Genomic DNA, 42,545 nt, shown 5'->3' with positions numbered 1-42,545 from the left:
GCCGACAGCACTGCAGGAAGAGCCGCTAACCTGCTTCGTCGCCGCCCTCACCCCCGGCAGCCTGCCACCCGGCCGGGGCCCATGAGCGGGGTACCTGCTGGTCCCGTCGTCGCCGCCCCCGCCCCGTCGGTTGGGGTGGGGCCGTCTGACCTCGATGACCCATGCGGCAGGCGGCAGGCGGCAGGCGGTGAAGATTCCTGCGGAACCACATCACCGACGGCTCCGCCGGTCTTTCGCCGATCTGCCCGGCCACGGCGGCGGCCGGGGACCTCTGTCCCCGGCCGCCGCCGTTCGCTCACCTGGGTCTGCCATCCGGTTCCGCTACCCGGTCCTGCGCCGTCAGCCGTCCTCGTCGTCTCCGTCGTCGTCCGTGCGGACCTCGATGCCGCCGCTCGTGGTGGACGCCCGGATGCTGCTGTCGGCCCCGCTGTCCTCGCGGACCTCCACGTCGGTGTCGCCGCTCGCCGTGTCGGTCCGCACGTCGTAGGCGCCGCCGGGCACCCGCAGCTCGACCGAGCCGGAGGTGCTGTCGGCGCGCAGCGACGTGAACCGCTCCCGCGCGCGGACCTCGATCCCGCCGGACGTGGACTCCAGGTCCGCCGTGTCGAACGCGCCCTCGGCCTCGATCGTGCCGGAGGTGGTCTCGGCGACCAGACCGCCGATGTCCAGCCCTTCCATCTCGATCGGCCCGGAGACGGTGTGGGCCTCCAGCGACCCGGTCGCCCCCTTGACCTCGACCGGCCCCGAGGTGGTCTCCAGGCGCGCGTCGCCGCCCAGGTCCTCGGCCTCCACCGGCCCCGACACCGAATCGACCCGCACCGTGCCGCCGAGGCCGACCAGCTCGACCTCGCCGCCGACGGTGCTCACCTCGACCTCGGCGTCCCGGGGCACCGTCACGTCGTAGTCGACCGAGCAGGCCGACATCAGCGCCGCCTGGCAGGACGCGTCGGCGCGCACCTCGCCGCCGCGCTCGTCCAGGGTCGCGGCCGGCTCGAACAGCAGGGACCGCTCCAGCTCCGTGCGCACCTCGACGGCGTCGGTGTCGGCGGCGGTCACCGTCACCTCCCCCGGCGTCCGGTTGTCGATGACGACGCGCTCGGCGCCGTCGAACCGCTGGGGGGCGCGCTCCTCCCCGCCGACGGGCACCGCCCCCAGCGCCGCCGCCGCGCCGAAGAGCAGGGCCGCGAGCGCGACCACGACCCCCAGCCACATCCACCGGAACCGCCGCTGGCGCGGCACCTTGCTCGATGAGGCGTAAAGCCCCCGGGCGTTGAACGTCATGGATTCCTCCCTTCAGGGGCCGCGGTCTCCACGCCGCGGAGGTACTCCAGTACGGCGCGGACGCGCCGGTGGTCGTGGTCGTCCTGGCCCAGGTCGAGTTTGGTGAAGATGGACCGGATGTGCTTCTCCACCGCGCGCTCGGTGATCACCAGGCGCGCGGCGATGCCGGCGTTGTTCAGGCCTTCGGCCATCGCCGCCAGCACGTCGTTCTCGCGCGGGCTGAGCCGGTCCAGGGCGCTGTCGCCGCGCCTGCTGAGGAGCTGGGAGACCACCTCGGGGTCGATGGCGGCGCCGCCGTCGGCGACCCGGCGCAGCGCCTCCATGAACTCCTCGATGTCGGCGACGCGGTCCTTGAGCAGGTAGCCGACCTTGGAGGCGCCGCCGCCGAGCAGCTCCCCGGCGTACCGGCTCACCACGTGCTGGGACAGCAGCAGCACCGCCACCCCGGGGTGGGTGCGGCGGATGCGGATGGCCGCGTCCATGCCCTCCTCCGAGTAGCCGGGCGGCATGCGGATGTCGACCAGGCACAGGTCGGCCTCCGGGTGCTCGGCGACGGCCGCCATCAGCGCCTCGGCGTCGCCCGCCTGCGCGAGGACCTCCACCCCCTCGTCCTCCAGCAGCCGGGCCATGCCGCTGCGCAGCAGCACCGAGTCCTCGGCGATGATCACCCGCATCGCTATGCCTCCCATGGGATCTCCGCGGTCAGGACCGTCCCGCCGCCTTCGGGGCTGCGGACCTCCAGGCGCCCGTCGACGGCGTCCAACCGGTCCCACAGCCCGTACAGCCCGGTTCCGCGCTCGGGGTCGGCGCCCCCGGCACCGTCGTCGCCCACGGTGACCCGCAGCAGGTCGCCGCGGCGCGCGGCCACGCGGTGCACCGCGACCCGCGCCGAGGAGGCGTGCGCGTGCTTGGCGATGTTGGTCAGGGCCTCGCTGGCCACGGAGTAGGCCACGCCCTCGGCGCGCGGCGAGGGGCGCCCGTCCAGGTCGACCTCGACCTTGACCGGCACCGGCGCCCGTCCGGCGGCCACCGGCAGCGCCGCCTCCAGCCCGTGGTCGGTGAGCACCCGCGGGTGCAGGCCGCGGGCGACCTCGCGCAGCTCCTCCATCACCTCCTTGGCCTCGGCCTGGGCCTCGTCCAGCAGGTCGCGGGCGCCCCGGGGGTCGCGGTCGAAGCGGGAGCGGGCCCGGCTGAGGGTGAGGGTGACCGCGAGCAGCCGCTGCTGGGCGCCGTCGTGCAGGTCGCGCTCGATCCGGCGGCGCTCGGCCTCGGCGGCGTCCACCATGCGGGACCTGCTGTCCTGGACGTGCATGAGGCGGCGGCGCACCCGCACCTCGGGGGCGTCGAAGAGCATGGTGCGGGCGATCGCGTACTCCAGGCGCACCGCGAACGGCGCCAGCCACAGCGCCACCGGCACCCCGGCCGCGGCCAGCAGCAGGTTGCCCCCGAGCGCTCCGAGGGAGGCGTCGCCGCCGAGGGCGACGTAGCCGGCGGCGATGGCCGCGGCCGCCACCCCGCCGAGGCCGAAGACGACCAGGCCCAGCACCATGCCGCCGACGGTCAGCCCCAGCAGCCCGGCGACGGTGCAGTAGAGCAGGTTGCCCCACGCCTCGGCGCCGAACACGAAGTTCAGGGCGCGGCCGGGCGGGGAGGAGGGCGTGTCGGGTTCGGGCGGGCGGGTCTCGACGACCCCGAAGGCGTCCCCGAGCCACCGCCGTTGCAGGGCGCAGGACAGGCGGGCGCCGAGCATGCCGAGGACGGCGAAGGCCAGGGCCGCGCCGGCCTGGACGAGGACGGCGGTCCCCTGCGCCGCGAAGGCGGCGCCGATCAGGTTGTAGTAGATCTCGAAGCCGACGACGGCGGCCGCGAGCGTCACGAAGGTCGCGGGCACCAGGTACAGCGCGGACAGCACCAGGGAGGTGAGCAGGTGCAACAGGGCCAGGAGCCGCTCGCCCCACCCCTGCCGGGAGGAGGCGGCGGCCTCCGCCGCTCCCCCGCTCGCCATCGCGTCCGGCCTCCCGCCGTCGTCTCCACCGCTCACCATGCAACCTATGGTCGCGCGCCCGGACCGCGCGATGGCGCTGCCACGTGAAGGGGGGTAGTGCCAGCACACCCTCCCCTTCGGAGGTTCCTCCGAACCGGTCGGCACCCGGCCTCGCATATGCCGGTGAATCCGCTATTCCTCCTGGCATATGCAAGGAGTAGAGTGCCGGTCATGCCGACGTTCCGAATCAGCGAGGTCGCCGAGCTCGCCGGGGTCAGCCCCGACACCGCCCGCCGCTGGGTCGACGCGGGCCGCCTGCCCGCCGAGCGCGACGCGGCGGGCCGCCGCATCGTGGACGGCGCCGCCCTGGCCGCGTTCCTCCGCTCCCCCGACTCCGACCCCGACCTGGGCCGTTCATCGGCCCGCAACCGGCTGCGCGGCCTGGTGACCGGCGTGGTGCGCGGGGACGTGATGGCCCAGGTGGAGATCCAGGCGGGGCCGCACCGGCTGGTATCGCTGATGAGCCGGGAGGCCGCCGACGAGCTGGGGCTGGAGCCGGGTGCGGCGGCCACGGCGGTGGTGAAGTCGACCAACGTGATCGTGGAGAGCGGGACGGACTGGAGCGCACGCCATGACTGAGCCGGGCACCGCGGGCCTCCGGGCCGTATCGGCCGCCGTCGCCGCGCTGCTGCTGGGCGGGGCCGCCGCCGGGTGCGGCGCCGGAGGGGGCTCCGGCGGCGGCGCCCCCCTCACCGTGTTCGCGGCCGCCTCGCTCACCGAGGTCTTCACGGACCTGGGCGAACGGTTCGAGGAGGAAACGGGCACGCCGGTGGACTTCAACTTCGCGGGCAGCTCCGACCTGGCCCTGCAGATCGCCGACGGCGCGCCCGCGGACGTGTTCGCCTCCGCCGACACCCGCACCATGGACGACGTCGCCGGTGACGGGCTGGCCGAGGGCGACCCCCGGGTGTTCGCCCGCAACGAGCTGATGATCGCGGTTCCCCAGGGCAACCCGGCGGGCGTCGGAGGGCTGGAGGACCTGGCCGGCCCCGGCGCCCGGGTGGCGCTGTGCGCGGCGGAGGTCCCGTGCGGCGCGGCGGCCCGGGAGCTGCTGGACGCCCACGGGGTGGAGGTGTCGGGGGCTTCCGAGGAGGAGGACGTCAAGGCGGCGCTGACCAGGGCCCGCCTCGGGGAGGTGGACGCGGCGCTGGTGTACGCCACCGACGTCCGCTCGGCGGGGGACGACGTGGAGGGCGTCCCCGTCGACGGCGCGGAGGAGGCCGCCAACGACTACCCGATCGCGGTCGTGAAGGACGCGGCCGCCCCGGAGGCGGCGCGGGAGTGGGTCGACTTCGTCCTGTCCGACGAGGGCCAGGGGGCCTTGGCCGACGCGGGCTTCAGCCCTGGCGGGGACTCCTGATGCCCGAACCCCGCGTTGATCTCGGGAGAAGCGACGCTAAAACCGCACTCGTAGGGTCGTTTTCCCCGAGATCAACGCGACCTCCCCGGGGGCGGGTGCCCTGGCTGCTGGTCGTGCCCGCCCTCCTCGGGCTCGCGTTCCTCGTGCTGCCCTTCGCCGGGCTGCTCATCGGCGCCCCCTGGGGGGACATCGCCCCCCTCGCCGCCTCACCCGAGGTGCTCGGGGCCCTGTGGCTGTCCCTGTCCACCGCGACCGCCGCCACCGCCGTCGCCCTCCTGCTCGGGGTCCCGCTCGCCTGGCTGCTCGCCCGCACCGACTTCCCCGGGCGCCGGGCCGTGCGCGCCCTGGTCGCCGTCCCGCTGGTCATCCCCCCGGTGGTCGGCGGCGTCGCGCTGCTGCTCGTGCTGGGCCGCAACGGGCTGCTCGGCCGCCACCTGTACGAGTGGTTCGGCCTGTCCCTGCCCTTCACCCCGGCGGCGGTGGTCGTCGCCCAGGTCTTCGTCGCCATGCCGTTCCTGGTGATCAGCGTGGAGGGTGCGCTGCGCGGGGCGGACCGCCGCTATGAGGAGGCCGCCGCCACCCTCGGCGCCACCCGCTGGACCGCCTTCCGCAGGGTCACCCTGCCCATGGCCGCGCCCGGCGTGCTCGCCGGTGCGGTGCTGGCCTGGGCTCGGGCGCTGGGCGAGTTCGGCGCCACCATCACCTTCGCCGGGAACCTGCCCGGCCGCACGCAGACCATGCCCCTCGCCGTCTACCTGGCGATGCAGCAGAGCCCGGAGGCCGCCGTGGTGCTCAGCCTGATCCTGCTCCTGGTGTCGGTCGCCGTGCTGGCGGCCCTGCGCGACCGCTGGACGACGGCGTGAGCGCCCTGGAGGCCCGGCTGCGGGCCGAGCGCGGCACGTTCCGGCTCGACGCGGCGCTCACCGCCGACCGCGGCGAGGTGGTGGCGCTTCTGGGGCCCAACGGCGCGGGGAAGTCGACGGCGCTGCGGGCGCTGGCCGGGCTGCAACCGCTGACCGGCGGGTCGGTGGCCGTGGAGGGCCGCGACATCACCGCGCTGCCGCCCGAGCGGCGCCCCATCGGCGTGGTCTTCCAGGACTACCTGCTCTTCCGGCACATGTCCGCGCTGGACAACGTCGCGTTCGGGCCGCGCTGCCGGGGCGAGTCCAAGGCCGCCGCCCGTGCCCGCGCCGCCGAGCTGCTGGAGGAGATGGGACTGGCCGACCGGGCGCGCGCCCGCCCCGGGGCGCTGTCGGGGGGTCAGGCCCAACGGGTCGCGCTGGCCCGCGCGCTGGCGGCGCACCCGCGGCTGCTGCTGTTGGACGAGCCCTTGTCGGCGCTCGACGCCCACACCCGCGAGGAGGTCCGCGCGGGCCTGCGGGCCCGGCTGCACGCCTTCGACGGTGCCACCGTGCTGGTCACACACGACCCTCTGGAGGCGATGGTGCTCGCCGACCGGATCACCGTGCTGGAGGAGGGGGCGGTGGTGCAGGACGGCCCCCCGGCGGAGGTGGCACTGCGCCCGCGCACCGAGTACGTGGCGCGCCTGGTGGGGCTCAACCTGTACCGGGGCCGCCAGGAGGGCACGGCGGTCGAAGTGGACGGGGGCGCCCGCATCGAGGCCCCCTCGCCGGGGTGGGGGCCGGTGTTCGCCGCGTTCCCGCCACGCGCGGTGGCGCTCTTCCCCGACCCGCCCTCGGGCACGCCGCGCAACGTGTGGCCGCTGGTGGTGGAGGGGGTCGAGCGCTTCGGCGACCAGGTGCGGGTGCGGCTCGGCGGCCCCCTGTCCCTGGGGGCGGACGTGACCCCGGCGGCCCTCGCCGAGCTGGACCTGGCGCCGGGCGCCCGGGTGTGGGCCGCGGTCAAGGCCTCCGAAGTGCGGTGCTACCCGGCCTGACGTGCTGGTGATCGGCGGGCGCCTCCCCTACGCTCTTCACTGTCGGTAGTGCTATGACTACGCACAGGAAGGCATGTCCATGTCATTCACGCGCACGCTCGCCGCGGCCGCCGTCACCGCCGCCGCCGGGGCCGCCCTCGCGATGTCCGCCGGTGCGGCGGCCTCCGCCGACGGCTACTACGGCGACGGGAACGGGTACGACGGCTACTACGGCGACCGCGCCGGAGCCGCGGAGACGCTGCTGCTGGGGCACGGCGGCTACGACGGGTACTACGACGGCGACCGCCACATGGGCTACGACGGCTACTAGGCGGCTACGCAAGAGCCGCCCGCGCCACGCGGTACGGCCCCGGGCCCGCGGCCGCCACACCGGCCCCGGGCGCGGGGCCCCGGCGCCGGCGCCGGCGCCGGGCCGGGGGTCAGGCGCCGCCCTCCACCAGGTCCTTCAGCCGGACCAGGGTCTGCTCGATGGAGCGGCCGTTGCGCGCGGGCCACCCGGCCAGCATGTAGCCGAACCGCAGGGCGGGTCCCCCCGCCGAGTAGTCGAAGGTCTCGGTCACCCGACAGGTGCCGTCCGACAGCGGCTCGGTCTCGAACCGCCACCGGTGGACGCCGAAGTGCCGCCAGGCGATCAGCCGCCCCTCCTCGAACTCCACCACCCGGTTGGCCATCCGGTAGGGCACGCCCATCCGCATGTCCATGCCGAACTCGTCACCGGGGCCGAGGCGCTCCGGCCCCCGGACGGCGTCGCGCACCGTGCCCGAGCCGTCGAACTCGGCGTGCCGGCCGGGCGAGGCCAGGATGTCGAACACCTTCTCCGCGGGCGCGTCGACCACGACGCTCCGCGCCACCTTGTGCTGGGCCATGCCGGAATCATCTCAGTGCCCCCGCCCCGCACCGCCCCGGGGCCGTGTTCCGGAGCCGTGTTCCGGGGCACCGCTTGCGGGCCCGGCTCAGCGCATCACCTCGTGGCGCTCGACCGCCGCCAGGGAGCGCTTCTCGCCCTTGGTCACGTGCAGCACCCAGAACGTGCCCTTGCGCAGGGAGATCTGCTGCGTCACCGGCGCGCCGAGCCGCCCCAGCGCCTCCTTCATCAGGTCGCCCACAAGCTCCCCGTGCGTGCACACCAGCGTCGGGCGCCCCTCCTCCAGGAGTGTGCCGAACGCCGCACGCGCCGCCGCAGGGTCCACCCCGGAGCCGCCGTGCACGCCCGCGGTCAGCGCCGGGAGGGTGCGCACCTCCATCCCCGTGGCCACCGAGTACGGCAGCACGGTCTCGGTGCAGCGCGCCGCCGCCGAGGAGACCACCCGCATCGGCCCGTACGGCTCCAGCACCCGCACCAGCTCCTGCGCGCCCTCGCGCCCGGCGTCGTCCAGCGGGCGCAGCAGGTCCTCACCGTCCCAGGTGCGCTTCTCCCCCGCCGGGGCGTGCCGCAGCAGCACCAGCGGGAACGTCTCCAGCGGCCCCGACACGAAGTTGTCGAGCACCGAGACGTCGTGGTCGTAGGTGAGCCGGTCGCGCGCCTCGGCCAGCGGCACCCACTCCACCCGGTCGATCTCCTCGTTGGGGGTGAACACCGACGCCCCCGGGCCGGGCTCGGCCGCCCACCAGTCGACCAGTTTCGGCCAGCCCTCGCGCAGGTAGCGCTGCGGCGGAAGGCGGCGGCCGAACACCGGGCGCAGGCCCGTCTCCTCGACCACCTCCCGCGCGGCGGCGGTGAGCAGGTGCTCGCCGTTCTTCACCTTGCCCTTGGGCAGCGTCCAGTCGCCGCGGTCGGGGCGGTGCACCAGCACCGCCTCGTGCCCGGCCTCCCCGCGCCGCCACAGCACCGCGCCGGCCGCGCGGATGGGCTCCATGTAGCCGCCGGGAGCGGCCTCACGGGGCGGCCACGCGCTGGTGATCTCGGCCTCGTCGAAGGGGTAGTCGTCAACCATCCGTCGCTCTCACATGCCGGTCGCGGCGCAGGGAGGCCTGCAGGTCGCGCAGGGGCGCCCCCTCGGCGTCGCGGGTGTGCCGGGTCCACTCCCCGTCCGGCCCCAGGTGCCAGGAGGAGGTCCCCTCGTCCATCGCGGTGTCCATCAGCTCCACCAGCCGGGCCCGGTGCTCGGGGTCGGCCACCCGGATCAGCGCCTCCACGCGGCGGTCCAGGTTGCGGGGCATCAGGTCGGCGCTGCCCAGCCACACCTCGGGGTCGCCGCCGTTCTCGAAGGCGAACACCCGGGAGTGCTCCAGGAAGCGGCCCAGGATACTGCGGACCCGGACCGTCTCGGAGACCCCCGGCAGCCCCGGGCGCAGCACGCAGCTCCCGCGCACCCACAGGTCGACGGGGACCCCGGCCGCCGAGGCGCGGTACAGCGCGTCGATGATGTCCTCGTCCACCAGGGAGTTGACCTTGATGCGGATGTGCGCGGGGCGGCCCTCGGCGTGCGCGCGCACCTCGGCGGCGATCCGCTCGGTCAGCCCCGAGCGCAGCCCGTCGGGCGCGGCCATCAGCCGCCGGTAGCTGGTGGTGCGGGAGAACCCGGTGAGCCGGTTGAACAGGTCGCTGAGGTCCTCGCCGACCTCCGGCTCGGCGCTGAACAGCCCGAAGTCCTCGTAGACGCGGGCGGTGCGCGGGTTGTAGTTGCCGGTGCCCACGTGGCAGTAGCGCCGCAGCGACCCGTCGTCCTCCCTGCGCACCACCAGGGACAGCTTGCAGTGCGTCTTGAGGCCGACGACGCCGTAGACGACGTGGCAGCCGGCCTCCTCCAGCTTGCGCGCCCAGGCGATGTTGTTCTGCTCGTCGAACCGCGCCTTGATCTCGACGAGGACCACGACCTCCTTGCCCGAGCGGGCCGCCTCGATCAGCGACTCGACGATGGGCGAGTCGCCGCTGGTGCGGTACAGCGTCTGCTTGATCGCGACCACGCTGGGGTCGGTGGCGGCCAGGGCCACGAACCGCTCGGTGGTGGTCGTGAACGACTCGTAGGGGTGGTGCACCAGCAGCTCGCGGCGGCGGACCGCGGTGAACAGGTCCTCGGCCTCCAGGCCCGGCGGCTCGGCCGGGACCATCGGGGAGAAGCTCAGCTCGGGGCGGTCCAGGTCGGCGATCTGGTGCAGCCCGGCCAGGTTGAGCGGCCCGGGGACGGCGATGACCTCCTCGTCCTCGGCGCCCAGTTCGCGCTCGAGGATGCGCAGCACCTCCGGGGAGATGTCCTCCTCGACCTCCAGGCGGACCATGGGGCCGAACCGGCGCCGCAGCAGCTCCTTCTCCAGGGACTGCACCAGGTCGTCGGTCTCGTCCTCGTCGACCTCCAGGTCGGCGTTGCGGGTCACCCGGAAGGCGTGGTGCTCCAGCACCTCCATCCCGGCGAACAGCTGCGGCAGGTGCCCGGCGATGACGTCCTCGACCGGGACGAAGGCCTCGCCCTCCAGGCGGATGAACCGGGGCAGCGCCGAGGGCACCTTGATCCGGGCGAAGGCGGTGCGGCCGGTGCGCGGGTCGCGCACGGTCACCGCCAGGTTGAGCGAGCGCCCGGAGATGTAGGGGAAGGGGTGGGCCGGGTCCACCGCGAAGGGGGTGAGCACCGGGTAGACCGAGCCGCGGAAGAACCGGTGCATCCGGCGGCGGTCGTGCTCGTCCAGGTCGTCCCAGCGCAGGATGCGGATGCCCGCCTCGGCCAGGGCGGGGGCGACCGAGTCGTGGTAGCAGCGGGCGTGCCGCCGCATCAGGTCGTGGCTGACCTCGGCGACCCGGGTGAGCAGCTCGCGGGGGTGGTGCCCGCTGGGTCCGGCCACGGCGACGCCGGTGGCCAGGCGCCGCTTGAGCCCGGCCACCCGCACCATGAAGAACTCGTCCAGGTTGCCCGCGAAGATGGCCAGGAAGCGGACCCGCTCCAGCAGGGGCATGCCGGCGTCCTCGGCCAGCTCCAGGACCCGCTGGTTGAACCGGAGCCAGTCGACCTCCCGGTCCATGAACCGCCCCTCGGGAAGGTCCTCTGCCTCTTCTCCCATGAAAACCGCTTCCGTCGCCATGGTTCGCACGCTGTCGTATTCCGGTGAACGGACGGCGAACTGTACTACCTGCACCGATTGTGACGTATCACCCGGTGGCCCCGTGCGAGGCGGGGCCGTGAACGCCCGCGGCCGCCGGCCGTCCGGCACGGGCCCCGCTGATCTCGGGAAAAGCACCCCTGAAACCGCACCTCTAGGGTCGTTCCCTCCCCCGGGACCGACGACGCTAGAGGAACGCCGCGGTGGGCGGGACCATCGCCAGCGCGGTGACGCCCCCGGCCAGCAGCAGGTTCGCCCACAGGTTGCGGTAGCGGGCCCACAGGTACCCGGCGACCAGGCCCGAGGCGCCCTGGACGGCGACCGCCGAGGCCAGGTCGTGCGCGCCGCCGGTGAGCGGCTCGCCGACCAGCGAGGACAGACCGTACAGCACCGCCGTGGCCGCGATGCCCGGCCAGCGGCCGAACAGCAGCTCCAGGCGGGTCTGCAGGAGCACGGAGAAGAACAGCACGTCGGCGACGGCCACCCCGGCGAACGTCAGCGCGATCACCGCGCCCAGCGCGTAGTCGGCGGGCAGCGTCCCCGGGAGGTCGGGGCGGGCGATCCACGGCAGGGCGAGCAGGGCGGGGAACACCGCGGCGGGGACCAGGGCCGCCCAGCGCCACGGCTCGCGCACCCCGGCGGCCAGCGCGAGCAGGTCGGGCCCGGCGGAGCGGCGGGTGATCCCCCCGGCCCCGGCGAACAGGGGCGGGAGGAGCAGCAGGAAGATGGCCTTGGCCGCGTAGTAGGACAGCGGCGGCGCGCCGGGGCCGATCAGCGCGAAGACCGGCGCGAGCACGGCGTCGCCGACCGCGAAGGCCGCCAGGCAGCCGACCAGGAGCGCGGCCTCGGTCCCCGGCGAGCGGTCGGCCATCCGGGCGCGGATCCGCTCGGCCGTGCGGGCCTCGGGGGTGCGGGGCGGGAGGAGCCGGACCAGGGCCAGGGCGACGGCGATCGAGGGCCACAGCAGGGCCACACGCGGATCGAAGCCGCCGTGGGCGAGCGACCCGGCCGTGTAGGCGGCGGCGCAGGCGGTGAACACGAGGACGGCCGCCCGGCCCAGCGCGCGCCCCGCGCGGCCGGTGGACGGCGCGAGCGGCGCCGCAGGAGGCGCCGCCGTGCCGTGGACCGTGCCGTCGATGGGGATCGCCGCCTCCGCAGTGCCGTCCGGGGGGACCGTCCGCCCCGGGGCGCATGCACGCCGACGGACATTTTACCGGTTCGACACTGTTACGTGACTATTCGGGCGGGGCTCCACCGCAGGTCGTGGGCCCACCGGTCAGCCGGCCCCGCCCTGCCCGGCGACGGTCGGCAGGGTCGCCAGGACCAGCGGGACCCCGTGGACGAGTGTGTTGATCCACATGTTCCGGTAGCGGATCCAGATGTAGCCCAGAAGCAGCCCCTGCACGCCGTACGTGACCACCGCCACGGCGACCTGCTCCACCGGGTCGTGCGCGACCATGGTCGTGAAGGTGTTGTAGTGGCTGCTCACCGCCTGTGCCAGCGCGTAGAGCAGGGCGGTCACGACCACCGCCGCGGTGCGGCCCGCCAGCAGCTCCAGGCGGGTCTGCACCATGCCGCGGAAGAAGATCTCCTCGATCGCGCTGACCCCCGCCAGGATCGCCAGGACCACGAGGAGGGTCCCGGTGGGCGTCGGCGCGGCCGCCGACTCCAGGTCCAGCAGGATCGGGACGCCGACCGCGGCGACGGTGACCAGCCCGAGCCAGCGCCACGGCTCGCGCACCGCCAGGGACAGCGCGGGCATACGGGTGCCGTGGCCGCTGGTGCTGAAACCGCCCTGGTCGACGAAGAGCACCGGCAGCACGAAGAAGAACACCAGGCGCGTGACCGGCAGCGCGACCCCGGACGGCAGCTCCTCGCTCACCTGGCGGATGAGGGTGGAGAGCCCGGCGGTGCCCACGGCGTAGCCGAGCAGCATCGCCAGCAGCAGCCCCAGCTCCAGCCGGACCGGGTGGCCCTCCATCGCGTCCTGGACGCGCAGGTCGAGGTCGATCTGCCCGGTGCGGCTGCCCAGCACCCAGGTCAGCAGGAGGCCCGCCGCGACGGGGAGCCAGACCGCCCAGAGCGCGCCGACGCCGTACCAGCTCACGTCGGCCAGGGCCGCCGGGCTCCCGGCGAACCCCGCGGCGGCCAGCCCCACCCCGGCGGCCACCGCCACCGCGGTGGTGACCGCACGGGCGGCGCGCCCTCGACCTGCCTCCACGTGCCACTCCCCCATGTCGGAGACTTCAGTCTGACCGGAGAATGACGCAATGTGACGGATCGTGCGCGGTATGTCGCGGACTCGGGGAGTGCGGATGATCGCAGTAAATGGCCCTGCGCGTGCCCGTGTGCGGCTTTCGCGGCCGGAATCGCCGTGTTGCCGGGCGATGGCGGTCCGTTGACCCTCCATCGGCGATGGCGGCGCACCCGCAGGCCGTGGCGATCTCGGGGAAGTCGGGCTTGAGCGGGCCCTCTCAAGCCCGACCCGCCCGAGACCGACGAGGGTTCACGGGTCTTCTCGGGACACCTTGGGGAGGCGGCGGATCCCGCGTACCTGGTCGAGGATCGCCTCACCCTGGCGGGCGACGGCGGCCCACCAGGTCCGCGCGTCGTCGTCCACGGCGGTGCGGGCGCCCACGCAGGCGGCGGCGAGGACCGCAAGGAGCACGGCCTGGTGCTCGTCGTGGTCGGTGCGGAGGCGGAGGACGCCGCGCGCGTCGTCGGTCAGGGCGAGGACCGCCTCGCCGGTGTCGGTGTCGAAGTAGGCCCACACCACGTCCGCGTCGGGCCTGGGGTCGGCGTCCGTGGTGCCGGGCCGGGTGGCGGAGGACGCGGCGGTCGGGGGCGGTCCGGGTCGCGGGTAGAGCCGCCGGGATGCGGCGGTCGCGCCGTCGGGGGTCATCAGGCCACCTCCCGCCGAGGCGCGGACCACGCGCGGTGCTGCCAGAGGCCGCCCTGGGCCGGAAGGACACGGGGGCGGGCGATCGGGGCCAGGACGGCGAGGGCCTGATCGAGGACGTCGACGTCGCTGGCGGTGATCAGGGCGTCCTCGCGGTGGCGGGACTGCGCCCGGTAGGGGGTGGGCGAGGCGTAGTCGTAGGTGATCGACCAGTCGTCGCGGTGGCGCGAGGCGACCTCACAGAAGCGGCCGAAGCCGGGGATGCGGTCGCGGCTGTAGCTGCGGACGCGCGCGGCCCGCCGCCGCTCGGGGGGCTTCTTCACCGACAGGTCCATGGACGGCTCCTCGGGGAGTGCGGCTGGTCAGGCCGCGTGGTTCTGGTGTGGTCCATACTGACCCCGAGCTACAGAATTTTCAATACAAAGATTCTGACTGCTGGCATCCGCTACTCAAAAGCTTGGCTAGAGGGGTGATCTACCATCGCCGCAGGGAAGCACCAGCGCCTGAAACGAGGGGTACGCACTGTGAGCGACAGGCACAGCCCGACTGTCCGCAGGCGTCGGCTGTCTGCCGAATTGAAACGCTTGCGTGAAGAGTCAGGGATGACGGCGGAGCAGGTGGGGGACCAGCTCGGCTGGTCACGTGGGCGGCTCACCAACATGGAGCTCAACAAGTGGAAGAGGCCCGACCCCGTCATCATCCGAGCGCTCGCCGACCTGTACGGCGCGTCCGAAGAGGTGCGGGAAGGCCTGGTCACCCTGGCCCGACAGTCCCGGGAGAAGGGCTGGTGGGCCAAGTTCACCGACGTCTTCACGGACGGGTACGTCGGCTTCGAGGCCGAAGCGTCCGTGATCTCGACCTACCAGTCGATGGTGATCCCGGGCCTCCTCCAGACTCGGGAGTACGCCACCGCATCGGACCGATCGATGCACGCACGCGACCTGGAGGCGACGGAACGGGCGGTCGACGCCCGCATGGAACGCCAGGAGGTCCTCGATCGGGAGGACGCCCCGCGCCTCTGGGCGGTCATCGACGAGTCCGTCTTCCTTCGCCCCGCAGGCGGCCCTGAGGTGATGCTGGCTCAGATCGACAAGCTCATCGCCTTGTCCGAGGAAGCGAACTCGCTCAAGATCCAGGTCCTCCCCCTGGGCGTGGGCCTTCACCCCGGCACCGCGGGCGCATTCACCATCCTCGACTTCCCGAACCCGGTGGACCCGTCGATCGTCTATGTCGAGACCAGGACAGATGGCCTCTACCTTGAGCGGGAGGAGGAGATCGGCATCTACCGGGACGCATGGGATGACGTCCGAGTGATGGCCCTCCACCCGGAGGCGTCCGTCGCCCGGATGCTCGAACTTCGCAGCAACTACGAGTAGGAACCGTGTACCAGAACCAGAACCCTCAGTTCATCTTTCGTAAGAGCAGCTACAGTGCCACGCGAAACGAGTGTGTCGAGGTAGCGGACGCCACGGGCCTCTCTGCCGTGCGTGACTCCACGCGTCCGGGCGCGGGACACCTCACTGCACCTTCGTCGGAGTGGGCCGCGTTCATCAAGGCCGTGAAGACCGGCGACCTGTAGCACGACAAGACACGGGCTCCAGCGAGGCCTCGCTGGAGCCCGTGTGCACCAGAACCAGGCCAAGGGTATCCCGCCGGGCAATCTCCGCCCAGCCGCCGGATCCGGCCACGCCCCGTCCCTTCCCGTCAGACCTCCCCCAGCGCCGCCAACGCCGTCACCGCCGCCAGCTCCCACACCTCTTCGCGGGCCTCGCGGCCGACCTCGCCGATGATCTCGGCGGGCGGGCGCACGCGTTCCCAGCCCATTCCCTTGGTGATCTGCTCGACGGCCCTGACCGCCCCGGCCGTGTCGTTGTTGCCGTGGACGTACAGCCCGTACGGCAGCCCGCCGGTGTCGTTCAGGCACGGGTAGTACACGCTGTCGAAGAAGTGCTTGAGGGCGCCGCTCATGTAACCGATGTTCGCCGGGGTGCCCAGCAGCACCGCGTCGGCGGCGAGCACGTCCGGAGCGGTGGCCGCCAGCGCCGCGCGCGCGGTGACCTCCACCCCCTCGATCTCGTCGTTCTCGGCCCCCGCGCTCGCGGCCTCGAAGAGATCCTGCATCCCGGGCGACGGTGTGTGGTGGACGATCAACAGGCGTGCCATGCCCACAGCGTGGCACATGGCCGCCCAGGACCCCCCAGGACCGCTCGGCGCCGCCCAGGATCGCCGCTCCGGTTCTGAAACGCTCGTTCCCGAATGTGCTAGCGTGTCGGCCATGGCACGGAGCAAGGGGTTCGACCCGGACCGGGTCCTGGACTCGGCCATGCACACCTTCTGGAAACAGGGGTACGCGGCCACGTCGGCACAGGACCTGTGCGAGGCGACGGGCATCGGACGCAGCAGCCTCTACGGCACGTTCGAGAGCAAGCACGGCCTCTACATGCGCTCCCTGGAGCGCTACGCCGAGGCGGGCACGGCCGGGCTCCGCGGGCTGGTCGAGGCCGAGGGGCCGGTCCGCGAACGCGTCCGGCGGCTGCTCACCAGCGTCGTCGAGGAGGAGGCCTCCCAACCCGGACTGGGCTGCTTCGTGGTCAACGCGCAGATCGAACGGGCCCCGACGGACCCGGACGTGGCGTCCGTGGGGCGGCGCAGCCGACAGGAGGTCGTGGACGCCCTCGTGTGGGCCCTGCGCGCGGCGCGGGCCGACGGCGAGATCGCCGCCGACAAGGATCCGGAGGCGCTCGCCGACTTCGTGCACGCCCAGATCGGTGCGATCCGCCTGATGGGCCGCTCCCGGGCCGATCGCGCGACCATGGAGCACGTCGTCGACGTGGCGGTCGCCGCACTCTGAGGCAGTGGGCCCACAGCCCCCTTCACGGGGCGCCGCAGTGGACCAGTTCCGAAACGTACGTTCTTCAAAGAGGCGGACCCCACCCCTCCGCCCGCGCGCCCTGATTCTGAAACGACCATTCCAATCAAGGAGTACCGGACATGACCCCACCCCTCACCGACGCCGAGCTCGCCGCCTCCCTCGACGGCGGCTTCACCAGCGCCCACGCCGACGTGAACGGCGTCCGGCTGCACTACGTCGCCGGCGGCGGCCAGGGCACTCCCCTGATCCTCCTCGGCGGCTGGCCGCAGACCTGGTGGCAGTTCCACAAGATCATGCCCGCCCTGGCCGCCGAGCACCGCGTGGTCGCGGTGGACATCCGCGGCCAGGGCGGCTCCGCCAAGCCCGCGGACGGCTATGACAAGAGGACCATGGCCGCCGACGTGCACGCACTGATCCGGCACCTCGGGTACGAGCAGGCCGACGTCGCCGGGCACGACATCGGCGGGATGGTGGCCGAGGCCGTCGCCGCGCTCTACCCCGACACGGTGCGGCGGCTCGTCGTCCTGGACGTGCCGCACCCCGACGAGTCCGTGCTGTCCCTGCCGCTGCTCCCCCAGGGCGACCAGGACGCCGGCATCACCGGAGCCGAACAGGGGCCCGGGACCGCGTACCTGTGGTGGTTCGCCTTCAACCAGGTGCCGGGGCTCCCCGAGGCCCTGCTCGAAGGGCGCGAGCGGGTGCTCGTCGACTGGCTGTGCCGGTACATGCTGCGCGACCAGGCCTCGATCGACGACGACGCCCGCGAGGTCTACGCCCGCGCCCTCGCCGCTCCCGGCGCGGTCCGCGCCGGGAACGCCTGGTACCAGGCGTTCGTCCAGGACGTCGCCGACCTCGCGGAGTACCCGCCGCTCTCCGCGCCCGTGCTCGGCCTGGCCTGCCCGGGCAACATGCCGCTGATCCGCGGCGGCCTCGCCGAGCGGGCCGCCGACCTCACCGTGGCCGAGGTGCCGGACAGCGGGCACTACCTCCCCGAGGAACAGCCGGAGTTCGTCGCCGACAGCATGCTGCGCTTCCTGCGCTGAGACCGGCGTACCCGGGGCCGGGGTCCACCGCGCCGTCCTCACGGCAAGGCCCCGGCCCCGCCGGGCGGCCCATCGCGCCATGGCGCGGTTCCGGGCCGCCCTGCTCAGGTGCTCACCCCTTCTCGAGGAAGGGGGTCAGCAGCCCCGGCACGGCCTCGTCGGCGAAGGCCGTCCCCTCTCCGAGGTCCACGTCCGGGGCACGGTGGATTCCGCTTCCGGCCGCGACCGTCGCACCCAGGGTCGCCAGCCCCGACCACCGCTGGAACGGCGACCGCCTGACCGTCCACCCGATCACCGAGTCGCGCTTGAGGGCAACCGTTGAACGCGCCGCCATCCCCTTGCGCAGGAGCAGGAACCGGCCGTCGATCCCGTGGCCCAGCCCCCGGTAGCAGCCGACCGCATAGGGCACCCCGAAGACCAGCACCGCGCCCCCGATTGCGGCGGCCCCCAGGGCCGGAACCTCCGCGGACACCTCCAGCGGTGTGAACGCCCCGAGCGCCCGCGAGGCCACCCCCGCCACGGCGGCGAGCGCGACCGCCGCGGCCAGCGCGCGCACGGCCCGGCGCCTCAAGGCCGCCCTCGGGTGCCGCTTCAGCTCGTCGAAGGCGATCCCGTGTTCGGCCCTGACGGCCGACTCCGCGGCCCGCCGCGCCCGGGCGCGCGGCATCTCCGGGGTCAGCGCGCGCTTGGGCACCACGCCGCCCTTGTTGCCGCCCTGGCCATCCTGGGCCTGGTCGAGGCCGGAGGCCACGGCGGCGACCGACGCCACGCCGAGCCAGCGCAGCGGGAGCCGCTCCTCCAGCTCCACACCGCGCATGCGGCGCTCCTCAATGGAGACCGAGGTGCGGGTGAGCAGGCCGCGCTGCACCCGCAGGGTGCCGTCGGTCTCGCGGGTGAGCCGGAAGTCCCACCACGAGGAGATCTGCACGACCAGCGCCACGACCGTGGCCACCACCACCAGGGACAGAACCGCCCCGACCGCCCACAGCACGATCGTGGTGACCGGCGCCGACTCGGCGTATCCCAGGAACCACGGCAGCGCCACCCGCAGGAGCAGCTCGGTGAACGAGCCCAGCAGCGCCGCCAGCCCGCCGTAGCCGATGGCCGCAGGTGTCCAGGCGAGAGCCCCGTAGCCGAACCAGCGCGGCGCCATGGTGGCCAGCTCGGCCGTCCCGTCGGCGTCCGACTCGGCCGCCGCACCGCGCTCCAGGAGTACGCGGCGCAGCCGCTCCCCCTCGGCCGCCGGGATCAGCGACAGGGCGAGCGTCCCGCCCGCCCCGGTGCTCTCGCCCGTGCCGACCTCCACGCGGCACAGCCCGAAGGGCCGCGCCCAAAGCGGAACCGCCACGTCGACGCTGCGGATCCGCTCCCGCGGCAGGGACTTGTGGCTGCGGGCGATCACCCCGGACACGGCCTCGAACCGCGCGTCGGTCACGCGGTAGCGGGTGCGGCGGTAGCGCAGCACGTCCGCGCCCACGGCGGCGGCGATCACCACCGCCGCGCCGAGGAGGATGAGCAGCGGCCACACCGCCGGGACACCGGCCACCGCCAGGATCACGGCGGTGACGACGGCGGGCCCCGGGATCACCAGGCCGAGCACGACCGCGTCCGCCCACACCGTCAGCGGGCTCAGCAGGGTCCAGCCCTGCACCGGCGCTCCGGGGGCCGCGAGCCCCCGCAGCCCTTCCAGGCCGCCCGACCGGGGCCGGTTCCCCTGGGGCGCTCCGGTGTTCGCGTTCCCGTCCATCGCTTCCGCGTCCCTCCTCGCGCCGGTCGTTCCTTCGACGCCTCCGCGCTCTCCGCGCCCTGCGGCCGCCCCGCCGTTCACGTCCCGTCCCCGGGGATCGTCTGCGTCACCTCGGTGAGCTGCTGCGCCAGGTCGGCGGCCTGTTCAGCGTCCAACCCGTCGATGCGCAGTGGGCCCGCCGCCGAGGCCGTGGTCACGGTGAGCGTGGCCAGGCCCAGCGCGCGCTGCAGCGGCCCCCGCTCGGTGTCCACCGTCTGGATGCGCGCCATCGGCGCGACCCGCCACTCCTGCCAGAGCCACCCGAACGAGGTGTAGACGGCCTCCCCGGTGACCTCCCAGCGGTGCACGCGGTACCGCCACTGGGGCATGGCCAGCACCACCAGCAGCCCCAGGGCGCCGACGGCCGCGGTCAGCGCCCAGAGCGGGCCGGTCGCCCACGGGACGGGGCCGGTGATGTCGGACGCGACCGCCAGGGCGGCGGCCACGCCGGCCGCCGGACCCCAGAGGAGGAGGGCGCGCAGCGTCCACAGCGCGACGGCGCGCCCCGCGACCCGGTGCCGGGGCGGGCGCAGCCGCACGGCCGTGCGGGCGCCTCCGGTGTGCGTGATCCCCTGCGTACTCATGCCGACCTCCCAAGCCGGTGGCCTCGTTCCGCGGGGCGCCGGTGCGGCGGCCGCGTCCGACCCCCTCAATAAAGTGATATCACAATGCTAGTCTATGGCAATCACGTAATCTGGAGTCGGAAGGAGCGCCGATGACCGACACCGCCACCCCCGCGCCGGGGGTCGACCTGCCCGAGCCCGTCTTCCGCGAACGGGCCGCCTTCACCCTGCCCGGCATCCCCATCGCCCTGGCCGCGATCGCCGCCCTGGTCGGCGGCGTACTGCTGGCCCTGTCCGGGATCGGCGCGGACTCCGGGGGCACGGTCGCCGCCGGGGCGGTTGTGGCCGTGGCCGGGGTCGTGGCCGGAGTCGGCCTGACCGTCGTCGCCCCGAACGAGGCGCGGGTGCTGCTGTTCCTCGGCCGCTACACCGGCACCGTGCGCCGCGACGGCCTGCGCTGGGTGAACCCCCTGACCACCCGCCAAGCGGTGTCCACGCGCATCCGCAACCACGAGACCTCGGTGATGAAGGTGAACGACGCCGAGGGCAACCCGATCGACATCGCCGCGGTGGTGGTCTGGCAGGTGGAGGACACCGCGCGCGCCGTGTTCGAGGTGGACGACTTCACCGAGTTCGTCTCCACGCAGACCGAGGCGGGGGTGCGGCACATCGCCAACCGCTACCCCTACGACTCCCACCAGTCGGAGACGCTGTCGCTGCGGGACAACGCCGAGGTGATCACCGAGCAGCTCTCCAAGGAGCTGGCGGACCGGGTGAACGCCGCCGGGGTGCGCATCGTGGAGTCGCGCTTCACCCACCTGGCCTACGCCCAGGAGATCGCCCAGGCGATGCTGCAGCGCCAGCAGGCCGGGGCGATCGTGGCCGCGCGGCGGCTGATCGTCGACAACGCCGTGGGCATGGTGGACATGGCCCTGCAGCGCCTGGCCGATGAAGAGGTGGTCGAGCTGGACGAGGAGCGCAAGGCGGCCATGGTGAGCAACCTGCTCGTGGTGCTGTGCGCCGACCGTCCGACCAGTCCGGTGGTCAACACCGGTTCGCTCTACCAGTAGGGTTCTGGGCCCTGAGCGGCCCACGCCCCTCAGGGACGTTAGGGAACGGCACGATCACCTTGGCCGAGCGCAAGAAGATCCTCCTGCGCCTGGACCCCGCCGTGCACGACGCGCTGGCACGGTGGGCGGGCGACGAGCTCCGCAGCACCAACGCCCAGATCGAGTTCGTCCTCCGGAAGGCCCTGGCCGACAGCGGCCGCATGCCCAAGGGCGCGGGCTCCCTCCCCAGAAGGGGCCGCCCGCCGAAGGAGCGGCCCGCGTCCGCACCGCCGGACCGGCCCCCCGAGGACACACCGGAACCCCCTGGCGACGACGAGGACTGAGCCCCCGGGCAAGGCCCGGGGAACACGGAGAGCGGCGCGGCCCGTATGGACCGCGCCGCTTCCGGCAAGACATGAACTCCCCGTCAGTCGTGCTCCAGGACCGCCTTGAGGAAGCTCTTCGTGCGGTCCTCGTGCGGGTCGCCGAAGATCTGCTCCGGCGGGCCCGACTCGGCGATGCGGCCCGCGTCGAACATGAACACCCGGTCCGACACGTCGCGCGCGAAGGCCATCTCGTGGGTCACGCACAGCATCGTGATGTCCGTTTCCCGGGCGATCTCGCGCAGCACGTCCAGCACACCCGCCACCAGCTCGGGGTCCAGGGCCGAGGTGACCTCGTCAAGCAGCAGGATCTCCGGGCGCATGGCCAGCGCGCGGGCGATCGCCACGCGCTGCTGCTGACCACCGGAGAGCTGGGTGGGGTGCGCGTCGATCTTGTCGGCGAGCCCCACCATCTCCAGCAGCTCGACCGCCCGCTCCGAGGCCTCCTCCTTGGGAACGCCCAGGCTGTGCACCGGACCCTCGGTGACGTTCTTGCGGACGGTCATGTTCGGGAACAGGTTGAACTGCTGGAAGACCATCCCGATGGTCTTCCGGTGCTCCCGCAGGTACTTCTCGCTCGCCGGGACGAGCTTGTCGCCCCGGTACATGTGGCTGAACGGCCGGCCGCCCACCCAGATCGTGCCGCCGTTGACGTGTTCAAGCGTCATCAGCAGCCGCAGGATGGTCGTCTTGCCCGAACCGCTCGGCCCGATCAGCGTCACGCGCTCACCGGCGTTGACGTCCAGGTCCAGGCCGTCCAGCACGACGTTGTCGCCGAACCGCTTGACGACGCTGTCGAACTTGATCAGCGGCTCGTTCCCAGGCTCCATGGCAGGGGCCTCTCCCCTCTGGTCAGACTGCTGCATATCGGCGCTCCAAGCGGCGGATCACCACCGCGGACGGCACGGCCACCAACAGGAACGCGGCGCCGACCAGGGTGTAGGCCTCGAACGATCGGAAGTACTGACCGCCCAGGTCGTTCGCGACCGACAGCATCTCCGGCACGCTGATCGCGAACAACAAGGGGGTGTCCTTGAACATGGCGATCAGGTAGTTCCCCAGTGCGGGGATGACCTTGCGGATCGCCTGCGGCAGCACCACCGCGCCCCAGACCCGGTGCGAAGGCAGGCTCAGTGCACGGCAGGCCTCCCACTGCCCCTTGGCCACCCCCTCGATGCCGGACCGGTACACCTCGGCCGTGTAGGTCGAGTAGTGGACACCCAGCACGACGATGCCGATGGTCAGCGGCGACACGTCGGACAGCGCACTGAGCGAGAAGATGAACACGAGCTGCACCAGCACCGGCGTGGTGCGGATGAACTCGGTGACCACGAAGACGATCCCGCCGACCACCTTGACCCGGCGCACCATCGCGACGGCCAGGCCCAAGACCAGCGCCAGGGCGTAGCCCAGCACGGTGGCCTGCACGGTGACCCACAGCCCGGTCAGCAGGGCCGGGATGAGCAGCCGTGTGAACTCGACGTCCCACATCAGCGGGCACCCCCCGTCGTCGTTCCGATGGACGGCGGCCGCAGCAGGCCCAGCAGACTGTCGTCGGTGGGTCGGCCCAGCTTCCTGTTGGCGCGCCGCTCCAGCAGCCGCACGAGCACGATGAGCACCTGCGCGAAGAGGAAGTAGCCCACCAGGGCGACGGCGTAGACCGTGAAGGTGTCCGCGACGGCGGAGGCGCGGAAGTCGTTCGCCACCTTCGTCAGGTCGGTCAGACCCAGGATGGACACGATCGCGGTGGCCTTCATCAGCTCGATGACCAGGTTGCCGAAGGTCGGCAGCATCTGCGCCCAGGCCTGCGGGAACACGACCAGCCGTGTCCGCCGCCACCAGGTCATGTTGAGCGCGACGGCCGCCTCGGTCTGGGCCCGGGGCACCGCGTTGATCGACGACCGGACCACCTCGGCGCCGTAGGCGCCGATATTGAGCCCCAGGGCCAGGATCGCCGCGAACTCCGTGGTCAGCCGGAAGCCGGTGATCTCCACGAAGGAGTAGCCGAACCAGTACAGCAGCACCAGGGCGGCGACCCCGCGGAAGACCTCGGTGTAGACCATGGCCACGGCCCGTGCGGTCCTGTTCCGCACGGTGCCCAGTGTGCCGACGACGACCGCGAGGACGAACGCCAGCACCGCCCCGAAGAGGGTCAGGCGAATGGTGAGGAGTGCTCCCTCCCAATACAGGGGGAGCGCATTGATTACGAAATCCACTGTGGTGGTGTCACCCCGACGCTATTCGGCGCAGAGCTGCTCGGTGGTGAGGTCGCCCGGGTCCGAGGTCTCGTCGAAGCCGAACGGCTCGACGGTCTCCCGGAGCGTGCCGTCCTCCTTGAACTGGGAAAGGACCCCGTTGAACTCGTCGCGCACCTCGGTGTTGTCCTTGGCGAAGGCGAATCCGCCGGCCGGGCTGACCTCCTCGCCGTTCTCGTCGAGCGGGATGAAGCCCTCGGTGACCTCGAAGTCCTCGCCCAGACCGCGCTCTTCGAGCTGGTAGTTGAGCGAGAAGGTGCTCAGCGCGACGGCGTCCACGCGGTCGTTCTGCAGCAGCTCGATGGCGTCGGCGGCACCGCCGACCGTCTCCATCTGGCCCTCCGGGACCCCGGCCGTCTCGGCGTAGCCCTGCTCGACCGAGGCGTTGAGCACCGCGATGGTGGCGTCCTCGTTCTCGGCGACGCTCTCGTAGGACACCAGCTCCTCCGGGTTGCCCTTGGGCACCATGAAGGCCTCCTGGACCCGGTAGTCCGGCTCCATGAAGGCGACCTCGTCGCAGCGCTCCGGGGTGATGTACATCCCGGCGGCCACCACGTCGAAGCGGCCGGACTTCAGGCCGGGGATGAGCGCGTCCCAGTCGACCGACTCGGCGCGCACCTCGTCCACGCCCAGCTCGGCGGCCATCGCCTCCAGCAGCTCGGGAGCGGCGCCGGTGACGTTGCCGTCCTCGTCGATGTAGCCGAAGGGCGGCTCGTTGTTGATGGCGGCGGTGATGTACCCGCGCTCCTGCATCTCCTCCAGCGTCGCCGGGCCCTCGTCGGCACGGGCACACGCGGTCAGCGACGTCGCCGCGACGACGGCCGCCGCCCCGATCGCTCCCGTACGGAGCCGGTTGCGACGCCCGTTCGCGCCGCGGGCGGCACCTCTGCGGGATTCGTGGTCGAACATTGCCATCTCCTTGTTCGGGGGTCGGGGGAACGCGAACGGCGCCCCGCCCCGCGCCGAGGGAGGCGCGGGGGGAGCGCCGTGCGATGACTGGGGAATTCGTGCACGTGGAGCACGGGAGCCCGCCGGTCGCACGACGCGGCGGGACCCCGGGGGGCCCATGCCGTGCGCTGCGGACTCACGTCCCCAGTGTTGAGCGCGCCCTAACGGGTCGGGAATGCGGCGTTATGCACTGGTTATCACCAGGCGTGGCCGACTCCGGCCCCGTAACGATCGGGTAGCGCAATTCGGTGACCCTGTGAAACACGCTGTTCACAGGGGGGTGCTCCTATTTCACGGGAGTGAAGTCCCGGGCACCGAGGAATTCCGGCCGCGGCTTCGGCGCGGCGAACGGCTCCGTGCACGTGTTCTCCACGCTGCAGAACACGATGAAGATGTTCGAGCGCGGGAAGGGCGTGATGTTGCCGCCCGAGCCGTGCATGCAGTTGGAGTCGAAGAACGTGGCGCCGCCGGCGGGCCCGGTGAGCACGTCGATGCCGTACATGTCGGCCAGCACGGCCAGGCTGTGCTTGTCCGGGACACCGAACTCCTGGCTCTTGAGCGAGGAGCGGTGGTGGTCCTCCGGCGTCTCGCCGACGCAGGACACGAACGTCTTGTGCGACCCCGGCATGATCATCAGGGCGCCGTTGTGCGCGTAGTTGTCGGTCAGCGCGATGGAGACGCTCGCGGCGCGCGGGGCCGGCATGCCGTCCTCGGCGTGCCAGGTCTCGAAGTCCGAGTGCCACCAGAAGTCGCCGCCGCCGAAGCCCGGCTTGTAGTTGACGCGGCTCTGGTGCACGTACACGTCGCCGCCGAGGATCTGGCGGGCGCGGCCCACCACGCGCGGGTCGCTCACCAGGTCGGCGAAGAGCTTGCTGACCTTGTGGACCTCGAACACGGAGCGGACTTCGTCGGAGGAGCTCTCGACGACGACGCGCTCGTCCCTCTTCAGCTCCGGGTCCTCGCTGAGCCGCCGGAGCTCGGCGCTGTAGGACTCGACCTCGTCGGCGCTCAGCAGCGCCTCGGTCTGGACGTAGCCGTTCTCGCCATAGGAGGCGATCTCGTCGGCCGCGAACGGGCCGCCTTCGCCGGAGCCCCAGACGACGGGGTGCCGGCGGTACAGCAGTGCGGGAGTGCTGTCCTTGCGGGTCGGGTACTCGTCCATGGTCTTCTGCTGGATGTCCATCAAAGCAGTCATGGCGCTACCCCGTGGGGTGTTCTCCCTCTTCCTCTATCGGTGTCGCTCTCTTGCCCTGTCGGTCTCTTCTGATGTGGCCCCGTTCCGGCCCAGGGGCCGGAACGGGGGGTCTCGGCGGGGGCGGGGGCCCGCGGGGGGGGCCCCCCCCCCGGGGGCAGCCGCTCGGCTCAGGCCTCGGCGGGCTCCTCGGTGATCAGCGGGTACACGCCGTTCTCGTCGTGCACCTCACGGCCGGTCACCGGGGGGTTGAAGACGCACAGCACGCGGAAGTCGGTCTTCGGCCGCACCGTGTGCTTCTCGTGGCCGTCGAGGAGGTAGAGCGTGCCGGGGGTGATGAGGTGGGTCTCGCCGGTCTCGTCGTTGGTGACCTCGGCCTCGCCCTCGATGCAGTGCACGAGCTCGATGTGGTTGGCGTACCACATGCTGGTCTCCGTGCCCGCGTACAGCACGGTCTCGTGGAACGAGAAGCCGACGCCGTCCTTGGCCAGGACGATCCGCTTGCTCCGCCACGTCTCGGTCTGGACGTCCGCGTCGGTGCCGTCGACGTCCTTCAGGCTGCGCACCTTCACAGTGCTGCTCCCTCACTACTCTCAATGCTGCACGGCCCCGCGGGGCCCGGTTCCGGACCCCGCGGACCGTTCCGGATGATGCAACCCGGTCTATCAGGGGACTAGGCCGGCTGGGCGATCTTCACCGCCGAACGCGCGGATTCGGAGATGATGTCCAGCCCGCGCTCCAGGTCCTCCACCGTGGTGGTCAGCGGCGGCAGCAGCTTGGCGACCTCGTCCTCGGGGCCGGAGGTCTCCAGCAGCAGGCCGCGCTTGAACGCCTCGGCGGCGACCGCCTTGGCCGCGCCCTCCTGCTCGAAGGCCAGCCCGCGGGCCATGCCGCGGCCGCGCACGTGCGCACCGGCCTCGGCGAACTCCCCGGCGATCTCGGTCAGGCGGCGCTCGATCAGCGCGCCCTTGTCCAGCGTCGAGCGCTCCAGGTCCTTGTCGGCCCAGAAGGTGCGCAGCGCCGCGGCGCCGGTGGCGAAGGCCGGGTTCGGGCCGCGGAAGGTGCCGTTGTGCTCGCCCGGCTCCCACACGTCCAGCTCGCGCTTGATCAGGGTGAGGGCCAGCGGCAGGCCGTAACCGCTGATCGACTTGGACAGCGTGACGATGTCCGGGGTGATGCCCGCCTCCTCGAAGCTGAAGAAGGGGCCGGTGCGGCCGCATCCCATCTGGATGTCGTCCACGATGAGGAGCATGCCGTACTCGCGGCACACCTCCTCCAGGCCGCGCAGCCAGCCGGCGCTGGCGGCGTTGATGCCGCCCTCGCCCTGCACGGTCTCCACGATGACGGCCGCCGGCTTGTCCAGGCCGCTGCCGCTGTCCTCCAGCAGGCTGCGCAGCCACAGGAAGTCCGGGGTCTGGCCGTCCATGTAGTTGTCGAAGGGCATGGTGGCGGCGTGGCCCAGCGGGACGCCGGCACCGCCGCGCTTCATCGAGTTGCCGGTGACCGCGAGCGCGCCCAGCGTCATCCCGTGGAAGCCGTTGGTGAAGCTGATGATCGTCTCGCGCCCGGTGTACTTGCGGGCGAGTTTGAGGGCCGCCTCGACGGCGTTGTTGCCCGCCGGTCCGGGGAACTGGACCTTGTAGTCCAGGCCGCGCGGCTCCAGCAGCACGTCCCCGACGGCCTGCAGGAAGTCGCGTTTGGCCGTGCTGTAGGCGTCGAGGCTGTGGACGATCGAGTCGCCGATCAGGTAGTCGAGGAGGACGGATTTGAGTTCGGGGTGGTTGTGCCCGTAGTTGAGGGAACCCGCCCCGGCGAAGAAGTCGAGGTAGGGGCGCCCCGATTCGTCGTAGACGTAGCTGCCCCGCGCCTCGTTGAAGACGACCGGCCAGCCACGGCAGTAGCTGCGGACTTCGGACTCGAGGCGGTCGAAGATCTCCATCGTGAGTTCCTTGGTTCCTTTCCCCAGGTTCGTGGGCTCTCGGCTCGACTGATCGGGGTTTTCAGGACGTCATCGCGGTCGCATCGTCGGGGTCTCGGTCGCGGCGGCGCACGGCGGCCGGGCGGCGGACGGTCCGCCGTTCAGCGGGCGGCGGGCGGTCGGCCCAGCGGGCCGATACGGACCAGGTCCTCGGGCTCGTGCCCGTCCCCGGCCCCCGGCTCGCCGTCCTCCGGGAAGTGCTCCGCGGAGAACAGCGGGCTCCACACCGCCTCGGCGCCGTTCGCGCGGGCGAACGAGCCGAACAGGGCGCGGGAGGCCGCGTTGTCCGGCGTCACCGTCGCCTCCAGGTAGCTCGCCCCCAGGGAGCCGAACCGCTCCGCGAGGTGGTCGAGCATCCGGCGGGCGAGGCGGCGGCCGCGCATCCGCGGGTCCACGCCCACCTGCCACAGGAAGTACGTACCCGGCTCTTCGGGTCGCATGAATCCGGTGACGAATCCGACGGGCGTTCCGTCGGCCTCATGGGCCATCACCGAGGTGCGTGCGAAGTCGCGGCACCAGAGGGTGTAGGCGTAGGGCGAGTTGAGGTCCAGTCCGCAATCGCGGGCCAGACGCCACAGCCGCGGGCCGTCGTCGGGCCCAGGGGCCGACAGGCGCAGACCGTCGTCCGCCCCCGGCCGACCGTCGCCGCCCTGGACAGGTGCGGCCGTGTCGGTCACGGAGGGGTGATCCCCCGCTCCGGTCGGGGCGGTCTCTGCGTCGTCGCTGCGTTGATGTGGCACGTCGATGAAACTTAGCGAACGTTCCTGAGCAGCGATTTCCGGCGATTCGCCGGAAATGTTTCGACCAGGTTTCAGCGGGTAGGGCTTGTCTATTTAGCACCCGCTGTCACGATGCGTCGACATCACCCGGGGGCCGCCTCTGGGCCCCCTGAGGGCGGAACGCTCCGGACTCACCTGGGGTTTCGGCCCGTTCACGGCGAGGGGCGGACGGCGTCCGAGCGGTCCGGCGCGGCGACCGCGCGCCGCTCTCACCGGGTAAACATACGCCACCCGCAACGAATCTTAAGGGTGGGCTAAGTCACACGAATCCGGGTGAAAGCCCGCGACAGACGCACGAGCCTGTTCCCCGGCCGGGCAAAGATCGGGCACAGATCTTCATTTTCCCAGGTGAACAGGGTGAAGACAGGACGGCCCGCAGGTCACTGCCCTGCACACCCCACCCGGGGGCGTCCCGACCCGGGGCTTGAACACGGCGCCGATCTTTAGCAGACTGCGCGTAGTACGACTCAACGTAGTACTACGTGCGGTGGCGACGAATGCCCCGCGCACCCCAGCTCCGTCGCCGACCGGCGTCGCGGATCGAGAACGGGAACGGAGGCACCCGGTGAATCGCCTGTACCACGAGAGCGAAGACTGGGTCCGGCACGGCGCCTGCCGGCAGTACGACCCTGAGCTCTTCTTCCCGGTCAGCACCGCCGGCCCCGGAAGCCAGACCACGAGCCTGGCCAAGGCCGTCTGCCGCAGCTGCCCTGTTCGCCAAGAATGCCTGCGGTGGGCGCTGAGGGCCGGGGAGGCCGACGGCGTGTGGGGCGGGACCACGCCCGAAGAGCGCCGCTACATGCGCCGCGACCTCCTGCCGGTGGCGAGTTAGGGGACGCGCGGCGGCGGGCGCCCGGTGTGGAGGCCGGGCCCCCGCCGCTTCCGTGCGCGAGAGGCCTCGGTTAGGTTCGGAGACCGTGCAGACCGCCAGCGACGGCGTACGGACCGTCAGCCACGGCGTGTGGGCCCTCGGCGACGACGGCGCGCGACGCCCGACGGAGAAGGCGCACCGCGCGGCCGCCGACGGCACGCGGGCGCAGGTCCGCCGTGCACCGAATGAGGGTGGTGGCGGGGCGCGCTTCTTCGGCGGCCTCCAGCGGACCGCCGCCGACCACGGCGTGCTTCACGGCCTGCTCCATATCCTGCGCACGGGCCTGCTCGCGTTCGGATGCACCGCCGTGGCGTGGTTCGGCCACGCCGCCTGGGGCGGGGCGCCCGCACCCGCCTGGGCCGTCGTCGCGGCGGGGGCCCTCCTGTGGGGGCCGCTGGCCCGATTCACGCACGCGCGGCGGGGCTTCGGGGCGATCCTCACCGTCATGGCAGGGGCGCAGGTCCCGCTACACCTGGTCTTCCTGGCCGCAGAGGCCGTGGGCGGCGTTCCGCACGCCGCGCACGCCACCGCGCACGCCCACGGCGTTCTCGGGTACTCCCCGGACATGCTGGCCGGGCACCTGCTCGCGGCCCTCATCGGCGCCGCCCTGGTCGCGTGGGGTGAGGGCGCGCTGTGGGCGCTGCTGGGGGTGCTGTCAGGGGCGCTGCCCTGGCTGGTCGTCCCGGCCGCGGTCCCCCCGGCGGGGGCAGCGGCCACCGGAACGTCTGGGCCGCCCGGCCGGGCGGCCCGCCACGCCCCGCTGACCGGCGTCCGCCCGCGCGGCCCTCCGCCTGCGACCGTGATCGAGGAGTCCCAGACCGCGAACGGGCCGAAAGGGCCGACGACCATGACCACTCTGTTCAGCAGGACCACCGCCCCGGGCAGCGGCCGGACGCGCCGCGCCGCCGCGCTCACCGGGGCCTTCACCGGGGCGCTCGCCGCCGCCACCGCTCTCGGGCTGGCCACCGCACCGGCGGTGAGCGCGCACGACGTCCTCCTCTCCTCCACCCCGGAGAACGGAGACGAGCTCGACACCGCCCCGGAGACGGTCGAGCTGACGTTCAGCGCCGACATCGGCGACGGCGGCAACGCGATCGCCGTCAACGGGCCGGACGGGTCCGACCACGCGTCGGGTGACATCACCATCGACGGGCCCGACGCCGCGATCGGCGTGGAGCCCCTGACCGAGGCGGGCGACTACACGATCGCCTACCGCATGGTCTCCTCGGACGGGCACGTCATCGAGGACACCGTCGAGTTCTCCCTCACCGAAGAGGCCGTGGCCGACCAGGAGGCGGAGGCCTCGGGCGACGACGCGGAGGGAGAGGCCGCCGGGACCGGAGGGGGCGGCGGGACGGAGGCCGCGGACGAGTCCCCCGCCGAGGAGGCGCCGCCGTCGACGGACCCGGTGTCCATGTTCGGCCCGGTGGGCGGGGCGATCATCGGCATCGCGGTGCTGGCGCTGGTGGTGATCCTGATCATCCGCATGCGCAACCGCCCGGGCGGCAAGGACTGACCAGGAGGACGTAGGCGTGGGCCCCGCCCCCCGGTGGGGCCCGCGATGATCTCGACAAAGGTGCTGTCAAAACCGGCGAAATGACAGCACCTTTGTCGAGATCATCGCGGAGGGGGCGGCGCCGCTCACCCTCTACATGCGGCGGGCCAGCAGGATGCTGATGTTGTCCCGGCCCGAAGCGTCCATCGCGGCGCGCCACAGGGCGTACACCGCGCCCTCGTCGTCGGCCGCCTCGGCGATGAGCCGCTCCATCTCCTCCTGGGAGACCAGGTCGCTCAGGCCGTCGCTGCACATCAGCCAGGCGCTCGGGTCGGGCTCGGCGTCGCGGCCGACGTGGGGCACCATCGCCGTGCTGCCGCTGCCCCCCAGCGACTGGGTGATGAAGTTCGTCGTCACCGGCTTGCCGTCCTCCGACGGCGGCAGCGGCGGGGAGTCGTCCTGGGAGAGCTGGCGCAGCCGGTTGCCTTCCAACCGGTAGGTACGCGAGTCGCCGACGTTGAACCAGAAGTTGCCGTCGGCGTTGACCAGCATCCCCGCCACCGTGGTCCCCATCCCGGAGAACTCGGCGTGCTGGGTGGCGTGGTCCTTGATCTCCTCGTCGATGTTCTTCAGCAGCATCGCCACGTCGTCCGGACCGGTCATCCGGGGGCTCATCTCCGCCATCCGGTGCACCGCGTGCTCGGAGGCGATCTCCCCGGCCGCGTGCCCCCCCAGCCCGTCGGCGACCGCCAGCAGCACCGGCTCGGTCAGCGACACCACGCAGCGCACGGGAACGGTCATGTTCGCACTGGCGACGGTGAGGGCACCCATGACGACGGCGTCTTCGTTCGCCGGCCGGACAGCGCCCCGGTGCGTCAGGGCAGTGACCGAGACTTCCCCACCAGCGACACCCATGCGCCCTACCTCCCGTTCACAACGGCAGCGACTGCCGTACGCGTCTGCGCGGCGCCCCGCCGGACGGAGGCCGGGGCGCGTTGATCTTGTAACCGTATCGGGGGACCGTTGTCCGTGGCCAAAGTCCGCGTCCATCATGGCGGAAATCGCCCGGCGCCGCAGTCCGGGGACGAGTCGTGCGCCCGGGGCGTAGGCCCCCGCTTCCGGTCGCCCCCGGATCAGCCGCGCGCGACGGGCGAAGGCACCCCGTTCCGGACGGCCGCGCGCACGCACGCGCGGGCCCGCTCCCCCGGCCCTGCGGACGGCCGCGCCCCGGCCGTCCCCACCCGGATGCCGCGGTTCCGCAGCGGCGCCCCCAGCGACCGCGCCCACCCCGACGGGTCCGGCGCCCAGGCGGCGCCCGCCAGCACCACCGACGCCCCCGGCAGCATGAAGTCCCGCGCCGCCCGCACCAGCCACGCCACCGCCTCGCGGTGCGCACCCGGACCCGGCGGGACCGCCGCCACCAGCAGGTCGAGCGCACCGAACTCCAGAGCGGCGTGTGCCACGGCGGCGCGGCAGGAGGCCTCACCGTCCATCGGGCAGTGCAGTGCGAGCGTCCAGGCGCCCAGCTCCGCCGCGCCCTGTGCCGCACGCTCCACGGCGCTGTGCGCGCGCGCCTGCGGCACCGCGTCCCCCGGCCGTGCCGTCGGCCGCGCTGCCGTCCGTGCCGTCGGGAGCGGTCCGGCGACCGCACCCGGCCGCCCCGCGTCGCCCGCGACCGCCACCGCCGCGCCCTCCTCGGCCAGCGCCGCCGCGACCGCGGCGAGGGCGCCCCCGTCCGCGGCCCCCGCGTCGCCGAAGTCACCGACGACCAGTGCGCGCCGCCCGGCCAGCCTTCCCGCCCCGCGGCCGTCCGCCAGGGGATCCGCCAACCCCATACCCCTGCCCTCCGTCCTGCCGGGGCTCCGTCGCCGCCACCCTGCCCGAGTCCTCCCCGCGCAAACGCCCGCCGCCGCCCGCCGACCGCTCCCCGGGCGCGTTCCCGCACGCCGCGGGCGCGTTGTCGGCCGTGGAACCCCTCTGGCAGAATGGGGCCGCTGGGTGTCTAAGACGCAGACACACCTCCTCCGAAGCGCTCCCTCCCGGGGACCACTCCCGGTGCCGAGGCGGGCGCTATACGTGTTTCCTCAGAAACCCCGAGGTGTGATTCCGTGCGTCTTCCTTCTCCTCTCCCTCCTTCCTGCCGACACCCGTCGCTTCCCCGTCACCCCCAGGCCCTCCGGCGCGTCCCCGCGCGCCCCTGGGCCCTCTCCCCTCGTGTGCTCCGCCTCCCCGCTCGCGGAGCACACCGTCCCGACTCCACCGCATCGAGGAGCACTCCGTGAAGATCGCCCTGATCGCCGAGCACACCGCCCCCCTCGCAGCGCACAGGGGCGAGCCGACCTGCGGTGACAGCGTCCACGTCGCCTCGCTCTCCCGCCACCTGGCCAAACTCGGCCACCGGGTGGCCGTCTACGCCCGCAAGAGCACCTCCGACCCGGTCGGCCGCTCCCGGATGGGGCGCGGCGTGCACGCCGAGATCCTCGCCGCCGGGCCCGACCGGCCCCTGGGCGAGCACGAGGAGGCCGACCACACCGGCGCCTTCGCCACCGCGCTGACCGGCGCCCTCAAGGACGACGCCCCCGACGTGGTCCACGCGCTCGGCTGGACAAGCGGCCTGGCCGCGCTGTCCGCCGTGCACGGCGCCGGGGGTCTGGGCGACGTGCCGGTCGTGCAGACGTTCCACTCCCTCAACGCCACCGAGCAGCGCGCGGGCCTGCCCGAGCGCCCCGAGCGGGTGCGCCTGGAGGCCGCCATCGCCGGGCGCGCCGACGCGGTCGCGGTCAGCTCCGCGGACCTGCGCTTCGAGCTGGCCCGTATGGGCCTGCCCCGGCACCGGGTGGCGGTGGTGCCCTTCGGCGTCGACACCGACCACTTCAGCGTCGAGGGCGGCGCCGCCACCGAGCCGTGGAGCCCGCGCCGCCAGGACCGCACCCGGGTGATCACCGTGTCCGGCCTGGCCTCGGGCGGCCCGGAGCGGCTGATCGAGTCGATGGTGCGGCTGCCCGACGCCGAGCTGCTGGTGGTGGCCGCGGCGCCGCTGGAGGTCGCGCTGGACGAGGACGCCCGCCGCCTGGAGCTGCTCGCCAAGGAGGCGGGGGTGGACGACCGGGTCCACCTGATGGGCCCGGTGGAGCGCAAGGAGCTGCCCCGGCTGCTGCGCTCGGCCGACATCTTCGTCTCCGCCGACCGCTACGACCCCTACGGCGGGGCGGTGCTGGAGGCCATGGCCTGCGGGCTGCCGGTGGTCGCCCGCGCGGCGGGTGGGCCCACCGGCGCGGTGCTGGACCGCACCACCGGGCTGCTGGTCCGCTCGGCCCGCCCGGACACGCTGGCCCGCGCGGTGCGCGGGATGATGAACGAGGCCACCACCCGGTCGGCGCACGGCATCGCCGGTGCCGACCGGGCCCGCTCCCGCTTCACCTGGCAGCGGGTGGCCGCCGAGACCGAGCGGGTGTACCGCACCGCCCTGCCGGGCGGGCACGGCCTCCCGCTGGCCGCAGGCGATGATGCACACTAGTCCGGACGCGGCCCCGTGAGCGGGGGCCTGCGCCTGCGCCGCCGCGTCCCCGAAGACCACGTTGCCGCCGACGCCCACGTTCCCGACGCGACCGGGAGGACCGCCCGGGGTGATGCCATGACGTCGCGCGCCGCGCCTCCGGGCTGCGGGGCCGCAGCCGTGGACCGCACCGCGGTGGAGCACGCCGCGGTGTTCGCCGGGACCGGTGCCGGGCTGTGCGGCCCGGTGGTCCCCCGGATCACCGCCGGGGCCGAGGGCGGGCGCCGGATCACCGTCGCCGTCGGCGACCGGCTGCGGGCGGCGCTGCGCGCCCGCCTCCCGGAGCACGTGCTGCGCCGGGTCGACTTCGCCGACCGCGCCGCGTACTACGACGCCCCGGGCCGGACGGTCGGGGCGCTGCACCGGCTGGCCGTGGAGGCCCAGGGCGCGGGGGCGCTGTTCGTCGGCGAGCCCGCCCCGCCGCCCGTCGTGGACACGGGGCGGCCGCCGGACCGGGCGCACCTGGAGCGGGAGCAGTGGCGGCGCATGGAGGCCGCGCTGGACCGGGCGCTGGCGGGCGACCGGCTGACGGTGCTGTGCCTGCACGACACGTCGGCGCTGGACGCCGCCGCGCTGCGGGACGGCCGCGAGTCGCACCCGCTGCTGCTGGTGCGCGGCGGCACGCGCGCCAACCCCGCCTACCGGGCCTCCGACGGCGGGGCCGACGCGGCGGAACCGGCCCCGCCCCCGGTCGCGGAGCCGGTACTGAGCCTGGACATCCGCCCGGACCTGCCCTCGGTGCGCGAGGAGGCCGCGGGCCTGGCCGAGGAGGCCGGTCTGCCGCAGGAGCGCCGGGCCGACCTGGTGGTGGCGGTCAACGAGCTGGCGGCGAACGTGCTGGAGCACGGGGCGGGCAAGGGGACGGTCTCCCTGTGGCGCGAGGGCGGCCGCCTGGTCTGCGAGGTCATGGACGGCTCGGCGGAGCTGGACGACCCGCTGGTGGGGTTCCGCCCGGCGGACGGGTTGGGCGGCCGGGGGTACGGCCTGTGGATCACCCGCCAAGTGTGCGACTTCCTGGAGGTCCTCCCGGGCCCCGAAGGGACTCGGATGCGGGCCCACTTCCGGATCTAGGGGCGTGAGGACGGCGCGGGGCACCGGGTCGGGCATCTGGTCCGGTGAAACGACCATCTCAGGGGTGATCGGGGGGGAACCGCCACCCGATCGCCCGTGAAACGACCCTTTCACCACGATGAACGACCGGTTCGGCGTTCGCGCGCCCGGTATGCGCGGTATGTGCCGGGCTGGCGGCCGCCATGCGCGCGGACGACCCCGCCCACCGCGCCGTCCGGCCTGGACCGCGAGCAGCCCGCCGCCCGGCAGGCAGGGCCGGGGAACCACCCCCTTTTTCGCCGTCGCCGCCCATCACGGCGGCGGCCATCCGCACGCGCCGCGCCCGACAACGCTGCGGCGAGGGCCATCGACCCGTGTCGCCGCCGCCCTCCCCCCGGCCACCCGCCGCTCAGCCGGAACCCGTAAGTGGGGCACCGGCTCCGTCGCCGGGGGCTTCCCCCTGTGGGGTGGACATATCGGACAATTGAGTCTGGGAGGAGTCCACCATGGCCATGAAGGTCTACCCGCCGGAGTTCAAGGCCGACGCCGTCGCGCTGTACCGCTCCCGGCCCGGGGCCACGATCGCCGAGGTCGCCGACGGCCCCGGCGTCAACCGCGAGACCCTGCGCAGCTGGATCCGGATCGCCGACGGCCGCCGAGGGCCGGGCGCCGCGCCTGCGCGGCAGGCCGCCGCCTGCGAGGGGGAGGGCCCCGAGCAGGAGAACCGGCGGCTGCGCGCGCGTATCGCCGAACTGGAGAAGGAGCGGGAGATCCTGCGCAGGGCCGCCGCCTATTTCGCGGGAGAGATGAAGCAGTGAGCCGCTTCTGCTTCGTCGAGGACATGCGCGGCGCTTATGGCGTCAAGCGGCTGTGTGAGGTGCTGGGGCTGTCCCGCTCGGGCTTTTACGCCTGGAAGGCGGGTGCGGCGGCGCGCGCGGCGCGGGCGGCGGCCGATGCGGAGCTGACCGCGGCGATCAGAAGGATCCATGCCCAGGACCCGGCCAACGGGGCCCCGCGCATCACCGCCGAGCTGCGCGAGCAGGGGCACCCGGTCAACCACAAGCGCATCGAGCGCCTGATGCGCGAGGCCGGGATCCAGGGGCTGCACCTGCGCAGGAAGGTGCGCACCACCGTCGCCGATCCGGACGCGGCCCCGGCTCCCGACCTGCTGGGCCGCGATTTCACCGCCGCATCGCCCAACACGCGCTATGTCGGCGACATCACCTACCTGCCTGTGGAAGGGGGCCGGTTCTGCTACCTGGCCACGGTGATGGATCTGTACTCGCGGCGCCTGGTGGGGTGGTCGGTGGCCGAGCATATGCGCGCTGAGCTGGTCGTCGACGCGTTGGAGGCCGCCCGGCGCGAGCGCGGGAGCCTCAAGGGCGCGGTGTTCCACTCCGACCGGGGCGCCCAGTACGCCTCTGCCGCGTTCGCCGCGGCCTGCCGGAGGGCGGGGGTGGCCCGGTCGATGGGCGCGGTGGGCTCCAGCGCGGACAACGCTGCGGCCGAGTCGTTCAACGCCACGTTGAAGCGCGAGACCCTGCAGGGGCGGGGGCTGAAGTGGTGGTCCGGTGTCCGGGCCGCGCGGCTGGCGGTGTTCTCCTGGATCGCCCGTTACAACACCCGCCGACGGCATTCAGCGAACGGGCAGCTCAGCCCGGTCGTCTACGAGCAGCGAGCGGCTAGCCTGGAGCTCGCTGCCTGATCAGAAGGTGTCCACCATTTGGGGGGAACCCCCCGCTTCCAACAGGCGCAGGAGGTTGGCGTTGCGCTCGGCGATGAGCAGCCTCATGTACTCCTTCAGGACCAACGCGTCGGCCAAGCACCCCAAGGGGCCCAGGGGCGATCGGAAGTCCACCAGGTCGGTCATCAGGCACGAGCGGTCCTCCAGCCGATGGAAGACGTGCTCATGACGCAGGCGGGCGAAAGGGCCGCGCACCTGCTCGTCAACGAAGGAGTGCGGGGCGTCCATGCGCGTGATGCGGGCGCTCAGCCGCCAGGGTATTCCGAAGTGGCGGGCCTGGAAGGTCACGGTGTCGCCTTGGGCGAACAGCCCGCTGGCACTGGTGTGCACCACGCGCTCGCGGTGGCGCCGCATGGTGAGCGGGTGCAGGTGGGGATCCGCACAGGCCCGGAAGACCCGGTCGGCGGGCACGGGAAGCACAGTGGTCAGCTCGATGCGGGACACACGCGCATCCTAGTGACCGGGCGGGCGCATCTCGGGGCCGCCTCGTTCCGTCCCCGCCCGGAGGTTCAGGTCCCGGTACCGGCGAGGACCGCTTCGCGGGCGTCCTCCGGGTCGTCCTCGATGGTGATCACCTGGTCGATGCCGGCGATCACGAACAGGCGGTGCACGGTGCGCTGAGGGGCGGCGACGGCGAGGCCGATGCCGCGGTCGCGCGCCTGGCGGTACGACTGGACCAGCACGCCGATGCAGCGGGAGTCGCAGAAGCTCACCTTCGCGAAGTCGATGACGATCCCGCGCGGCGGCTCCTCGGCGGTCAACAGGCCGTCGAGAACCTCCGCCAAGGCCGGTGAGGTGACGGCGTCCATGTCCCCCTCGGGGGCCACGACCACCGCGTCACCGTCTCTGCGGACCGGGATCTGAGACGGCACGCCCACACTCCTCGCTCGCGCCTGTCGTGGACTCCACCCGCCCCACACTAGCGCCCGCCCGGACGGCGAGACAGGCACGCCCGTCCACCGTCACCACACCGATACACCCCGTCGCACAGCGCTGCACCCGCGCCCCCGGCCGGCACCCGGCCGGTCCCGCTCGGCGCCGGGCCGCCGCTCACCGGGCGCGGCCGGGCGCCTCGGCGTTCTCGGCGACCAGGCGCCGCGCCACATCGGCGACCTTCATCCGGTTGCGCTGGGCCACCCGGCGCAGCTCCTCGAACGCCTCGGCGGCGCCGCAGCCGCGGGCGTGCATCAGGATGCCCTTGGCCTGGTCGATGACGGCACGGGCGGACATCGCCCTGCGCATGTGCGCCGCCTCGCGCGCCGCGTCGACGTATCGCCCCGCGCTGTGCAGGGCCATCGCCGCGTGCTCGGCCAGCAGCGCCACCAGCGGCGCCACCGCCTCCACGTCGAAGGCGTCGCCGCGCCCGGAGTGCACCCCGAAGGTGACGACCTCCTCGTCGAACTGGCAGGGGTAGGTGATCGAGGCGCGGTCCCCGCACTGCACCGCCGTGCTCAGGTAGTCCGGCCACCGGTCCTCGCGGAGCACGTCGCCCACGGTGACGGCGTGCATCTCCCGCACCGCCTCCACCGCGGGCCCCTGGTCGACGGTGTACTGCCGCTCCAGCGCGGTCGCCAGGTCCGAGTGGGAGGCGCCGTAGTCGACCACCACGTGGCCGCCGCCCGCGCAGCGGGCACCCTCCTCGTCGCCCTGCCGCACCCCGCGCCAGATCACCACCAGCGCGGCCGAGCACCCGGGGACCCCCCGGGCGGCGGCCGCGCTCATCCGGTCCAGCGCCCGCACGGGGCCGCTGCCCTCGCTCTGGCCGAGGGCGCCGATCTCGCGCGCGAGCCGCTCCACCCACGCGGGTGTGGCCGATTCGCCCACCGTGCACCCCCTTCCGGCCGTCCGCCCGACTCCACGGTAACCGCAGAACCCGGGGGTCCGCGCATGCGTTAGCGTCGGTAGGTGGCGCGCGGCACATCCCGCCGCCGACCGCATGACCGTGCATTTCACAGGGGCTGGAGTCCGAGAGCGTGCCGGAGAACCTCGCCGATCTACAGCGTGAGATCGCGGAGCTGAACGAGCGGGCGGAGGCCCTGCGCGCGACCCTGGCCATGGATCCGGACGACGCGGCGGGCACCGCCGAGGCCGCCCTGGCCGAGCTGGCCTACGCGGGCACCCTGCTGCGCGACTGCGGTGAGCGGCTGGCCGCCGACGCGGCCGCGGGCGGCGGCCCGCGCCGGGCGGCGTCCGGCGGCGACGAGAAGGCGGTACTGCGCGCCGTCTTCAACGAGCTGACCGTTCCGGTGCTGCTGCTGGACCACGAGGGCTACATCCGGCGCATCAACACCCTGGCCTCCGAGCGGCTGGGCGGCGCCCCCGGCTACCTCACCGGCAAGCCGTTCTCCAACTTCGTCGACCTCCGGCGGCGCGCCCCGATGCGGTCGTGGCTGGCGGCGGTGCTGCGCGGCGGGGAGACCGCGTCCTTCGCGTCCCGGCTGGCCCAGCGGGGCTGGGCCGAGGACGTGCACCTGACCCTCACCCGGCTGGACGTGCCCACCGAGGCCAATCCGCTGGTGCTGGCGGTCGTCTCACCCGCGCCGGACGGCGGCGGGGACGAGGGCCCGGCGCCGCTGGAGCCCGAGGTGGAGGACCAGGTGGTGGTGCTGGCCGCGCGGCGCCTGGACGTGCTGACCCGGATGACGCGGCTGCTGCTCGCCTCGGCCGGCCCCGGCGGCGCCGGGCGGCCGCTGGCGCTGGACGAGGCGGCGGCGCTGCTCGCCGACTCCTACGCCGACTGGGTGCTGGTGGACGTGTGCGACCTGCCGGGCGACCCGGCGCGGGCGCGCCGCGCCGTGGTGGCCGCCCCCGAGGCCGACGGCCGCCGGGAGCTCCTGGAGGGCTGCGACCCCGGCGCGGCCGAGGTGCCGGGGCAGGTGCTGGCCACCGGCACGTCGGTGCTGGACCAGCAGATCGAGGACGAGACCGCGCTGGGGTCGGCCGCCGACGGTGCGCCGCTGCTGAGCCTGCTCGGGGCGGGGTCACTGCTGAGCGTCCCGCTGGTCGGCAGCCGGGGCGTGCGCGGCGCCCTGACGCTGGTGCGGCGGAGCAACCGGGGCGCGTTCCGCCTGGCCGACCTGGGCCTGCTCGAAGAGATCGGCGAGCACATCGGGCTGGCCCTGCCGCCCCGCCCGCAGGCCTGACCCGACGCGCCGTCAGGCCCGCCGGGCGCGGGCCCCGGTCAGTCGTCGGCTCCCGGGCGCTTGCGGGCCAGGAACATGGCCGTGCCTCCCGCTCCCACGGACACCGCACCCGCGGCGGCCAGGCCGAGCAGCGCCGGGCCGGTCACCGGCAGGTCGCCCAGGGGCGTCGACACCGTCCCGTTCCCCGCCGCCGCGGCCGCGCCGCCGTCGACCGCGGCCCCGTCCTCCTCCGTCTCCGCCTCGGCGACCTTGAGCTCCAGCAGCGGATCCACCGCCTTGGCCGGGGTGCAGTCGGTGACGGCCTCGCGTCCCCCGCTCTCCACCGCCAGCCGCACGTCGCCGGGCGTGACCGTCAGCCGTCCGGCCCGCTCCGGGGTGGTCTGCACCGCCGTCCCGTCGAAGTCCCAGTCCAGCCCGAAGGGCCCGTCTCCGGGGTCGGCCCGCACCGTGGTGTCCACCGCGTCCTCGGCGGCGGCCTTCCCCCCGAGCCGCACCGTCCCCGTTTCGGTCACTCCGTCGGCGTCCACCGGCTTCCCGCGCTCGTCCAGAAGCCAGAAGTAGTCCCCGGCGAACACCGCGCCGATCTGGACGCCCTCCCCCGCGACGGGGTCCTCCGGCAGGGCCCACGCACTCCACAGGAACGTCTCGTCGGTCGTGCCGCCGTCGGGAAGCGTGCACACGTAGTCGACCTCGGCCACGTGGCCCCCGAGGTCGTCCGGCTTCAGGTCGTCGAGCTCGAAGGGGGCGCCGACGGCGTCGTCGGAACCGTCCGCGTCCTCCTCGCCGCCGTCCCCGTCGGCGCCGTCGTCTCCGTCCTTCTGGGTCTGCGGCCCGTCCGGCCCAGGCGACGGCTCGGGGCTCCTCCCGCCGGGGCCGTCGTCGGGCGCCGACGGGTCGGTGGCGTCGGACGACGGCTCCTGCGTGGGCGACGGCGAGGGGGACACGGACGGGGCGTGCCCGGGAGACCGTTCGGCCGAGGGCGAGGCGGACGGGGGCGCGGCCGCCGACGCGGAGGGTTCGGCCTCCGGGGTGCCGGCTTCCGGGACGTCGGCCCAGGCGGGGCCGGATCCGGCGGCGATGACGGCCGCGACCGCGGCGAGACCGGTTGCGATACGGGGGGACACTGACCCACGCTCCAGTCATGATGGGGGATGAGGGGGTGCAGGTGCGATAGAGAGGCGTGTTCCTTCGCTCCGGTTCCGATCCTATGCCGCCCACCCAACGGGAGCGAGGGACCCGGGCGACGCACGCTCCCCGGTGAGCTCGGGGGAAACGACGCCACAGGCGCGGTTTCAGCGTCGCTTTTCCCGAGATCAACAACGGAGCGGGCGAGGGCGTGCTTCTCGGATCATTTTCGGCTCGCGACCACCAGAACGACGCTCGCTGATCGAAAAGCCTCCAAGAAACACACCCTAGGCGGCGGGGTCCGAGCCGGTGTTCTTCCTGCGGGAGAGGTACACCGCCGCACCACCGCCGATCGCGGTGGCGGCGGCCGCGGCGGCCGCCGCGCCGCCCAGTACGGCCCCGCTCACCGGCAGGCCGCCCGGCCCGCCGCGCCCGTCCGCCTGATCACCCCCGCCGGATACGGGCTCGGCGCCGGCTCCGCCTTCGGCCCCGTCGCCCGCATCGCCGCCGTCGCCGCCGCCGTCCTCTTCGAGGACGCTGACCTCGGCGAGCACCGGGGGCGACGCCTCGTCCGGGGTACAGGTGGTGGTCGCCTCGACGCCGTCCTCCTGCTCGGCGGTGACCACGACCTCCCCGGGCCGGTAGGAGACGGGACCGGCCCGGGTCAGTTCGCGCTCCTGGAACAGCCGGTCGTCCCAGCCGTCCGCCTCTTCGAAGGGTTTCAGGGCACTGCCCGACCAGGTCGACTCGAAGTGCTCCGCGTCCTGCTCCGCCGCCTCGCCTTCGGTGAGGACCTGCAGCGTGTAGGTCAGCGAGGTGACCGGCGTCCCCGGGTACCCGACCCAGTAGGTGAGCCCGTCGACGACGGCCCCGTGCTCCAAGGTGCCCCCGACCCGGGCCTCTCCGCCGTCAGGGGTCGCCTCGATGTACCAGTGGAGGGTCACCCCCTCTTCGTGGCCCCGGTCGCTGCTGCAGGTGTAGGCGAGCTCGGCGTCGTAGTCGAAGGGCGGGGCGTCGTCCGCCAGGACGGGACCCGCGCTCAGGGCCGCGACGGCGAAGACGGCGAAACCGGTGGTCAGGCGTGTGGTCGGGTGCGACACGGTCGATCGCTCCAATGCATCCGGGGGGGACGGGGCACCGCTCAGCGGTGGACACGGCGGCGGACAGGGAGAAGGGGGGGGGGGGGGCCCCCCCCCCCCC

General features: G+C 73.5%; 45 protein-coding genes. 17 read left to right on the top strand and 28 right to left on the bottom strand.

Translation table 11 applies throughout. The annotated features are described in order from the left end of the window. Positions 1–339: 339 nt before the first annotated feature. Genes O4U47_RS25495 through O4U47_RS25485 form a run of 3 tightly spaced genes read right to left on the bottom strand, consistent with a single transcriptional unit; the run spans position 340 to position 3,325 of the window. A complete protein-coding gene (locus O4U47_RS25495; protein WP_270680509.1) occupies positions 340–1,281 on the bottom strand; it encodes a DUF4097 family beta strand repeat-containing protein in 942 nt (313 codons plus the stop codon). Next, complete coding sequence (locus O4U47_RS25490; RefSeq protein WP_270680512.1) at positions 1,278–1,955, bottom strand: response regulator transcription factor; 678 nt, start codon at positions 1,953–1,955, stop codon at positions 1,278–1,280. The genes O4U47_RS25495 and O4U47_RS25490 overlap by 4 nt, the downstream gene beginning before the upstream one ends. Before the next feature lie 2 nt (positions 1,956–1,957). After that, the gene (locus tag O4U47_RS25485) at positions 1,958–3,325 is read right to left on the bottom strand and encodes a sensor histidine kinase (protein WP_270680508.1); all 1,368 of its coding nucleotides are present in this window, start codon (positions 3,323–3,325) and stop codon (positions 1,958–1,960) included. Between the two features lie 171 nt (positions 3,326–3,496). On the opposite strand from O4U47_RS25485, the gene O4U47_RS25480 reads away from it, so the two are divergent. The 5 genes from O4U47_RS25480 (at position 3,497) to O4U47_RS25460 (ending at position 6,892) form a co-directional block, all read left to right on the top strand. Further along, entirely contained in the window at positions 3,497–3,904 is a 408-nt protein-coding gene (locus O4U47_RS25480; RefSeq protein WP_270680507.1) for a TOBE domain-containing protein, read from the top strand. Continuing rightward, positions 3,897–4,685, top strand: a complete 789-nt coding sequence (gene modA / locus O4U47_RS25475; RefSeq protein ID WP_270680506.1) for a molybdate ABC transporter substrate-binding protein — start codon at positions 3,897–3,899, stop codon at positions 4,683–4,685. The genes O4U47_RS25480 and modA overlap by 8 nt, the downstream gene beginning before the upstream one ends. Next, positions 4,685–5,548, top strand: coding sequence for an ABC transporter permease (locus tag O4U47_RS25470; RefSeq protein ID WP_270680505.1), 864 nt, complete (start codon positions 4,685–4,687; stop codon positions 5,546–5,548). The genes modA and O4U47_RS25470 overlap by 1 nt, the downstream gene beginning before the upstream one ends. Next, positions 5,533–6,582, top strand: coding sequence for an ABC transporter ATP-binding protein (locus tag O4U47_RS25465; protein WP_270680511.1), 1,050 nt, complete (start codon positions 5,533–5,535; stop codon positions 6,580–6,582). The genes O4U47_RS25470 and O4U47_RS25465 overlap by 16 nt, the downstream gene beginning before the upstream one ends. Positions 6,583–6,661: 79 nt before the next feature. Further along, positions 6,662–6,892 carry a hypothetical protein gene (locus O4U47_RS25460; protein WP_270680504.1) on the top strand — a complete coding sequence of 77 codons (231 nt, stop codon included), beginning with the start codon at positions 6,662–6,664 and terminating at the stop codon, positions 6,890–6,892. 109 nt (positions 6,893–7,001) lie between these two features. Here O4U47_RS25460 and O4U47_RS25455 read toward each other — a convergent pair whose 3' ends face one another. From O4U47_RS25455 to O4U47_RS25425, 7 genes are all read right to left on the bottom strand, one after another. Beyond that, entirely contained in the window at positions 7,002–7,448 is a 447-nt protein-coding gene (locus tag O4U47_RS25455) for an SRPBCC family protein (protein WP_270680503.1), read from the bottom strand. An 87-nt stretch (positions 7,449–7,535) separates the two neighbouring features. Next, positions 7,536–8,516, bottom strand: coding sequence for an NUDIX hydrolase (locus O4U47_RS25450; RefSeq protein WP_270680502.1), 981 nt, complete (start codon positions 8,514–8,516; stop codon positions 7,536–7,538). Next, positions 8,509–10,596, bottom strand: coding sequence for an RNA degradosome polyphosphate kinase (locus tag O4U47_RS25445; protein ID WP_270680501.1), 2,088 nt, complete (start codon positions 10,594–10,596; stop codon positions 8,509–8,511). Before O4U47_RS25445 ends, O4U47_RS25450 begins: the two co-directional genes overlap by 8 nt. 205 nt (positions 10,597–10,801) lie before the next feature. Then, complete coding sequence (locus O4U47_RS25440) at positions 10,802–11,653, bottom strand: CPBP family glutamic-type intramembrane protease (RefSeq protein ID WP_270680500.1); 852 nt, start codon at positions 11,651–11,653, stop codon at positions 10,802–10,804. A gap of 237 nt (positions 11,654–11,890) precedes the next feature. Continuing rightward, positions 11,891–12,835: a CPBP family intramembrane glutamic endopeptidase gene (locus O4U47_RS25435; RefSeq protein ID WP_270680499.1), complete on the bottom strand. Its 945-nt coding sequence runs from the start codon at positions 12,833–12,835 to the stop codon at positions 11,891–11,893. A gap of 285 nt (positions 12,836–13,120) precedes the next feature. Continuing rightward, positions 13,121–13,516 carry a hypothetical protein gene (locus O4U47_RS25430; protein ID WP_270680498.1) on the bottom strand — a complete coding sequence of 132 codons (396 nt, stop codon included), beginning with the start codon at positions 13,514–13,516 and terminating at the stop codon, positions 13,121–13,123. Continuing rightward, positions 13,516–13,848 (bottom strand): hypothetical protein, encoded by a 333-nt coding sequence (locus O4U47_RS25425; protein ID WP_270680497.1) that lies wholly within the window; start codon positions 13,846–13,848, stop codon positions 13,516–13,518. Before O4U47_RS25425 ends, O4U47_RS25430 begins: the two co-directional genes overlap by 1 nt. Positions 13,849–14,037: 189 nt before the next feature. Here O4U47_RS25425 and O4U47_RS25420 point away from each other — a divergent pair, with 189 nt between their 5' ends. Continuing rightward, on the top strand, positions 14,038–14,889 hold the full coding sequence (locus O4U47_RS25420; RefSeq protein WP_270680496.1) for a helix-turn-helix domain-containing protein: 852 nt from the start codon (positions 14,038–14,040) through the stop codon (positions 14,887–14,889). 5 nt (positions 14,890–14,894) lie between these two features. Next, positions 14,895–15,092, top strand: coding sequence for a DUF397 domain-containing protein (locus tag O4U47_RS25415; protein WP_270680495.1), 198 nt, complete (start codon positions 14,895–14,897; stop codon positions 15,090–15,092). 125 nt (positions 15,093–15,217) lie between these two features. Here the strand turns inward: O4U47_RS25415 and O4U47_RS25410 are convergent, their stop codons facing one another. Beyond that, complete coding sequence (locus tag O4U47_RS25410) at positions 15,218–15,676, bottom strand: flavodoxin family protein (RefSeq protein WP_270680494.1); 459 nt, start codon at positions 15,674–15,676, stop codon at positions 15,218–15,220. Between the two features lie 112 nt (positions 15,677–15,788). Here O4U47_RS25410 and O4U47_RS25405 point away from each other — a divergent pair, with 112 nt between their 5' ends. Further along, entirely contained in the window at positions 15,789–16,364 is a 576-nt protein-coding gene (locus O4U47_RS25405) for a TetR/AcrR family transcriptional regulator (protein WP_270680493.1), read from the top strand. Between the two features lie 140 nt (positions 16,365–16,504). Continuing rightward, on the top strand, positions 16,505–17,428 hold the full coding sequence (locus tag O4U47_RS25400; RefSeq protein ID WP_270680492.1) for an alpha/beta fold hydrolase: 924 nt from the start codon (positions 16,505–16,507) through the stop codon (positions 17,426–17,428). A gap of 112 nt (positions 17,429–17,540) precedes the next feature. Here the strand turns inward: O4U47_RS25400 and O4U47_RS25395 are convergent, their stop codons facing one another. Together O4U47_RS25395 and O4U47_RS25390 are read right to left on the bottom strand one after the other, a co-directional pair. Then, positions 17,541–19,175, bottom strand: coding sequence for a PH domain-containing protein (locus O4U47_RS25395; RefSeq protein ID WP_270680491.1), 1,635 nt, complete (start codon positions 19,173–19,175; stop codon positions 17,541–17,543). Positions 19,176–19,252: 77 nt separating this feature from the next. Beyond that, positions 19,253–19,798, bottom strand: a complete 546-nt coding sequence (locus O4U47_RS25390) for a PH domain-containing protein (protein WP_270680490.1) — start codon at positions 19,796–19,798, stop codon at positions 19,253–19,255. A 131-nt stretch (positions 19,799–19,929) separates the two neighbouring features. Between O4U47_RS25390 and O4U47_RS25385 the strand changes: the two genes are divergently transcribed. Further along, a complete protein-coding gene (locus O4U47_RS25385) occupies positions 19,930–20,847 on the top strand; it encodes an SPFH domain-containing protein (protein ID WP_270680489.1) in 918 nt (305 codons plus the stop codon). A 59-nt stretch (positions 20,848–20,906) separates the two neighbouring features. Beyond that, complete coding sequence (locus O4U47_RS25380; RefSeq protein WP_270680488.1) at positions 20,907–21,170, top strand: hypothetical protein; 264 nt, start codon at positions 20,907–20,909, stop codon at positions 21,168–21,170. A gap of 83 nt (positions 21,171–21,253) precedes the next feature. Here the strand turns inward: O4U47_RS25380 and ehuA are convergent, their stop codons facing one another. The 8 genes from ehuA to ectA all read right to left on the bottom strand — a co-directional run bounded on the left by ehuA (position 21,254) and on the right by ectA (position 28,259). Beyond that, positions 21,254–22,039: an ectoine/hydroxyectoine ABC transporter ATP-binding protein EhuA gene (gene ehuA, locus O4U47_RS25375; protein WP_270680487.1), complete on the bottom strand. Its 786-nt coding sequence runs from the start codon at positions 22,037–22,039 to the stop codon at positions 21,254–21,256. 22 nt (positions 22,040–22,061) lie between these two features. Beyond that, a complete protein-coding gene (gene ehuD, locus O4U47_RS25370; RefSeq protein ID WP_270680510.1) occupies positions 22,062–22,703 on the bottom strand; it encodes an ectoine/hydroxyectoine ABC transporter permease subunit EhuD in 642 nt (213 codons plus the stop codon). After that, positions 22,700–23,425: an amino acid ABC transporter permease gene (locus tag O4U47_RS25365; RefSeq protein WP_270680486.1), complete on the bottom strand. Its 726-nt coding sequence runs from the start codon at positions 23,423–23,425 to the stop codon at positions 22,700–22,702. Before O4U47_RS25365 ends, ehuD begins: the two co-directional genes overlap by 4 nt. Before the next feature lie 21 nt (positions 23,426–23,446). Continuing rightward, positions 23,447–24,373 (bottom strand): ectoine/hydroxyectoine ABC transporter substrate-binding protein EhuB, encoded by a 927-nt coding sequence (gene ehuB, locus O4U47_RS25360; RefSeq protein ID WP_270680485.1) that lies wholly within the window; start codon positions 24,371–24,373, stop codon positions 23,447–23,449. A 325-nt stretch (positions 24,374–24,698) separates the two neighbouring features. After that, on the bottom strand, positions 24,699–25,607 hold the full coding sequence (thpD, locus tag O4U47_RS25355; protein WP_270680484.1) for an ectoine hydroxylase: 909 nt from the start codon (positions 25,605–25,607) through the stop codon (positions 24,699–24,701). A 167-nt stretch (positions 25,608–25,774) separates the two neighbouring features. Beyond that, entirely contained in the window at positions 25,775–26,176 is a 402-nt protein-coding gene (locus O4U47_RS25350; protein WP_270680483.1) for an ectoine synthase, read from the bottom strand. A gap of 101 nt (positions 26,177–26,277) precedes the next feature. Then, on the bottom strand, positions 26,278–27,543 hold the full coding sequence (gene ectB, locus O4U47_RS25345) for a diaminobutyrate--2-oxoglutarate transaminase (RefSeq protein WP_270680482.1): 1,266 nt from the start codon (positions 27,541–27,543) through the stop codon (positions 26,278–26,280). Positions 27,544–27,683: 140 nt separating this feature from the next. Beyond that, positions 27,684–28,259 (bottom strand): diaminobutyrate acetyltransferase, encoded by a 576-nt coding sequence (gene ectA / locus O4U47_RS25340; RefSeq protein ID WP_270680481.1) that lies wholly within the window; start codon positions 28,257–28,259, stop codon positions 27,684–27,686. 667 nt (positions 28,260–28,926) lie between these two features. On the opposite strand from ectA, the gene O4U47_RS25335 reads away from it, so the two are divergent. Together O4U47_RS25335 and O4U47_RS25330 are read left to right on the top strand one after the other, a co-directional pair. After that, the gene (locus O4U47_RS25335) at positions 28,927–29,193 is read left to right on the top strand and encodes a WhiB family transcriptional regulator (protein ID WP_017622857.1); all 267 of its coding nucleotides are present in this window, start codon (positions 28,927–28,929) and stop codon (positions 29,191–29,193) included. A gap of 85 nt (positions 29,194–29,278) precedes the next feature. Continuing rightward, positions 29,279–30,748, top strand: a complete 1,470-nt coding sequence (locus O4U47_RS25330; protein WP_270680480.1) for a copper resistance CopC family protein — start codon at positions 29,279–29,281, stop codon at positions 30,746–30,748. Positions 30,749–30,880: 132 nt separating this feature from the next. Here the strand turns inward: O4U47_RS25330 and O4U47_RS25325 are convergent, their stop codons facing one another. Continuing rightward, positions 30,881–31,642: a PP2C family protein-serine/threonine phosphatase gene (locus O4U47_RS25325; RefSeq protein ID WP_270680479.1), complete on the bottom strand. Its 762-nt coding sequence runs from the start codon at positions 31,640–31,642 to the stop codon at positions 30,881–30,883. A gap of 218 nt (positions 31,643–31,860) precedes the next feature. Further along, on the bottom strand, positions 31,861–32,562 hold the full coding sequence (locus O4U47_RS25320) for a hypothetical protein (protein ID WP_270680478.1): 702 nt from the start codon (positions 32,560–32,562) through the stop codon (positions 31,861–31,863). Positions 32,563–33,005: 443 nt separating this feature from the next. Here O4U47_RS25320 and O4U47_RS25315 point away from each other — a divergent pair, with 443 nt between their 5' ends. The 3 genes from O4U47_RS25315 (at position 33,006) to O4U47_RS25305 (ending at position 37,038) form a co-directional block, all read left to right on the top strand. Next, positions 33,006–34,244, top strand: a complete 1,239-nt coding sequence (locus O4U47_RS25315; protein ID WP_270680477.1) for a glycosyltransferase — start codon at positions 33,006–33,008, stop codon at positions 34,242–34,244. Between the two features lie 117 nt (positions 34,245–34,361). Further along, positions 34,362–35,354 (top strand): anti-sigma factor RsbA family regulatory protein, encoded by a 993-nt coding sequence (locus tag O4U47_RS25310; protein WP_270680476.1) that lies wholly within the window; start codon positions 34,362–34,364, stop codon positions 35,352–35,354. Between the two features lie 485 nt (positions 35,355–35,839). After that, positions 35,840–37,038, top strand: a protein-coding gene (locus tag O4U47_RS25305; protein ID WP_270680475.1) for an IS3 family transposase whose coding sequence is annotated in 2 segments (ribosomal slippage) — positions 35,840–36,131 and positions 36,131–37,038 — 1,200 coding nt in all. Because the reading frame shifts where the segments join, the coding sequence is not laid out codon by codon here. On the opposite strand, the gene O4U47_RS25300 is transcribed toward O4U47_RS25305, so the two are convergent. The 3 genes from O4U47_RS25300 to O4U47_RS25290 form a co-directional block, all read right to left on the bottom strand. Next, positions 37,039–37,521, bottom strand: coding sequence for an SRPBCC family protein (locus O4U47_RS25300; RefSeq protein WP_270680474.1), 483 nt, complete (start codon positions 37,519–37,521; stop codon positions 37,039–37,041). Positions 37,522–37,586: 65 nt separating this feature from the next. After that, the gene (locus tag O4U47_RS25295) at positions 37,587–37,949 is read right to left on the bottom strand and encodes an STAS domain-containing protein (protein ID WP_270680473.1); all 363 of its coding nucleotides are present in this window, start codon (positions 37,947–37,949) and stop codon (positions 37,587–37,589) included. A 178-nt stretch (positions 37,950–38,127) separates the two neighbouring features. After that, a complete protein-coding gene (locus tag O4U47_RS25290; RefSeq protein WP_270680472.1) occupies positions 38,128–38,901 on the bottom strand; it encodes a GAF and ANTAR domain-containing protein in 774 nt (257 codons plus the stop codon). Positions 38,902–39,050: 149 nt separating this feature from the next. On the opposite strand from O4U47_RS25290, the gene O4U47_RS25285 reads away from it, so the two are divergent. After that, the gene (locus O4U47_RS25285) at positions 39,051–40,220 is read left to right on the top strand and encodes a PAS domain-containing protein (protein WP_270680471.1); all 1,170 of its coding nucleotides are present in this window, start codon (positions 39,051–39,053) and stop codon (positions 40,218–40,220) included. 38 nt (positions 40,221–40,258) lie between these two features. On the opposite strand, the gene O4U47_RS25280 is transcribed toward O4U47_RS25285, so the two are convergent. After that, complete coding sequence (locus O4U47_RS25280; protein ID WP_270680470.1) at positions 40,259–41,344, bottom strand: hypothetical protein; 1,086 nt, start codon at positions 41,342–41,344, stop codon at positions 40,259–40,261. A gap of 288 nt (positions 41,345–41,632) precedes the next feature. Beyond that, the gene (locus O4U47_RS25275) at positions 41,633–42,445 is read right to left on the bottom strand and encodes a hypothetical protein (protein ID WP_270680469.1); all 813 of its coding nucleotides are present in this window, start codon (positions 42,443–42,445) and stop codon (positions 41,633–41,635) included. Between the last annotated feature and the right edge of the window lie 100 nt (positions 42,446–42,545).

This window comes from Nocardiopsis suaedae (assembly GCF_027706745.1).
Taxonomy (GTDB): domain Bacteria; phylum Actinomycetota; class Actinomycetes; order Streptosporangiales; family Streptosporangiaceae; genus Nocardiopsis_A; species Nocardiopsis_A suaedae.
The sequence above is the reverse complement of the archived record's forward strand: the minus strand, read 5'-3'. Positions and strand labels throughout refer to the sequence as shown.

What these genes read in the sequence shown, in the direction of transcription:
- O4U47_RS25495 (WP_270680509.1), bottom strand. Translation starts at nt 1,281, where the DNA reads ATGACGTTCAACGCCCGGGGGCTTTACGCCTCATCGAGCAAGGTGCCG.
- O4U47_RS25490 (WP_270680512.1), bottom strand. Translation starts at nt 1,955, where the DNA reads ATGCGGGTGATCATCGCCGAGGACTCGGTGCTGCTGCGCAGCGGCATG.
- O4U47_RS25485 (WP_270680508.1), bottom strand. Translation starts at nt 3,325, where the DNA reads ATGGTGAGCGGTGGAGACGACGGCGGGAGGCCGGACGCGATGGCGAGC.
- O4U47_RS25480 (WP_270680507.1), top strand. Translation starts at nt 3,497, where the DNA reads ATGCCGACGTTCCGAATCAGCGAGGTCGCCGAGCTCGCCGGGGTCAGC.
- modA (WP_270680506.1), top strand. Translation starts at nt 3,897, where the DNA reads ATGACTGAGCCGGGCACCGCGGGCCTCCGGGCCGTATCGGCCGCCGTC.
- O4U47_RS25470 (WP_270680505.1), top strand. Translation starts at nt 4,685, where the DNA reads ATGCCCGAACCCCGCGTTGATCTCGGGAGAAGCGACGCTAAAACCGCA.
- O4U47_RS25460 (WP_270680504.1), top strand. Translation starts at nt 6,662, where the DNA reads ATGTCATTCACGCGCACGCTCGCCGCGGCCGCCGTCACCGCCGCCGCC.
- O4U47_RS25455 (WP_270680503.1), bottom strand. Translation starts at nt 7,448, where the DNA reads ATGGCCCAGCACAAGGTGGCGCGGAGCGTCGTGGTCGACGCGCCCGCG.
- O4U47_RS25450 (WP_270680502.1), bottom strand. Translation starts at nt 8,516, where the DNA reads ATGGTTGACGACTACCCCTTCGACGAGGCCGAGATCACCAGCGCGTGG.
- O4U47_RS25445 (WP_270680501.1), bottom strand. Translation starts at nt 10,596, where the DNA reads ATGGCGACGGAAGCGGTTTTCATGGGAGAAGAGGCAGAGGACCTTCCC.
- O4U47_RS25430 (WP_270680498.1), bottom strand. Translation starts at nt 13,516, where the DNA reads ATGACCCCCGACGGCGCGACCGCCGCATCCCGGCGGCTCTACCCGCGA.
- O4U47_RS25425 (WP_270680497.1), bottom strand. Translation starts at nt 13,848, where the DNA reads ATGGACCTGTCGGTGAAGAAGCCCCCCGAGCGGCGGCGGGCCGCGCGC.
- O4U47_RS25410 (WP_270680494.1), bottom strand. Translation starts at nt 15,676, where the DNA reads ATGGCACGCCTGTTGATCGTCCACCACACACCGTCGCCCGGGATGCAG.
- O4U47_RS25405 (WP_270680493.1), top strand. Translation starts at nt 15,789, where the DNA reads ATGGCACGGAGCAAGGGGTTCGACCCGGACCGGGTCCTGGACTCGGCC.
- O4U47_RS25400 (WP_270680492.1), top strand. Translation starts at nt 16,505, where the DNA reads ATGACCCCACCCCTCACCGACGCCGAGCTCGCCGCCTCCCTCGACGGC.
- O4U47_RS25395 (WP_270680491.1), bottom strand. Translation starts at nt 19,175, where the DNA reads ATGGACGGGAACGCGAACACCGGAGCGCCCCAGGGGAACCGGCCCCGG.
- O4U47_RS25390 (WP_270680490.1), bottom strand. Translation starts at nt 19,798, where the DNA reads ATGAGTACGCAGGGGATCACGCACACCGGAGGCGCCCGCACGGCCGTG.
- O4U47_RS25385 (WP_270680489.1), top strand. Translation starts at nt 19,930, where the DNA reads ATGACCGACACCGCCACCCCCGCGCCGGGGGTCGACCTGCCCGAGCCC.
- ehuA (WP_270680487.1), bottom strand. Translation starts at nt 22,039, where the DNA reads ATGGAGCCTGGGAACGAGCCGCTGATCAAGTTCGACAGCGTCGTCAAG.
- ehuB (WP_270680485.1), bottom strand. Translation starts at nt 24,373, where the DNA reads ATGTTCGACCACGAATCCCGCAGAGGTGCCGCCCGCGGCGCGAACGGG.
- thpD (WP_270680484.1), bottom strand. Translation starts at nt 25,607, where the DNA reads ATGACTGCTTTGATGGACATCCAGCAGAAGACCATGGACGAGTACCCG.
- ectB (WP_270680482.1), bottom strand. Translation starts at nt 27,543, where the DNA reads ATGGAGATCTTCGACCGCCTCGAGTCCGAAGTCCGCAGCTACTGCCGT.
- O4U47_RS25325 (WP_270680479.1), bottom strand. Translation starts at nt 31,642, where the DNA reads ATGGGTGTCGCTGGTGGGGAAGTCTCGGTCACTGCCCTGACGCACCGG.
- O4U47_RS25320 (WP_270680478.1), bottom strand. Translation starts at nt 32,562, where the DNA reads ATGGGGTTGGCGGATCCCCTGGCGGACGGCCGCGGGGCGGGAAGGCTG.
- O4U47_RS25310 (WP_270680476.1), top strand. Translation starts at nt 34,362, where the DNA reads ATGACGTCGCGCGCCGCGCCTCCGGGCTGCGGGGCCGCAGCCGTGGAC.